Here is a 57,671-nt window from a genome sequence, read left to right as displayed (position 1 = left end):
CGTATCGGGCGAGTTCGGCCTCGATCGCGGGATCGTCGAGTACGAGTGCACCGCCCAGCGCGGCAACGCCTGCCGCGGTCAGGTCGCGGTCGGCCACCGTGGTCACGATCAGCGCGGCAGTCGAGTCCTCGAGCATGAACGCGACCCGGTCGGCGGGATGACGCGGATCCACCGGGACGAATGCCGCGCCGGTCGCGGCCACCGCGCGGGTGGCGATCACCGAGAGATAGGAGCGCGACAGGCACAGCGCCACCGCCGTCTCCGGCCCGGCCCCGCGGGCGATCAACAGACGGGCGAGACGGTTGGTGTGCGCGGCGATCTGCTCGGATTCGTGGTGTCGGAGCCGACCGTCGGCGTCGACGGTGATCATCCGCTGGCCCGGGGTGGTCAGCACGTCGCCGAGGTAGCGGTCGGCCGGAGCCGGTCCGCCGCGGGTGATCTCGGTCAGCGCCGCCCGTTCCGCCGGTGTGGTGAGGTCGATGGCTCCCAGCGCGCCTTCGGTGGCTTCGACCCGCTCACCGGCCATCGCCAGGATGACGCGTTCCCAGCGATTCAGCAGGGTCGCAGCAGTCCTGGCCCGGTACGCCTCTCCCCGATGAACCACGGCCAGCTGCAGACCGCCCGATGCGTCGGGAGTCGCCGTGAACTCGATGTCGAATCGCGCGACGGGCACGTCGACGTGGAGCATGTTCGTGGCGAGCGCTGCGCCCTCGCCGCGGGCGGCCGGATGCGTTCCGTCGACGGTGAGAGTCGCATGGATCAGCGGATGGCTGTCGCGGTGGCGCGGGAGGTCGAGTAGGTCGACTATCTCCTCGATGTCCAGGTCACCGTGGTCGAGGGCGCCGAGCACGGTCTGCTGCGACTGCTCGATGATGTCGCGGACCGAACTCTCCGGCTCGACGGTCGTGCGCAGCGGAACGGTGGTGACGAACATGCCGACGGTCTCAGCGACCCCGGGTGCTTCGCGGCCGGACAGCGGGGTGCCGATGATGACGTCGGTGCCTCCGGCGCTGCGCGCCAGCGCCACGGCCAGAGCCGCGTGCAACACGCTGAACAGCGTGGCGCCGGATCGCTCGGCGAGGGCGGCGAGCGCTTCCCCGGCGGCGGAGTCCACCGCCGCGCGATGCACCCGCGCCACCTCCTCGGGCGCTCCGTCCGGCCGGGGACGAGCGGCGTCCTCGACGTCGGCGAGCCGGTCGCGCCAGTACCTCAGATGCGCGGCGGCGCTGGAGGACGGATCGTCGACCGACCCTCTCCGTGCGGCGCGATGGCGCAGATGATCGGCGTACGAGACGGAGGGAACGTCGAAATCCGGTGCGCCTCCGAGGACTCGGGCACGGTAGGCGGTGGATGTGTCGGCGGCGAGGATCCGCATCGACCACCCGTCGGCGGCCACATGATGCACGGCGAGCACGACCACCGTGTGATCGCCGTCGGGCCGGACCACCACGCGCAGCGGCAGATCGACGGTCAGGTCCATCGCGGCTGCCAATGCCGCGGTCACCGCCGGTTCGCCGGCTGAGCCGGCGTCGGTGCCCGGACCGAGGACCGTCACCAGTGCCTCCGAGCTGTACTCCCCCGGCGCCAGTACCTGCGGGCGGGGCCCGTCGACGCTCTCCGGGTAGACGGTCCGGAGAACCTCGTGCCGGTCGAGGACGTCGGCGATCGCGGCGGTCAGCGCCGGGACGTCGATCCGGCCCGGGATGCGGAGCGGAGCCAGGATCAGGTAGGCGCTGGAGGCGGGATCGATGCGGTTGTGCAACCACATCTGCCGCTGCGCCGCGGCCAGCGGCATCGGATCGCCCGGCTCGCCCGGCTCGGCCTCAGCGGCCGCCTGCGAAGCGTCCCGCTGGTCGGCGAGCGCGGCGAGGGCGGCGGCGGTGCGGTGGTCGAAGACCTCACGCACCGCCAGCCGCGCGCCGAGCCGTTCCCCGACGGCCGCGACCACGCGAGTCGCGGTGAGCGAGTTTCCTCCGTGCTCGAAGAAGTCGTCGTCCACACCGACGCCGTCGCCCAGCAGTTCCCGGAAGATCCCGAGCATCGCCGTCTCCGTCGCGGTGGCGGGTTCCCTGACGACGTGGTCTCCGCGGACGGGGGTCGCGGGCAACGGCAGCGCCGCCCTGTCGACCTTGCCGCTGGCCGACAGCGGCAGCGCGTCGGTGGTCAGAATGTGGGCGGGCACCATGTGCTCGGGCACCCGATCCGCGAGATGTGCCCGAAGCGTCCGTGCATCGGCTGCGGAGCCCGCGACGGGGACCACGTGCGCGACCAGCTGCGGTCCGGACCGCGGATCGTCGTAGGGCACCACGACGACGGCCGAAACGTCGGGATGCGCCGCGAGAGCGGCTTCGATCTCACCCGGCTCCACACGCTGTCCGCGCAGTTTGATCTGGAAGTCGCTGCGACCGCAGAACTCCAGTTCCACGTTCTGGCGCCCCACACCGCCTCGCCGCTCGACACCCGCGGCACCGGCAGCAGCCCCCGTGCGCCGCCAGCGCACGAGGTCGCCGGTGCGGTAGAGCCGCTCGCCCGGACCGAACGGCGAGGCCACGAATCGTCCGGCGGTGAGCGCCGGACGGCCGTGGTAGCCGCGGGCGAGCTGGACGCCGCCGAGATAGAGCTCCCCGGTGACGCCGATCGGCACCGGTCGCAACCGGCGGTCGAGGACGTGCACGGTATTGCCCTCGGTGGGGTTGCCGATCGAGACCGGCCGGCCGTCCAGCGAGCCCGGCGTGACGTGCGCTGCCGTCACGTCGACCGCGGCCTCGGTCGGTCCGTACAGGTTGTGCAGTCGGGCTCCGGTCCGCGACAGGACCGCCGCGGCCGATGCGCTGCCGAGAGCCTCACCGCTGGTGAACACGAGCCGCAGCGAGTCGAGACGGGCCCGCGTGCCGCAGGCGAGGAAGACGTCGAGCATCGCGGGCACGAAGTGGATCACCGAGATCCGCTCGGCGTCGATCAGCTCGGCCAGTGCCGACGGCTCACGGTGCAGCCCGGGCTCGGCGAGGACGGTTCGCGCCCCGGCGACGGTGGGCCAGAACAGTTCCCACACCGAGACGTCGAACGTGGTCGGCGTCTTCTGGAGGACCGTGTCGCCGGCGGAGATCCGGTAGCGCACCTGCATCCAGTCGAGCCGGTTCACGATCGCCGCGTGCGTGATCGTGACGGCCTTCGGTTCGCCGGTCGATCCCGAGGTGAACAGAACGTACGCCGGATGTGCAGCGCGCAGCCGACCGTTACGGTCCGCGTCGGTGATCTCCTCGTCGGACCGATCGAGATGCAGCAGTCGCGGATCGGTCACCGGTATGCGGCAGCCCGCGGGCAGCCTGGCGGCCGACTCCGGATCGGCGACCACCGCGACCGGCGCGGCGACGTCGAGCATCGCCGCCACACGCGCGGGCGGTTGCGCCGTGTCGATCGGCAGGTAGGCGCCACCGGCGAGGACCGTCGCATGGATCGCGACCAGCATGTCGACGGACCGGTCGACGGCGATCGCCACCGTCCGCTCCGGACCGACGCCCGCGGCGATCAACTCCCGTGCGGTGCGGTTGACGCGGCGGCGGAACTGTCCGGCCGACAGCGCCGCGGTGCCGCCCACCAGGAGCGGCCCGGTGACGGGGCCGCCCGCGCCCGCGAGCAGATCCGCCAGCGTGGCGTCGTTCGCCCGTACGACTGCCGCGGGCGAGGCGGGCGCCGGGTGGTGCTCCGGTGAGAGGATCTCGACGCGGTGCAGCGGCAGGTCCGGCTCGGCCACCAGTGCGCTCAGCACTCGTGCGAACATCCCGGCGAGGGCCGCGACGGTGGTCTCGTCGAACAGTTCGGTCGCGTAGGTCCAGCGGGTGCGCACCGGATGATCGCCCACGCCCGTCGGCGGCACGTCGAGCGTCACATGCAGGTCGAAGCGCGCCAGCGGCACCTCGATCTCGATGGGGACGGCGGTGAGGTCGCCGGTCGTCATCGGCGCCGGAACCGGGTCGCCGAAGGCGAGCATGACCTGGAACAGCGGATGGTGAGCGCCGCCGCGGTCGGGTTCGAAGGCGTCGACGAGCTCGTCGAACGGGACCTCCGACGCAGCGAGCGCGCTCAGGTCCGCGTCGCGGACCAGGTCGACGAAGTCGCGCGCGGGCTGCGTCTCGTCGATGCGGGTCCGCAGCACTGCGGTCTCGACGAACATGCCGACGACCTCGTCGAGAACGGCGGAGCTCCGGCCGGCCACCGGGGTGCCGACGAGGACGTCGTCGGCACCGCTCACCCGCGACAGCACCAGTGCCAGTGCGGCGTGGGCGACGTGGAAGAAGCTCGCTCGCCGTGTCGCCGCGAACGCGCCCGCGGCTGCGGCGAGTCCGGCGTCGAGCACCAGCTCGTGAGTGGCGCCCGCGCGAGTCGGCTGGACCGGGCGGGAGCGGTCGGTCGGGAGTTGCAGCGGTTCCGGCAGATCCGCCAGCATGCGTTCCCACTGACGGAACTGCGCCTCGATGCTCGGGTGCCGATCGGCGGGCGCGGAGCCGCGGGCGTTTCCATCGGTGTCCCCGAGCATCGCGGCCTGCCACAGGGCGAAGTCGGCGTACTGGACCGGAAGCGGGTCCGGCCGGCGACCGGTGTAAGCGGAGAGCAGGTCGGCCGCGAGCACCCGCAGCGACCAGCCGTCCGCGGCGATGTGATGGACCACGGTCACCAGAACGTGCACCGGAGGCCCGCCTGCGGCAGGCTCTCCGGCGGCGCCGGCGGCGACACGCAACAGTCGCATCCGAAGCGGGATCTCTTCGACCAGCGCGAATCCGGCGGAGGCGACCGCGGCGATCCGGTGGTCGAGCGCGTCGGCGGCCACCGTTTCGACCTCCATGGCGTCGAGCCCGGCCCCGGCGAGCGCCGTCGCGGTTGGCAGAATCTCCTGAACGCCGACACCGTCCCGGTCCGGGAACACCGTCCGCAGAGCCTCGTGCCGGTCGATCACCGCGGCGACGGCACGGTGCAGCGCCGCCAGGTCGAGCGGTCCCTCCAGACGCAGGGCGAACGGGAGATTGTAGGCCGCCGAACCCGGATCGATCCGGTCGAGAAGCCACATGCGGCGCTGTGCGCGCGAGAGCGGAATCGGGTCGGGTCGGGAAGCCGTGGTCAGCGTCGGGCGATCGACGGCGACCGCGGCGTCGACCGCCCGCGCCAGATCGGCGATCCGCGGACTGTCGAACACGGTCCGGACGGGGAGCGCCGCTCCCAGATCGTCGGCGATGCGAGCCGACAACCGGGCTGCGAGCAGCGAGTTGCCGCCGAGGTCGAAGAAGTCGTCGGTCACGCCGATCGGGCGGTCGGCGGCCGGCTCGCCGAGCAGGTCCCCGAGCAGGGCGATCAGCGCGTGTTCGGTCGCCGTCTCCGGCGCCCGGTAGTCGCGGCGCTCGCGTGGCGGCTCCGGCAGCGCCCCGCGATCGAGCTTGCCGTTGCGGTTGCGCGGCAGGTCGTCGAGCACCACGATCGCGGTCGGCACCAGGTACGCCGGAACCCGCTTGCGGAGTCCGGCCAGGACCGCGGCTACGTCGAGCCGGTCGGAGGACTCCGGCACCGCGTACGCGACGATCCGCTGATCGTGGACCGCCGCGGCCGCCGCGCGCACTCGCTCGTCGAGCACGAGGGCGTGCTCTATCTCCCCCAGTTCGATCCGCTGTCCGCGGATCTTCACCTGGAAGTCGTTGCGGCCGACGTACTCCAGTTCACCGTCGGCGCTCCGCCGCGCGAGATCGCCGGTGCGGTAGAGCCGGCCGCCGGTGCCCGCCGGATCGGCGACGAATCGGGCCGCGGTGAGGTCGGCCCGCCCCTCGTAGCCCGTGGCGAGCTGGATGCCGCGCAGGTAGATCTCTCCGACCACGCCGGGGTGCACCGGGTGCAGACGACGGTCGAGTACCAGCACCTCGGACCCGTCGACCGCGCCGCCGATCGGAACGGTGACCGCGGCGTCCGACGGCGACCACGTGTGCCGGGTGATGCCGACCGCCGCCTCGGTGGGCCCGTACAGATTCTCGATCCGCGCACCGAGCATCTCGTGCGCACGGCGCGCGGTGGAACCGGTCAGTGCCTCGCCGATGCAGAGCAGGCTCTCGGGCCGGTGGAACGGTTCGCGTGCGTCGTCGAGCGCGTCGAGATGGGCTTCGAGCAGCGACGGGACGAAGTGGACCGCCGTCGGCTCGGTGCGCCGGATCAGGTCGGCGATGTACCGGGGATCGGTGTGGCCGCCGGCGGCGGCCAGGACCAGCCGTGCCCCACTGATCAACGGCCAGAACAGCTCCCACACCGAGAGATCGAAGGTGGCGGGGGTCTTGAGGAGCAGGGTGTCGCCGGGCCCGACGGGGAATGCCGCCGACTTCCATCTCAGCTGCGCCGCGATCGCCCGGTGCGGCACCGAGACGCCTTTCGGGACCCCGGTGGATCCGGAGGTGTAGATCACGTAGGCCGGGTGGTCCGGCAGCAGCGGGAGGGTTCGCTCGGCGTCGAGGATCGGACCGGCGGGCGCCTCGGCGGTGTCCGTGACGTCGAGCACCGGGAGTCCGGACCTCGAGAGCACGGTTCCGGCCCGTGCGCCCGCGACCAGGATCGCCGACGGCGACGCGGACCCGAGGATCAGTTCGACGCGGTGCGACGGCCCGTTCGGGTCGATCGGGACATACGCCGCCCCCGCACCCAGGACGGCCAGGACGGCCTCGACCAGTTCGTACGACCGGTCGACGGCGACCGCCACGCGGTCGCCGGGCCCGACGCCGAGTGCGATGAGCCGCCGCGCCAGCCGCCGCGAACGTTCGGCGAGCGTCCGATAGTCGACGGCCGTGGCGGAATCGGCGCCGTCGGCCCAGAGCGCGACCTCGTCGGCGTACCGCGAGCAGGCCGCGTCGAGCAGTCCGGTGAGGGTGGTCCCGGTGTCTCCAGTGGTCCCGGTGTCCCCGGTCGGCACGGCGACCCGGGCCACCGGTTGCGGCACGGACTCGACCGCCAGATCGCCCACCGGAGTGGCCGGGCTGTCGAGTGCGGCGTCGAGCAGTGCGATCCACAACGTTTGCCATCGCGCGACGGTGCTGTGATCGAAGAGATCCGCGTCGTAGTCCCACTGCACCGCGATGGCGCCCGGGCGGCCGGGCGCGGCGTCGTCGGTCAGGGTCAGGTGCAGATCCGATTTCGCGATGGACGTGTCGGGCTCGGCGATCTCGACGTCGAGTCCGTCGAGGTCGACGCGGGTGGCGGCCATGTTCTGATACGAGAAGCCGACCTGGAACACGGGATGGTAGGCCGCCGAGCGACGCGGTGCGAGCGCGTCGACGACGACGTCGAACGGCAGGTCGGCGTTCTCGAAGGCGCCCAGATCCGTCTCCCGGACCTGCGCGAGCAAACGGTCGAAGCCCTGCTCGGGGCGCACGCGGCAACGCAGTGCCACGGTGCCCGCGAACATGCCCACCAGGCCCGCGAGGTCGCGATGTCCGCGACCGGCCACCGGCGTGCCGACCACGATGTCGTCAGTGCCCGACAGTCTCGCCAATAGCACCGCGAGCGCGGCGTGGTTGACCATGAAGGCGGTGGTCCCGGTGGTCGCCGCGAGCGCTCTGATCCGCCGCACCGATGCCGCCGGGAGCTCGGCGCGCAGCGAAGCGCCGCGCCCGCGCGCGACGGCCGGGCGTGGCCGATCGGTCGGCAGTGCGAGGAGTTCCGGCGCTCCTGCCAGCTTGCTGCGCCAGTGGTCGAGCTGACGGGCCGCGGTCGACGCCGAGTCGTCCGGCTCGCCCATCAGGCCGCGGTGCCACGCGGTGTAGTCGCGGTACGTGACCGGCAGGGGCGGCCAGTCGGGCGCCGCACCGCGGCGGCGCGCGCGGTACGCGACGCCCAGGTCGTGGGCGAGCGGAGCCGTCGACGAGCCGTCCAGGACGATGTGGTGAACCACGCACACCAAGACGTGGTCGTCGTCGGCCAGGCGCAACAGCGTCGGCTCCACCGGAACCCGGGACGCGACGTCGAACCCGATCGCGCACGCCTGCGCGATGCGCTCGTCGAGACGGTCGGCGTCCACCGGTTCCGGCAAGAGCGCACGCCGCGGCGGGTCGGAGAGCACCCGCTGGATCGGCCCGGCCGGGCTGTCGGGGTAGTACGTGCGCAGCGGTTCGTGACGCTCCACCACATCGGCGAAGGCGGACTCGAGCGCTGCCGCGTCCAGCGCGCCGCGCAGACGGAGGGTGAGCGGGATGTTGAATACCGCGGAGCCGGTGTCGAGCTGATTGACCACCCACATGCGCCGCTGCTGCGGCGAGACCGGGATCCGGTCGTCACCGGAGACCGTCGGACGCAGTTCGGGAACCGGCCGATTCAGGGGATCGTCCAGTCGCTCCGCGAGCGCCGACACGGTGGGCGCTTCGAAGATCCAGCGGACCGGCACCTGTGCGGCGAAGCGGACCCCGAGGTCGGCCGCGAGGCGGGTCGCCGACAGCGAATCGCCGCCGAGCGCGAAGAAGTCGTCGTCCGCGCCGGGAGCGGCGACGCCGAGGCAGTCGGCGAAGGCCTCCGCGACCGACTGCTCCGAGGCGGTCCGCGGCGCCCGGTAAGCGGCTCGGGTCACCTCCGGGACCGGCAGCGCCGCCCGGTCGATCTTGCCCGAGGCCGTGAGCGGCATGGTCTCGACACGCATCAGGGCGGCGGGCACGGCATGGGCGGGCAGTACCGTGCGCAGATGCCCGATCACGGCTGCGGCGTCCGCGGCCCCGGCGTAGTAGCCGGCGAGGGCCGGGCGGCCGGAGGGCGTGGTCGCGAGCGCGGCCGCCGCCGCGTCCACCCCGGGCACCGCCGCGAGTGCCGCCTCGATCTCACCGAGTTCAACGCGGAAACCGCGGATCTTGATCTGGTGATCGGCGCGCCCGCGATACTCCAGCGCACCGTCGGCGCGCCAGCGCGCCAGATCGCCGGTGCGGTACAGGCGCGCGCCCGGGGCACCGAACGGATCGGCGACGAAACGTTGAGCGGTTCTCGCCGGTGACCGGTGGTAGCCGCGGGCGACCCCGACGCCCCCGACGTAGAGTTCGCCCGTCGCTCCGACCGGCACCGGCGCCAGACGACGGTCGAGCACCACCGCGTGGGTACCGGTGATCGGCGTGCCGATGGGTACGTCCGCGCCCGGCACGAGCGGGCCGGCGACGGTCGCCATGATGGTCGACTCGGTGGGCCCGTACGCGTTGAACATCGACCGGCCCGGCGCCCAGCGCGCCACCAGATCCGCGGTGCACGCCTCACCGCCGACGACGACGGTCCGCAGATCGGTCAGTGCGTCCTCGGGCACCGAGGCGAGCGCCGCGGGAGTCAGAAAGGCGTGGCAGATCCGTTCGCGGCGCAGCAGTTCGGCGAGCTCACGACCGCCGTAGAGCCCACCCGGCGCCACCACCGCAGTGGCGCCGGAGGCCAGCGCGAGCAGCAGTTCCAGAATCGATGCGTCGAAGCTCAGCGACGCGAACTGCAGGACCCGGTCTCCCGGCCGGACGCCGTGGCGTCGACGCTGCTCGGCGACGAAAGCGGCGCCGCCGAGGTGGGTCACCACCACGCCCTTCGGCCTGCCGGTGGAACCCGACGTGTAGATCAGGTACGCCGCGTCGTCCACTCGCAGCGGACGCGGGCGGTCGGCGTCGGTGACCGGTTCGTCGGGCATCGCGTCGAGACTCGCCAGCACCCGTGGATCGTCGAGACGAACCCAGTCGGTTCGCCCGGCGGCCGTGGGTACCACCGTTCCCGGCCCGGCGATCCCGAGAGCGGCACCGCTGTCGTCGAGCAGGTACGCGATCCGCTCAGCGGGCAATGCGGTGTCGATCGGGACGAACGCCCCGCCGGCGACGAGCACCGCGAGCTCGGCGACGACGGCGTCTGCGCCGCGCGTACCCAGCACTGCGACCACCGCGCCGGGCCCGGCTCCGCGTCCGATGAGCAGTCGGGCCAGCCGGTTGATCCGGCGCCAGAGTTCGCGGTGGGTCCACTCGACGCCGGCGGCGCGGAGTGCGGGCTCGTCTGCGTGGGGTCGCGCCGCCGCGGTCAGGATGTCGGGCAGCAGCCGTGCGGTCGGCGCCGCCGGGCCGCGCGCGGGCACCAGCGCCGCCCGTTCGTCGGCCGACAGGGCCCGCAGGGACGCCACCGCGGTGTCGGGTGCCGCACCGACGATCTCGTCGAGCAAGTGGAGGAACCGCCGGCGATGTCGCTGCAACACGGTGTCCGGATACGCGGAGGCGGCCCCCTCCAGATCGATCCGAAGGTCGTCGCCGTCGCCGTAGACGGTGAAGGCCAGATCCTGGATGGGGCCGGTGCTCAGAATCCGGCTGCGGCCGAGACACTCGCCCAGCCGCACCTCGTCACGGAACATCATCACGTTGATCGCGGGTCCGAAGAACGAGCGGCCGACCGCGGACTCGTCCTGCTGCTGCGCGCGGTCGCGCATCATGTCCTCGAAGCGGTACCGCTGATGCCGGAGGGCACCGCCGAACTCCGCGGTGACGGCCCGAACCAGGTCGGCGACGGTGGTGTCGCCGTCGACCGTGGCCCGGATCGGCACCACGTTGGAGACCATTCCGCCCGAGCGCCGCAGCAGGGCGTTGGTACGAGCCGACACCGGAAGGCTGAGCACCACGTCGTCAGTGCCGGCCATCTGGGCGAGATAGGCGGCGGCCGCCGCCGCGACCACTGCCGCGACTGTGCTCGTGTGCTCGTCGGCGAACCGGGAGATCGCCGCCGCGGCGGCCGCGTCCACCTCACCGCCCGCGACGCGGGACATCCCGCCCGCGGCGCTGGAGGTGTCGGCCAGCCGGATCGGGTCGGGCAGGTCGTCGAGCCGTTTCGCCCAATGCGCGCGGTCGCGTTCGAAGCGAGTGGAGGACCGGTACTTCTCATCGTCGGCGACGAGGTCGGCGAGCGTTCCGGCCCGTGTCGGGGATACCTCTTCGCCTGCGGCCAACGCCGAATACACCTCCGCGACGCGCTGTGTGAGCGCCGCTGCGCCGTAGCCGTCGAGCAGGATGTGATGCACCCGCATGTACCAGAAGTAGCGCCGGTCGCCGACGCGGAGGGTCACCGATTCGATCAGTCGGTCGGAGAACAGGTCGACGGGGGCCCGGAACTCGGCATCCATCCACGCGCGGGCGGCCGCTTCCGGGTCCGGGCGGTCGCGGAAGTCGAGATGGCTCATCTCGTCGGGCGCGTCGTCGTCCCACCGCTGCGACGGGGCGTCTCCGGGGCGCTCAGCGGGAACGAGGCGGATCATCGTGACGCCGAACTCTCGCACCACTCGCCGTCCGGCCCGGGTCAGCAGGTCGAGGTCCAGCTCGCCGGTGACGTCGACGAACTGGGCGATCGATATCGGGGTGGTCGGGTCGAGTTGCTGGGAGAACCAGATACTGCGCTGCGCCGACGAGAGCGGGACGATCAAATCGTCGGATGCGGGTGCGTCGCGTACCGCGGCGCGCATGTCGTCAAGCGTCACTGTTCAATCTGCTTCTTCTCGGGTCCGACGGTGGTCGGGTATCGTCCGGGGTCCGGACGATCGTCCATATTTAGCGCAGGCTAACCTGCTTAGTGGAGGCTAACCTTAACACCGGTCGAGGACGATGACGCGCCCGGTACGTTCCATCGATGTCAGGCAGGTGATCGGATGCTCGGACCTCACGAACCGGCGGTCGAAGCGGCGATTCGCGTCGACGGTTTGACGAAGTCGTTCGGCGACGTCCGGGCCCTCGACGGGGTTACGTTCAACGCTCCGCGCGGATCGGTCCTCGGCGTCCTCGGCCCCAACGGCGCAGGCAAGACGACGGTCGTCGACATCCTGTGCACCCTGACCGAACCCGATGCGGGCTCCGCCACCGTCGCCGGACGCGATGTGGTCGCCGATCCCGCCGGCGTCCGCGAGGCCATCTCGATGACCGGTCAGTACGCCGCCCTCGACGAGACGCTCGGTGGCCGCGACAACCTCGTCTTCTTCGGTCGGATGCTCGGCCTCCGGCGGGCGGCCGCACGTGAACGCGCCGATTTCCTGCTCGAACGATTCGACCTCACCTACGCGGCCAAGCGACCCGTGTTCGCGTACTCGGGCGGCATGCGTCGGCGCCTCGACATCGCCTGCGGCCTCATCGTGGAACCCTCGGTCGTCTTCCTCGACGAACCGACGACCGGTCTGGATCCACGCAGCCGACAGGCGGTGTGGTCGTTGGTGGAGGCGCTCAAGCAGGACGGCGTCACCACCCTGCTGACCACTCAGTACCTCGAGGAGGCGGATCGGCTCAGCGACGCCATCGTCGTCCTCGACCGCGGTCGGGTGGTCGCCGAGGGCACAGCCGCCGAACTCAAGGAACGCGTCGGCGGCACGTTCTGCGAGGCGATCCCCGCAGACCCCGACGACGCACCCCGCCTGCGCTCGCTGCTCCGGGACCGGCTGAGCGCCGATCATCACGTCGCGTCCGGCGCCGACAGTGCCGACAGTGCCGAGGGGGCCGACAGTGCCGAGGGGGCCGTCACGCTCAACGCGCCGAACGGGGTCGACACCATGGCGGAGGTGATCGCGGCCGCCGCCGGCGCCGGCGTCGCCCTGCGTGACATCGGACTGCGCAGCCCCTCGCTGGACGACGTATTCCTGCGCCTCACCGGCGGCCCGCCGGCCGCCGCACCGGAACCGATCCGATGACCCGATCCGGGACTCGATCACCTTCGCTCCGCTGGCCCGACCGACGCGACCCGACGGTGATCGCGCACGACCACCGGTTCGTCCGGCAGTGGCTGACGATGACCGTCCGCGGCGTCCGTTCGGCCTACGGCGAGGGAGAGTTCGCCGTCGCAATCGCGATGCCGATCGTCTTCGCACTCGGCTTCTACCTGCCGCTCCGGGTGGTGATGAGTGAACAGGGCGTCGACTACGCACAGTTCCTGATGCCGATCATCGTGCTGCAGGCGGTCGCGTTCACCGCCATCGCCGCGGCCCAGCGCTCGGCATTGGACAAGCTCCGCGGAATGAACCGCAGACTGTCGTCGATGCCGGTCGCAGCCCTGGTTCCGTTCACCGCCCGCATGACCACCTCGCTGGTCCGCTCGGCGGTGTCGATCGCGACGGCGCTGCTGTTCGGCGCTCTGCTGGGCTTCGGCTTCTCCGGCGGTGCGGCGGGCGCTGTCGGCTTCGTACTGTTCGCGCTCGCCGTGGGCGGAGTTCTCGCCATGGCTGCGGACTCGCTCGGCATCCTGGCACGCGGCCCCGAGGCGACCTCTCAGCTTCTTATTCTTCCGCAGTTGGTCCTCGGTCTGCTCTCCACCGGCTTCGTACCCGAGTCGAGTTTTCCGGAGTGGGCGCGACCCTTCGCACGCAACCAGCCGATCTCCCATTTCGCGGCGACGATGCGCGATCTGGCCGACGGCTCGCTCACCGCCGAGACCGCAGCTCCGGCGCTGATCTGGCTGGCGGCGCTGGCCGTCGTCTTCTCCGCGCTCGCCTACCTCGCCCAGCAGAGACGGCGGTCGTATCCGTGACCGACCGAAGCCCGATCCCCGACGCCAGCGATATCACCGACGCCACCGATATCACCGACATAGTCCACTTCCCTCCGAGAGCGGCATGGGCACCCGAGCGCAGCGGATACGCGCTGTGGCGGGGTTCGGCGATCCAGGCTGAGCGGATTCTCCGCAAAGCAGCCGCCGATCCCGCGACCCTGCTTCAGTCGCTGCTCTTTCCGGCCTTGATGGTTCTGCTGTTCTGGGTGGTGCTGGACCGCCCAGTCAGCGCGCACTCCGGCGAATCGAACGCCTTCGGCATGGTCCCGATGTTCGCGCTGATCGGCGCGATGTCCGGGGCGTCGATCAGCGGGCTCGGTCTGCGCCGGGAGCGCACCTCCGGCCTGCTCGCGCGCACCTGGGTGCTTCCGGTGCACCGGGCGTCGGCCATGATCGGCCGGCTGCTGTCGGAGGCGGTGCGGATTCTCATCACCGTGGCCGCCGTCCTGGCTGTGGGCGCCGTCATCGGTTTCCGGATCCACACCGGCCTCCCCGGCGCACTGGGGATCCTGGCCGTCGCACTCGGATTCGGCCTGTCGTTCTCGGTGATGGTCACCGCCCTCGCACTGCTCCGGCCGGAGTCCCGCCTGGTGGAGTGGATCGCCGTCGGAACCAATCTGGCGATGTTCTTCAACACCGGCTTCGTGCCCGCCGACGCCTACCCGGCGTGGCTGCGGCCGGTGGTCGAGTATCAGCCGCTGAGCTGCGCGGTCGAGGCCATCCGCGGGATCTCGACCGGCGGCCAGGTGCTCGGCCCCGCGCTGACGACGGCGGCGTGGTCGGTGGGCCTGCTCGCCGCGTTCAGCGGGCCCGCAGTGGCCGGTTACCGTCGCGCGTCGACCACGCGTTAATCTCTTCAAAATAGGTTAGCCTAGCCATATTTGCGCAAGGAGAGTTCGATGCCCAAGAAGACCGGAACCACCGACGCACCCGTCGAGGTGCCGCCCGTCCACGTCACCGACCGGGTGACGCCGCTGCGCGCGGTCGGCGACGCGACCCGGACCGGCGAGCACTTCGCCTGGGTGGACGTGCGCGCACTGTCGGGGCAGCAGCGCGACGCCGTGGTGGCCGCGGCGCTCAACTACAACATCGACGGAATCCTCACCGACGACGCCGCGTTCCTCGCCACCCTGCCGCCGACCGTCCGCAAGATCCTCATCGCGGGCGATACCGTGCCCCCCGAGGGCACCGAAGGCGCCCGAACCGAGGGCATCGACCTGACCCTCGTCGAGCGCGCGACGCCCGAGACGCTGCCGAGCCACGCCGACGGCGTACACGTCGTCGTCCGCGATTCCGACACGCTCAGCGAGGCCTGCGAATGGGTCCGGCGCATCGGATGGACGCTGCTGACCTTCACCGACCCCACCAAGATCCCCCTCGAGATCGTGATCGCCGCGGCGGAGAACTCCGGCGGTCGCACCGTGACCGTGGTCGACGACATCACCGACGCGGAGATCGTGAAGTTGGTGCTCGAACACGGCTCCGACGGACTGCTGCTGGCTCCCCGCCACGCGGACGACGTCGTGGCCCTGGCCGCGGTCCTCGAACCGTCCGCGGCGCGCGTCGAACTGGCCGAGCTGACGATCACCGGTGTCGAGCACATCGGGATGGGCGAGCGTGCCTGCATCGACACCTGCTCGCTCCTGGAACTCGACGAGGGATGCCTGATCGGCTCGTTCGCCAGCGGAATGTTCCTGTCGTGCAGCGAGACCCATCCGCTGCCGTACATGCCGACCCGGCCCTTCCGATGGAATGCGGGCGCGGTGCACTCGTACGTGCTGGCGCCCGAGAACCGGACCCGCTACGTGAGCGAACTGCGCGCCGGACAGCCGATTCTCGCGGTCCGCAGCGACGGCTCCGCCCGCGAGGTGCTGATCGGGCGCGTCAAGATCGAACGGCGACCGCTGATCTCGATCAACGCGCGGTCGGCCGACGGCCGGACCATCAACGTGATCGCGCAGGACGACTGGCACGTCCGGCTGCTGGGTCCGGGCGGTTCGGTGAACAACGTCACCGAACTCAAGCCCGGCGACGTGCTGCTCGGTTATGTGCCACCGGAGGCGCGGCACGTCGGACTGCCGATCACGGAGTTCTGCGAGGAGCGCTGAGGTACGGGGGCGGTCGGGGGCACGGGGGCGGTCGAGCCGAAACCGGCCCGACCGCGTCGACCTCAGCCCAGCAGGGGAAGCACCTGTTCGGCGAAGCGTTCGGCCTCCTCCGCGAGCGGCCATCCGGACAGGATCCAGGTGTCCGCGCCGAGCTCGGCCGACAGCTTGCGCAGCGTGGCCGCCACCGTCTCCGGACTGCCGACCAGATAGTTTCCCGAGCCCTTCCCGGCGATGTCGAAGGGAGGCTCCCCCGACGTCCACGTCGTCAGCCCTGCGGCCAGACCCGGCAGGAACTCCAGTTCGTCGCGGACGGGGATCCGGCCGGCCCGCAGCGCGTCGATCCGCGCCTGCACCTGAGCGTCGTCCGAGGCGATCTCGTCGAGTCCGGGAAAGCCGAACGAGCGGAGATTCCGATCGGCCAGCCGCGCCATCTCCGCGGCGTCGGTCTGCGCCAACTGCCACTCGAAACGTTCCCAGGCCGCCTCGTCGGTGTCGCGGACCACCACGCTGGCCAGCACGCCGCAGGGCAGCTCGCGGCCGCGCTCGCGCGCCGCGGCACGAGCCGCGTCGAAGGTCCGGACCAGCGCGTCGGGGTGCGCCAGAAAGCTCAAGTACACATCGAGCACCTGCGCCGCGTGCTCGAGCCCGGCCGCCGACGCGCCGGTGCCCCAGATGGGCAGCCGTTCCTGCCTCGGCCCCGGAATCGACGGTTTGTACTGCGGACCGGCGCGGAAGTACTGGCCGTCGACCGCCGAGGGATCGTCGGAGTACATGCGCCGCGCGGTCTCCCAGTACTCGGCCGACACCCGGTACCGCTCGTCCTTGCCTTCGAAACGCCCGTATCGAGCAAGGACCGGATCGGCGCCGTTGACCTGGTTCACGATCATCCGGCCACCCGAGTAGTGGTCGAAGACCTGGGCCTGCTCGGCCATGAGCGCAGGCGGCTTGGCGCCCGGATACTCCGGAACGAGGAATCGCAGCCGCTCGGTGGCCGACACGAGGGCGATGGGTTCACGAGCCGTGCAGAGCACCCCGTAGTAGCCGAGCCGGTCGAGGGTCGCCGCCACCGAACGCAGATGCTCCAGCGAGGGCTCCGAGCGATACTCCGGCTGCCACGGCACCTCGCCGTCCATCCCGTTCAGGTACCAGAGGATGCGAGGCGTTCCGGGGCCGTGAGGGCTGCCGGGCATGGGCGGACTCCTGTCGTTTCGTCGGGCACGGGTGCAACCGGTCGGTGCGGTCATGTGCGGCCGGCGGCGTCATTCCGACCCCGCATGAACAACCCGACCCCGCATGAACACCGACACGGCCGTCTGAAAAGATAGGTTAGCCTAGCCAACTTAACGAAGGATCCACGGTGTCCACTCCTCCCCCGCAGCGCATCCGCACCCGAGTCGCCGTCATCGGCGCCGGCCCCGCCGGATTGAGCCTGGCGCACATGCTGGCGCTCCAGGGTGTCGACGCCGTGGTGCTGGAGCGGAGTTCCGAGGAACACGTCCGTTCGCGCGTCCGCGCCGGCGTGCTGGAGCAGTCCACCGTCGACGTCTTCGACCAGCTCGGCGTCAGCGCCGACCTCCACCGGGAGGCATTGCGACACAAGGGCTTCTACCTGCGATTCGACCGCACCACACACCACCTGGACTTCCACGCCGACACCGGCCGCAACGCCTTCGTCTACGGACAGGCGAGGGTGGTCGGCGATCTGATCGATGCCCTCCCCGGCCGCGCCGCGCCGGTGATCTTCGACGCCGAGGCCGTCGCCGTCGAAGGCATCGGCACCGACCGGCCCGAGGTCCATTTCCGGACTCCGCACTCGACGGGCGTGGTCGAAGCCGACTTCGTCGCCGGCTGCGACGGCTTCCACGGGGTGGCGCGAGCCACCGCGGAACCGCACGTTCGGACGGTGCAGCGCGTGTACCCGTTCGCCTGGCTCGGCATTCTCGCGCACAGCACGCCGGTCACCGAGGAGGGCATGTACAGCGCGCACCCCGACGGCCTGTCGTTGCACAGCATGCGCGGCCCGCAGTTGTCGAGGCAGTACCTGCAGGTCCCGCACGACACCGACCTCGCCCACTGGTCGGACGAACGGATCTGGAAGGAGCTCCGCCACCGGAGCGCCGCAGACGACGCCGACGAGCTCGAGACCGGGGAGATCATCGAGCGCAGCCTCACCCGCCTGCGCAGCGCGGTCACCGAACCGATGCGGGTCGGTTCCTTGTTCCTCCTGGGCGACGCCGCCCACATCCTGCCGCCGACCGGAGCGAAGGGCCTCAACCTCGCGGTGTCGGATGCGTGCGTCCTCTCCAACGCGCTGGGCGGCTACTACGCGGACCGGCGCACTGACCTGCTCGACGCGTATTCGGTCACCGCGCTGGAGCGGATCTGGCAGACTCAGGCGTTCTCCTGGCGGCTCACCAGCGCGCTGCACCGACACGACGACGAATTCGACTGGCCGCTGCGCCGCGCCCGGCTGCAGCGCTGGGTGGCGTCGGAGACCGCGCGCCGCGAACTCGGCGAGGTGTATCTCGGCCTTCCGTTCCCGACCGATTGGCGCTACCGGTGACGCCCGACCGCACTGCGCATCGGCGGCCGCGGGTCGTCGATACCGAAGACGTCCGACAGCCGCCCGGGCACGTCCGCCGCCGCGACCGCGTACTCCCGGCGAGAGTCGCCGTCGACCTCGATCATCCGGTAATCGATCCGGCCGGACTCGGGGTCGATGCGGCCGGTCATCGTGCGCCGGCCGGCGTCGACCGGCAGCGTGCAGATCACCGAGCCGGTGAACCTCGACTGCCCGGACGTGCTGTGCCAACGGGCCATCCCGGCGAACTCATCCAACTCTCGGACCGCAGGGTCGATCCGGTAGCGGGCCGCGCCGGCCGACACGTCGCGGCCGGCCGGGTCGGCGAGATCGATCGGCCGCAGGATCATGTCGCCGCCGAAGCCGACGTCGACCAGCATCGCGGGATCGCCCGGCACCACGACTGCCACGTGACCGTCGGCCGGACCGAATCCCGCTCCCGAATCCACTCGCGCACCGTGCAGAACGGCGGGCACGCCCAGCGCCCGCAGGGCGTACAGCAGCAGTCCGTTGAGTTCGTAACAGATGCCGCCGCGACGGTCGTCCACGAGGCGCTGCGCGATCCGCGCCGGCTCGACACCGACCACGCGCCCGGCGTGGATCCCGAGGTTCTCGAACGGCACCCGGGCGTGCTGAGCCGTGGCCACCGCGCTCACCAGCGCTTCGAGCCCGTTCGGCAGGTCGGCCTCGTCCAGGCCGATCCGGTCCAGATAGCGAGCGATTCCGCCCCTCGCGCACAGATCCATGCAACACAGGATAGGCTACCCTCATTCACTCTCGAGAGGAGCACCGATGAGGCACTCGGCACCACCGCGCACAGCGTCGCTGTCCGGTAAGACGCTGCGGCTGCGCCGGATCTTCTCCGCGCCGACCGGACGTGCGCTGATCGTCCCGATCGACCATTCGGTGACGGTCGGCCCACTGGGTCGCAAGAACCACGCCGACTGGACCGCCGCGATGCTCGCCGAGGCGGGCGCCGACGCACTCGTGGTCCACAAGGGCCGGGCGCGCCACATCGATCCGGCTCATTTCCGCGAACTGAGTCTGATCGTGCATCTGTCCGCGGGCACCTCGCTGTCGGTGGACACCACCTCGAAAGTCCTGGTCGGTTCGGTCGAGGAGGCGATGGCTCTCGGAGCGGACGCGGTGAGCATCCACGTCAACATCGGATCGCCCACGGAGGCGCAGCAACTCAACGATCTCGGCGTGGTCAGCGACGAGTGCGCCCGGCTCGGCATTCCGCTCCTGGCCATGATGTACAACCGGGGAATGGCCGAGACTCCGGGAACCCAGTCGGTCGCGACGCTGTCGCATCTGGCGGCCATCGCCACCGATCTCGGCGCCGACATCGTCAAGCTCGACTACGCGGGCGATCGCGCATCCATGGACGCGGTCGCGGACTCCTGCCCGCTGCCGATCGTTGTGGCCGGCGGCGCCTATCACGACGACGAGTCGGCGATCGAGTTCGGCACCCGGGTGGCCGAATCGTCGGTGGCCGGGCTGAGTTTCGGCAGGCACGTCTTCGGTGCCCGGAATCCGGCTCGTGTGGCCGCCGCCCTCGCCCACGTGCTGCACACTGGCGACCCCGCCCGTCCTCTCGAAAACTTTGGCTCCCGCACCGGCCTGTGAGACCGTTGCGGGAGCCAAAATATTTCGACTGCGGGGCTACACGTACCAGCAGCGGTGGCGGAGGCTGCCGCGGACGCGGCCGAGGAGGTTCCCGGCGTGGAATAGCCACCTGCCGGTCGGCACCCCGGTGATCGCGGTGGGCAGCAACGGATTCCGCAGCACTACGTACGCCACCTCATCGAGTGTCCCGTACCACTTCCGCCGCGGCAGCCCGTACGAGCGGTAATCGGAGTAGAGACGGACATCGCCCTCGCCGCACATGACCGACTGCTTCCACAGGCCACTGAGCGTGTCGCGGAGCCGATAGGCGACCAGTGCCCGCGGCGCATGGCCCAGCACACCGCCCGCCAACTGGACCCGAATGGTGAAATCCGAGTCCTCGGCCCCTCGGTCGTACGCGGTGTCGAATCCGCCCACCGCGGCGAAGACGTCCTTCCAGACACCGAGGTTGCACGTCGGCGACACCCGCAGGAAACCGGGGAACTCATACGGAGTCTCCGGCGGCAGCATGCCGCGCCAGCGTTGCACGTGCGGGGCGTTGAGGCTGTCGGTCTCGACCGCGCCGCCGACCGCCGAATACGTCCGCGCGACCGCCGTCAGCTCGGTCAGCCACTGCGGATGCGCGCGGTCGTCGGCGTCGCAGAAGGCGATGAAGTCGCCGCGCGCGGACTCCACCCCGATGTTCCGGGCCACGGACGCACCGCGTCCGGCCGAGGCGTCCACCCGGCGCAACTGCAGGCGGTCGGCGAGCGGGTGGTCCGCGAGATGGTCGGCGAGACCGTCGGTGGACCCGTTGTCGGCGACGATCACCTCGAAGTCGCCGGCGTAGTCCTGCCCGGCGAGCGCCGCCAACTGTTCGTCGATGACCGCGGCCGCGTTGCGCACCGGGATCACCACCGAGACCAGCCGGGGCAGGCCGCGGTCGGGTTCGGCGGGGCGCTCCCCGATCGCCCGCGCGCGGTCGGCGGGCCGCATCGATCGCAGCAGTGTCCGCTTCGGAATCTTTCCCGTCTCCCCGCGCAACGCGGCGCGGGTCCCGGCCGCGGTCAGGTACGCGCGCGCCGGCCGATGGCTGCCGATCAACATCGCGCGGCCTCGGACGAATGTGTCCTTGGCGATCGACACCGCGCACCACAGCGGCTCGCGCCGGCCGTAGCGGCGATACAGGGCGAGCCGGTTCCGCGCGATGTAGTAGTGGCGGAACGGCGCGTCCTGCGAGAACTCGATCGCCTCGCCGTCTGTGCCGCCGCGCGCGCCTTCCCGCATCAACGGACGCATGAGCGGGCGCAGCGGACGCGGCGGCGTCCACCGGGCTCGGTGGCCCAGGCTGTGTTCGATCCGACCGCCGGGAACGATGAGCGCCGGTGCCCCGCGCTCCCGTGCGCGCAGATAGAACTCGGTCTCGACGCAGTCGATGAACAGGTCCTCATCGAACAGGCCGATCGCGGCGAAGAGTTCCGCGGTCACGACCAGGCCGGACTGCAGCGGTTCGAAGGCGAGCGTCAAGCCTCGCTCGGCGAACCAGAAGGGCGCGACGTCGTCGTTGATGAGTGCGGGCGAGACCATCACCTCGGTGAGTCCGAGCGAGGCCGCCAGATGCAGATGGGTGCGGGCACGGTTGAGGTAGTCGCCGTCGATCAGCGTGTCCTGGTCGAGGGTCAGGACGGCGTCGGCCCCGGCGTCCAGTGCCCGCCGCACACCGATGTTCAGCGCGCTGGCGATGCCGGCGTTGCGCGGAGCGCACACCACATGCGCGCCTGCCTCGGCGCACCGGTCCAGGATCGTCCGCACGGCGGATTCCTCACGGTCCCCACGGTCGGCACGGTCGGTCAGGGACGGGGAGCCGTCGTCGATCACGACCACGGATTCGGCCTGCTCAACCGCCCGCCGGACGACGTCCACCAGTCGGTCGGTCGGCTCGAAGGACGTGACGACCGCGGCCACGGTCAGATCAGTCTTGGGGACCGGTGAATCACTCGTCATCTGAATACTCGTCATCACCGGTTCCTTCCTCCGCTCCCGTGTTCGCGGCGAGCGCGGCATGCACGGCCGCAGCCGTGCCGGCCGCGAAGGGCGCACGCATCATCGAATGGTGATCTCCCGGCACACGCACCTCGGTGACGCCCCCGGTCGCCAGAAGTGACCAGGTCGCGGGGTCGTCGGGGTTCGATTCCGCGGCGATCATCGTGACCGACCCGGGGTACGGCGTGGGCCGGTGCTGTCGGATCAACGCTCGTCCCAGATCCCAGAAGACCGTCCACTGCAATGTCGCCGGCAGCCGCCACAGTCCGGCGGTGGCGACCAGGAATCTCATCGCGGCGCGATTCCAGGCACGGTTCCAGGCGGAGAGCCTCCGGGCCCCGGTACCGCGCGCCGGCGGCACAGCAGACGCAGTGACAGTCGCAGCGCCAGTGACAGTGCCGGTGGTCCGCCGATCCGGCAGCGGCAGCGTGTCGCCGGTGTCCGCAGTACCTGCGACCGCATCACCGTCCCGGCCGGCGGCGAGACGAGCGCGCAGTTCCGGCTCGAACAGCGTGTCGATGAGAACGACGTTCGCGCGCTCACCCCGTCCGTGGAGGATCGCGGCCGCCTCGAGCATGACGAAGCCGCCGTACGAGTAGCCCGCGAACCGGTACGGTCCGGCGGGCTGCACGGCACGGATCTCCCGGATGGCGCGGCGGGCCGCGGCGCGGATCGAACGGTCGGCGCGGCCGCGTTGTTCGAGACCGTGTGCCTGCAGCCCGTAGACGGGACCGTCGCCGGGCAGTTCGCGAACCACCGGAAGCAACGCGGCCGCCGGGCTGCCCGCACCCGCCGCGAAGAACAGCGGCACCCCGGTGCCGTCGCGCAACCGGCTCAGCGTGCCGCGCGCCGCGGTCTGCGCGCGGTCGCGGTGCGCGTCGTCGAGCAGCACCGCCAGGCCCGCGACCGTCGGTGTCTCGGCGAACTCGGCCGTCGAGAGGTCGACGAGCCAGCGGTCGCGAAGATCGGCGAGCATGCGTGCGGCGGCGAGCGAATCACCGCCGAGCGCGGTGAAGTCCTCCGACCGGCCCACCTCGTCGAGCCCGAGCACTGTGCACCACAGCGCGGCCAGTGCGGCTTCGGTGGGACCGCGGACGGGCTCGATCACTCGTTCGGGAGGCGGCGGCAGAGCGGCGCGGTCCACCTTGCCTCGTTCGGTGCGCGGGAACTCGGTGAGCACCACGATGTGCCGCGGCGTCATCCACTCCGGCAGCGAGTCTCGCAGCGCCGCACGTACTTCCGACGGCGCGGGCGCCCACGTCGCCGGATCCACGGCGAGGTAGCCGGTGAGTTCGCCGGCGTCGCGATCGGCGACCACCGCGGCGTCCACCGCCCACGGCAGCTGCCGCAGCGCGAACTCCACTTCGGCGGGCTCGACTCGATAGCCGCGCACTTTGATCGCGTCATCGAGCCGGCCGAGAAGGAGCAGGTCGCCGGTCTCGTCGAATCGGCCCAGGTCGCCGGTGTAGAAGCGGGTGCGACCGTCGTCGAGCCGGACGAAGCGATCGGCGGTCAGCGCCCGATCGCGGTGGTAGCCGGCAGCCAGATACCGGGACTCGACGACGATCTCGCCGGTCTGACCCACCGGCACATCGTCGCCGTCGTCGCCGACGATCCGGATGCGCTTGCCCGCTGCCGGCGTGCCTGCGGCCAGCGGCCCGGGCACCACCGCCCGATCGCGCGGGAACAGGTTGAAGGCGAGGTCGCCGGTCTCCGACGACCCCGACCAACAGCAGAAGGTGCCTCTCGACAGGACTGTGCGGCGTGCGAGTTCGACGTCGCTGTGGTGCGACGGCTCGCCGCACACCGACAACAGCCGGAGGTCGTTGAGCCCGCCCGTCCTGCCGGCGCCATCAGCGCCGGCGCTTCCGGCGAGCCAGGCGCGCAACAGCGACGGAGTGGCGTGCGCGGTGGTGGCCGCTTCGCGATCGAGCCAGTCGCGCAGATCGGCGGCGCTGCGCCTCCGCACGTCCCAGAGCAGCATCGTCGCACCGTTGATCAGTGTCATCACCAGGCAGTCGAATCCGGCCCCGAAGCTCAACGGCAGAAGCACTGCGGCTCGGTCGTCGGGGCGAAGACCCATGAACTCCCGGCCGTCGCGCGCCTGGTTGGTCCAGCCCCGCTGCGTGTGGGCGACGCCCTTCGGCCGCCCCGTCGATCCCGACGTGAAGATGAGCACCGCGATGTCGCCCGGTGCGGGCTCGGGAACCGGTTCGGGCGCGTCCGGGAGCGCTCGGATCTCGGCCGGGCTGAGTTCCCGCGCGCCGGAGAGTTCCAGAATGTGGCCTCGTCGGTCGTCCGGCAGAAAGGGATCGAGCAGCACCAGTGGCCGGCCCGAGCACAACACCGCCAGGATGGCGGCGACCGAATCGATGTCGGACTCCGTCTCGACCGCGACCAGGCGATCGCGGTCGGGTACCGCGGCGGCGATAGCGCGGCCGCGGTCCTGCGCCCGAGCCACCAGTTCGGCATAGGTGATCGAGCCGTCCGGGGTGCGGACCGCCACCGCCTCCGCGCTGGCCGCGGCCACGGCCAGCCACTGCGCGACCACCGTCTCGCCGGCCGCATCCCGCACCGCCTGCAGGTGCGACTCCGCACGCCTCGGCGGGATCGCGGTCTCCGCCGAGGTCATCGGTCCAGCCCGGCGGCGATCGTCGGCCAGGACCGGTGCAGCTCGTCCTGCCAGTAGTTCCAGGAGTGGGTTCCAGTGGGGCGCAGATGCACGGTCGCCGGGATGTTCAGCGACCGCAAGCGCTGCGCCATCGCGGCCGTGCATGCCGACGTGGCGGCCTCGAGGGCACCGCCCACCAGGATCTGATCGGCGATCGGCGGCGCCCCGGGTGCTTGATGTTCGGGAGTGTCGTAGCGTCCCAGCAGCCCGCTGCCGCTCGACAGATACAGCGTGAGCCCGCGCAGGCCGGCCGCGTTGACGTACGGGTCGTTGCGAGTCCACCCGGGCGAACCGGCCGGTCCCCACATGTTGGTCGCGTCGGCGCCCGCCGCGGTGTACACGATGCCGCGCACGGCGGCTTCGCCTTCCGGTGTGCTCGTGCGCGCGCAGCCGCTGTACGACGCGACCGACCGATACAGCCCCGGTCGCGCGATCGCGAGGTTGAAGACCGATGTGGCCGACATCGACAGTCCGGCCACGGCGCGACGGCCGTCGGAGGCCAGGGCGTCGTCGACGACGGGCGGCAGCTCGCGGGTCAGGAACGTCTCCCATTGCGGCCGGCCGATCTTCGGGTCTCGTGACACCCAGTCCGTGTAGTAGCTGCCGATCCCCTTCTCGGGGATCACGACGTTGACGTGCTTGCGGGAGAAGAACTCGAGCGCATCGGTCTGCGCCAGCCAATTGGCCCCGTCCTCGCCTCCGCCGGCACCGTTGAGCAGGTACAGCGTCGGCGCATGCTCCTCATTCACCGGCGGTCGGAGCACCAGCAGCGGGATGTCGCGATTCATCGACTCCGAGTGGACGGTCATCCGCCACAGCGTCTTGTCCAGACGTTCCAATGCAACGAGCGATCCCGTCGTCTGCACTGGCGCCGCCATAGCTGTCGGCGCTACCGCGAAAACCGCTGTCACCAGCCCCGTCACGGCCGCGGTCGCCATCGCGGCGACTCGGATTCGGCCGGACCGGCCCCGCTTGATCTTCCTCATATCTAGGTAAGACTAACCTAATAGAGAGCGCAGGACGCATGCGGCGTCCCAAGAACAACAGGGCGAGCACGAGCAGGCGAAGAGAAGTCGGAGTTCGACGCAGTTGACGTTCGACACGGTTGGTCCGACGCGGGTCCGACGCCGTTGGAGTCCGCCGAAGAACCCGGCGACAGGAAAGATACGGGCCGCCGTCGGCGCGATCACTGCCGCCGGCGTTGCTCCGCCACCAGGACTCGAACCTGGAATGCCTGAACCAAAATCAGGAGTGTTGCCATTACACCATGGCGGATTGCCGCGGAGACGATTCTGCCACAGGGCCCACCGCACACCACCACGCCGTCACCAACGCTGGCCCCATGGGCTCTCGCACCTCTCCGCCACTCGCCCCGGGGTGCCGGAGAACCACCCCTCGCCGCACTCCGGCACCCGACCGCACCGATCGATGCGACCCAACCGGATGGTACATCCGGCAGAAAGTCGTACCACCGGAATCACCGATCCGCGACACTGACCCACCCTCCGGCGCGCACCGGGCGACGGCTACTTGAGACCCAGCACCGGAAGAAGGAACTCGCGCGCGAAATCCGAGAGCTCGCCGATGTCGTCGTAGTCCATGAGGTCACTGGGGATGGTGAGGAACGACCCCGCGATCCGGACCACCAGGTCGGCAGCCGGTATGGTCCGCACCCGCTTGGGGATGTTCCCTGCGGTCTGTTCGCGAAGGATCTGGTGCGCTACGAAGTCGCGCACCACGGTGAGAGTACGACCGTCGCCGCCGCCGACGAAGCCGGGCACCATCGCCGGCTCGGTCTCGAGCAGCTTTCGGATCAGCGGATTGCCGCCGATGGTCCGCAACGACGTCACGAAGGCCTGGACCACACGGTCGGCCGGGGTCGGCGCCTGCGCCATGACGTCGAGAAACTCGATGAAGTAGTTCTGGAACTCGCGGACCATGACCGCGTCGACGAGCGCGTCCTTGGTGGCGAACTTGCGGTAGATCGTGATCCGAGCCGTCCCGGCACGTCGGGCTACCTCTTCCATCGACGTGCGCCCGATCCCCGTTTCACAGAACTGCTCATACGCAGCGTCGAGCAGTCTGGTCCGCGTCCGGTCGGTCTCGACGGTGTCGGTCTGCACCGCCTGCTGCATCGCACGCTCGAAGAGCGTGGCCTCGACCCGCCCGGCCGCAGGGATCACCACTGGCCTTCAACTCCTCTCCAGTACCTACCCGACTCCTTCACGCTACGGCATCGGACGACCGCCCCATGCTCCGAATCCCGAGGCGTCCGACCCCGGCGACGCCGTGTTGCAAGTGTCGCTCCGTTGTTTCATATGGGCCGATGGGCGACCGCGCACCGTCAGTCGTCCACCCACTGCAGGACATCCCCGGGCTGACAGTCGAGAACACGGCAGATCGCGTCCAGCGTCGAGAATCGCACCGCTTTGGCGCGGCCGTTCTTGAGAACCGCGACGTTGGCCGGCGTGAGGCCGACGCGTTCGGCGAACTCGCCCACGCTCATCTTGCGACGCGCCAACTCCACATCCAGGCGCACGACGATGGCCAATTCAGATCACCGCGTCCATGTCCGCACGCAGCGTCGTCGCCTGGCGCAGCAGCGATCTCATCACCACCATCAGCAGCACGAGCAGCAGGCAACCGAGTCCGACAACGGTCAGCAGGAAAGGCAGGCCGGGATCGTCGAGCTCTCCGAACAGCGCCAACGCCGCCAACAGCCCGGCGGGTACGAGACCCGCGGCGGCGACCGCACAGATGATCGTGTCCACCCACCGGAACGACGATCGGTCGAAGATCCGGTCGCGACGGACGTGACCGAGGAGCATCCATGTCGCAACGAGGACGACCTGCAGGCACAGGAACTCGTAGCCGACCAGGAAGGTCGCCGACCATCGTTCGCCTCCGGTCATCTCGCCGATGCTCTCGCGATAGCGGAACTGTCCGGGAAACGAGAGCGTCTGCAGAACGGTGACCCCCGCGAACAGCAGCACCAAGGTCGCCCGCAAGGGCCAGTAAGCGAGTGTGACAGCACCGTCCATGTGTCGATTATCGACGGAAATCTATCGAAATAGCTAATGACGGCGCACCGCACTGTCGCGCACGCCACTGCGCACCTCGCCGAATAACACCTGACCGCACCGGCTGCGTAGGATTTGCCCCGGCGTACCTCCGCGGGATGGAAAGCTCTGCAGGAGTGCGTCGACGCTCGCGACCTTGAGATGCGGAGGGACTCGGATGACCGGACGACCGGCCCAGTCGAACGAAGAAGTCGCCGTCATTGTGCTGGCGGCGGGTGCCGGTACCCGGATGAAGTCGAAGACCCCGAAGATCCTTCACGAGATCGGCGGACGCAGCCTGCTCGGCCACGCACTGCACGGCGCCGCCGAACTCGACCCCGATCACCTCGTCGCCGTCGTCAGTCACGAACGCGAGCGGGTCACCGCCGCCATCGGAGAGATCGCCGAGGAACTCGGGAGGCCGGTGACCGTCGCCGTTCAGGATGAGCCGTTGGGCACCGGCGACGCCGCCCGCGCCGGAATGACCGGACTCCCCGACGACTTCTCCGGAACCGTCTTGGTCACGGTCGCCGACGCCCCGCTGCTCGACGGCGCCACGTTGTCCGCGCTCGTCGCCGAACACTTGCGCGACGACGCGGGCGAACCGGCCGCCGTCACGCTGACCAGCTTCATCGCCGACGACCCCACCGGCTACGGACGAATCGTCCGGGCGGGCGGTCCCGGCCTGGACATCGCGTCGTCGGACGTCCTGGCGATCACCGAGCACAAGGACGCGACCGAGACCGAACGCGCGATCACCGAGGTGAACGCCGGGATCTACGCGTTCGCCGCCGACATGCTGCGGACCGGCCTGACCAGCCTGTCCACCGACAACGTGCAGGGCGAGTACTACATCACCGATCTCGTCGGCATCGCGCGCGAGGCCGGCCGGGCCGTGCACGCACTCACCGTCTCCGATCCGAGCGTGGTCGCCGGCTGCAACGACCGCGCGCAGTTGGCCGATCTCGGAGCCGAACTGAATCGCCGGATCGTCCGCAAGCACATGCTCGCCGGCGTCACCGTCGTCGACCCCGCGACCACCTGGATCGACGTCGACGTCACGCTGGGCCGGGACGTGCGCATCGAGCCGGGCACCCAGCTCCGCGGCCGGACCTCCGTCGCCGACGACGCGGTGATCGGCCCCGACACGACGCTCACCGACGTGATCGTCGGCGAGGGAGCTGCGGTGATCCGCACCCACGGTTCCGACGCGCAGATCGGGCCCGGCGCCGCCGTCGGCCCGTTCGCGTATCTGCGACCCGGCACGGTCCTCGGCGCAGACGGAAAGATCGGTACGTTCGTCGAGACCAAGAACGCCCAGATCGGCCAGGGCACCAAGGTCCCGCACCTGACGTACGTCGGCGATGCGGAGATCGGCGAGAAGACCAACATCGGCGCGTCGAGCGTCTTCGTCAACTACGACGGCGTGGCCAAGCACAAGACGGTCATCGGCTCGCATTGCCGCACCGGCAGCGACAACATGTTCGTCGCCCCTCTCACGATCGGCGACGGTGTCTACACGGGCGCGGGCACCGTGCTGCGCGACGACGTGCCGCCGGGAGCCCTCGCGGTGTCGGCGGGCGCCCAGCGCAACATCGCCGATTGGGTGATCGCCAAGCGCCCCGGCACCCCTGCCGCCGACGCCGCCCGCGCCGCCCAGCAGAATCACACCCAGCAGAATCACACCCAGCACGATCACACCCAGCAGACCGAATAGCGTCACCCTGCGCCGACGGCGGCCACGAACCGCCCCGGCGCTCACACTCCGAGTACAGAAGCCGACCGCCTAGGAGAGAATGAGTCACCCATGACTTGGACGACCGACAATCAGAAGAACCTCATGCTGTTCGCCGGACGGGCACATCCCGAACTGGCGCAGGCCGTGTCGGACGAGCTGGGCGTTCACATCACCCCGCAGACGGCGCGCGACTTCGCGAACGGCGAGATCTTCGTCCGCTTCGAGGAGTCGGTCCGCGGCAGCGACGCCTTCGTGCTCCAGAGCTGCCCGTACCCGATGAACCAGTGGGTCATGGAGACCCTCATCATGATCGACGCGCTCAAGCGCGGCTCGGCCAAGCGCATCACGGCGATCATCCCGTTCTATCCCTACGCACGCCAGGACAAGAAGCACCGCGGCCGCGAGCCGATCTCGGCGCGCCTGATCGCCGATCTGCTCAAGACCGCGGGCGCCGACCGCATCGTGACGGTGGATCTGCACACCGACCAGATCCAGGGCTTCTTCGACGGCCCCGTCGACCACATGCACGCACAGGGCCAGCTGGCCGAGTACGTGCGCAACAAGTACGGCACCGACAACATCTGCGTGGTGTCTCCGGACGCCGGCCGTGTGAAGGTCGGCGAGAAGTGGGCCGACTCGCTCGACGGTGCTCCGATGGCGTTCGTCCACAAGACGCGCGACCCCGACGTCCCCAACCAGATCAAGTCGAACCGCGTCGTCGGTGAGGTCGCGGGCAAGACCTGCGTGCTGATCGACGACATGATCGATACCGGCGGCACCATCGCGGGCGCCGTGTCGGTCCTCAAGGAGGCCGGCGCCGGCGACGTCATCATCGCCACCACGCACGGCGTGTTCTCGCATCCCGCCGCCGAGCGCCTCGCCACCTGCGGCGCCAAGGAGGTCATCGCGACCGACACGCTGCCGATCCCCGAGGACAAGCGTTTCGACAACCTGACGGTCCTGTCGATCGCACCGCTGCTCGCGCAGACCATCCTCGAGGTGTTCAAGAACGGCTCGGTCACCAGCCTGTTCAACGGGAACGCCTGACCAGTACCGCATACCACGCGAAAGGCACGACGCGAGACGCCATGGCCCGGGAGACCGGCCATGGCGTCTCGCGTTCGTCTAAGCGGCGTGATCCGCCCGTTCAGACCGTTCAGACGGTCTGTTCGATTCCCTCGATCGCGACGTCGACCGTCTCCTCCGATCCGGTCGCCGCGCCACCCGGAGCGTCGGACCGTCCGGGGATGAAGAACGCCAGCACCAGCGCGGCCACGGCGGCGCCGGCGGCCAGCGCCATGATCCAGCGGAACGCGCTCTCCGACGGCACTGCCACGCCACCGAGCGTCATGGTCATCTGCGCGACGATCACACCCGCCAGCGCACTGGCGAAGGACGTGCCGAGCGAACGCATGAGCGTGTTGAAGCTGTTCGCCGCACCGGTCTGCGACGGCGGAACCGCTCCCATGATGAGCGCGGGCATCGCACCGTAGGCGAGTCCGGTTCCGAATCCGATGATGATGCCGATGACGATGAGCTGCCAGATCGAGTGCAGGGCGAAGACGCCGAGCAGGTAGCCCAACGCCACCACGATGGCGCCCACCATCAGGGTGATCCTCGGTCCGAAGGTGTTGGTCAGCCACGACGAGAGCGGTGCCGCGAGCAGGAGCATGATGCCGAACGGCGCCATCACCAAGCCCGCCACCATCATCGACCCGCCGAGACCGTAGCCGGTGGCCTCCGGCATCTGGACCACCTGCGGGAAGACCATGCTCGCCGCGAACATCGCGAAACCGAAGACGATCGAGGCGATGTTGGTGAACAGCACCTGCGGGCGGACGGCGACGCGGACATCGACGATCGGCTGCGAACTGCGCAGCTCCCAGCTCACCCACAGGATGAAGAGCACGATCGCTGCGGCGAAGCAGCCGAGGGTGGTGCCGCTCGACCAGCCCCAATCGGCGCCCTTCGAGACTGCGAGCAACAGCGCGAGCAGACCGCCCGACAGCGTCACGGCGCCGACGTAGTCGAAGCCGCCGCCCGACTTCTCCGGCGACTCCGGAACCACGATCACGACAGCGATCGCGCCTACGACACCCATGATCGCCGACACCCAGAAGAGCCAGTGCCAATCGGCGTACTCGGCGATCAGTGCCGCCAGCGGAAGCCCGAAGGCGCCGCCGACGCCCAGCGATGCACTCATGGTCGCGACCGCGCCGGCCAACTTCTCCTTCGGCAGCACGTCGCGCATCACGCTGATGCCGAGCGGAATCACACCCGCCGCGAGACCCTGCAGAGCTCGTCCCACGATCATCGGCACCACCGACGTGCTCAGCGCACCGATCACCGAACCGACGATCATGATGCCCATGCTCACCAGCAGCATGCGCCGCTTGCCGAACATGTCACCCAGCCGTCCCATCACCGGCGTCGCGACCGCCGCTGCCAGCAGTGTCGCGGTGATCACCCACGCGGTATTGGACGCCGGCGCGTTCAAGTACTCCGGCAGGTGCGGAATGATCGGGATCACCAGCGTCTGCATCAAGGAGACGACGATGCCGGCCAACGCCAGGACCGCTACGACGGCGCCGGTGGCCGGCGCTTTCTCCAGGGCCTCCGGGCCCGTTTTCTGTTCAACCATCTAAGAACGACCTCATCCGATACGAATGCGAGCGGGTCGGTGCCCGCTCGCGAGGAGTGTGTCCACACACTATCCGGAGGGTCCTCCGGATAGCAATGCGAGAGCGGCTACTGTCGTATCTGCAACACCGGCGACGACGAGAACGAGGAACGGGGGACACCGACGTGCCTGCCGCACCCGAGCCCGGGACCCGCCTGCGTTCAGACGCACAGGCGAACTACAACCGTCTTGTCGCAGCGGCGACGACGGTGATCGATCGTGAGGGCGCAGACGCGCCGCTCACCCTCATCGCGGCGGAAGCCGACGTCGGGATCGGCACGCTCTACCGCCGCTTCCCCACACGCGCGCACCTGATCGAGGCCGTCTATCGGCACCGGATCACCACCCTCTGCGACACCACCGAGGACTTCCTCACCGACGAGCCGACGCCCCACGCCGCATTGCAGGGCTGGATGACCAGGTTCGTCGACATGCTGATCACCCATCGCGCCGTCCCCGACGCGATCCGCCCGCTGTTGGCCTCGGACACCGACTTCCGGACCGAGACACGCAACAATCTGATCGCGGCACTCGTCCGGTTCCTCAGCGAAGGACGGCGAACGGGCACCATCCGCGAGGACGTGGATCCGGTCGACATCCTGCGCGTACTGACCGGCATCGCCTTTCTCAGCGAGACCTCCGACCACGCCCGCGGCTCGATCGCCCTGGTGGCCGACGGGCTCAGGCCCCAGCAGAGCTGATCGCAGCAAGCCGGCACCCAGTAACCTGGACCGCGTGGACGCCACGATCTATCACAACCCCCGCTGCACCACCTCCCGTAACGCACTCACCCGGCTGCGCGAGGCGGGCGTCGAGCCCGAGGTCGTCAAGTACCTCGACACCGGTTGGACGCGCGAACAGCTCACGGCCATGTTCGACGCCGCCGGGCTGACGCCCGCTCAGGCGGTCCGCAGACGCGAGAAGCTGTACAAGGAACTCGGGCTCGCCGACGCCTCGGACGACGAGCTGCTCGATGCGATGGTCGACCATCCGGTTCTGGTGGAGCGGCCCTTCGTCGTCACCGAGAAAGGCACCCGGCTCGCCCGGCCGATGGACCGACTCGACGAGATCCTGCCGTAGCCCGCTAACGATTCGGCCCCGCTAACGATTCACGCTGTACGCACTCACCGGATCCTCGAGCGGCCGATGCAAACCCGGAACGACCACCGCGGCGAGCGCGCGGACGAATCCCCGGGTGCAGTTCCAGAAGTCGAAGTAGTCACGCCACACGGCGATCCGGCCTTCGCGTACCTCGTTGCGGCCGCATACCCAGAACTGGATCCGCAACGGCCCCACCCGCAGTTCATCGATCCGTTCGGTCAGCACCACGCCGTCGTCGTCGGCGCTGATCGCGCGGATCTGCGCGTCGAATCCGATGCGATCGCCGTTGAGCCCGCGCATCACCTTCGCGAACCGTCGCTTGCCTCGTACGGTCGGCAGCGAGACGTTGGTGTACACGATCTCGTCGTCCACGCATTCCAGGGCCGCCTCGACCCGGCCCTGGGCGAGGTCGGCGAAGAAGGCGTGGACGAGATCCGTCGGTTTCTGTGAGGTCATGCCCCGATGGTATTCTTGCCGCTGTTGTCTCGGCGAGGGTGCGAAGTCACCGTTATCGGCGCGACGGTCACCAGCTCTGCGGACTGCGTCGTCAGTCCACTCCTCGACCGTGTGCGGCGACGCTGAGGCGCCACCACGAAGAATCCCGAACCGAGGAGAATCGCATGGCTACCGCCCCGCAGCTCGCCGCCGCCGTCCGTGAAGAGAAGGGCAAGGGCGCCGCGCGCCGCGCCCGCGCCGCAGGCCAGGTCCCCGCCGTCCTGTACGGCCACGGCACCGACCCGGAGCACCTGCTGCTCCCCGACCGTGAACTCGCCGCCATTCTGCGCGCCAACGGTGTCAACGCCGTCGTGGAGCTCGACATCGCCGGCCAGAAGCAGCTCGCGCTGACCAAGCAGGTCGACGTCCACCCGATCCGCAACTACATCGAGCACGTCGACCTGCTCATCGTCAAGCGCGGCGAGAAGGTCAACGTCGAGGTCGCCATCCTGATCGAGGGCGTCGCCGCCAGCGGCACGCTCACCATTCAGGACGCCAGCGCCGTCGAGGTGGAGGCCGAGGCCCTGCACATCCCGGAGAACATCGTCGTGGACGTCCACAACCTCCCCGCGGGCACCAACGTCACCGCCGCCGACCTGAAGCTGCCGGCCGGCGTCGAGCTGATCACCGACCCCGAGACCCTCGTGGTCACCATCGAGGCCGCCAAGACCGCCGCGGAGACCGTGGGCGAGGAGGCCGACGAGGAAGCCGCCGAGGACGCCGCGGAGTGATCTCCCCGGCTGGACGGCTCTGAGTGAAACTCATTGTCGGACTGGGCAATCCCGGTCCCGCTTACGAGAAGACCAGGCACAACGTCGGCGCGATGGTCGCCGACGGCCTGGTCTCCTCGTACGGCGAGAAATTCTCCGTGCACAAGCGCTCCGGCGCGCTGACCGCCACTGTGCGCATCGGCGGCGAACCGGTACTGGTCGCGAAGTCACGGACGTACATGAACGTCACGGGCAGGCAGATCGGCCCGCTGGCGTCGTACTACTCGGTCGCTCCCGGCGACCTGATCGTGCTCCACGACGAGCTCGACATCGACTTCGGTTCCGTGCGTCTCAAACTCGGCGGCGGTGAAGGCGGGCACAACGGCCTGCGCTCGATCAGCCAGACCCTCGGTACCCGCGACTACCTGCGCGTCCGCCTCGGCATCGGGCGCCCGCCCGGACGTCAGGATCCGGCCGATTACGTCCTCAAACCGTTTCCCGGTTCGGCGAAGGCCGAGGTGGAACTGCTGGTGGCCAACGGTGTCGACGCCGCCGAACTGCTCGTGAAGCAGGGACTCGAAGCCGCTCAGAACGTCGTTCACGCCTGGTAGTCGGCCCGACGTCACCGGACCCGCCCGACGAGCCTGCGGCCGTCGGGACAAATTTGCGCGACCGCCTTCCCGATCCCCTCGCCGTCGGCGATGATGTCCTCAGTCGACTCTTGATCAATTGATCAAATCCCGCGACATGAAGGAGGTCATCGGTATGACGGCGCCCGCAGGCGACACCAGAACCGACATCCCCGGGCTGCCCCGCCCGATCCGCTGGTCGGCGGCTACGGCAGCGTTCCAGATCGAGGGTGCGCGCGACGAAGGCGGCCGCGGTCGGTCGGTGTGGGATCTGTGGGTGCAGACGCCCGGGAAGGTGATCGACGGTTCCACCGCCGAACCAGGCCCCGACAGCTATCACCGGTGGGCCGAGGACGTCGCGCTCGCCGCCGGCCTCGGGCTCGACCGCTACCGGTTCTCCATCTCCTGGACCCGGGTGCAGCCAGACGGCACCGGGCCGTCGAACCCCGCGGGCCTGGACTATTACTCGCGACTGGTCGACGATCTGCTCGCGGCGGGCGTCACGCCCTTTCCCACGCTGTATCACTGGGATCTGCCGGTGCCGATTCACGAGGCCGGCGGCTGGTGCTCACGCGACACCGCCGCACGCTTCGCGGACTACACGGCACTCGTCGCCGACCGGCTCGGCGACCGGGTGAAGAACTGGTACACGATCAACGAACCCGCGATGACCACCCTCCAGGGCTACGCCGTCGGCGCGCTCGCGCCCGGAGAGTTCCTGCTCTTCGACGCCCTCCCGACCGCCCATCACCAACTGCTGGCTCACGGTCTGGCCACCCGAGCGCTGCGGGCGGCCGGAGCCGACGCCGTCGGCGTCGCCAACAACCACACGCACGTCCGGCCGCTGAATCCCGAGTCCCCCGCCGATCGTTCGGCCGTGGACGCCTACGACTTGCTCCACAATCGCATCTTCGCCGATCCAATTCTCACCGGCGCGTACCCGGACCTGTCCGCGTTCGGCCACGAGATGCCGGTGCGCGAGGGCGACATGGAGACGATCTGCCAGGCGCCCGACTTCTACGCGGTCAACTTCTACAACCCGACGACGGTGACCGCTCCGACGGGCGAGGACAATCCGATCCCCTTCGACATCGTCCCCACCCCGGGGGCACCGGTCACCGGATTCGGCGACGAGTGGCCGATCGTCCCCGAAGCGCTCACCGCGCTGCTCGTCGACTTCACCGAGCGCTATCGCGACCTCCCGCCCCTGATCGTCAGTGAGAATGGCGCCTCGTTCCCCGAGCCGGACCGTGCCGCACGCGTCGACGACGCTGACCGGATCTCGTATCTGGACGGTCATATCCGCGCGGTGGGAGCGGCCATCGCGGCCGGCGCCGACGTCGAGGAGTACACGGTGTGGTCGCTGATCGACAACTTCGAGTGGGCCGACGGCTTCACCCAGCGCTTCGGCCTGGTTCACGTCGACTTCGACACCGCCGAGCGCACGCCCAAGGCCTCCTACGACTGGTACCGCCGCGTCATCGAGGGGAACCGCGCGTGAACCGCCCCGCCCCGATCGGGCGCCGCTGGATGACGCTGTTCACGCTCGCCTGGCTGGTGATCTGGATGGCGCAGCTGACACCCCTGCAACTGCTGTTGCCGCTGCAGCTCGACTCGCAGACCTCCGACGACGGCGACCGCTGGATCCACAGCGTGGTGGTGTCCGGCCTCATCCTCGGCATCGGCGCCCTGGCGGGCGTGGTCGCCGGTCCGCTCGCGGGTGCCGCGTCCGACCGCACCGACGGCTCCCGGTTCCCGTCGTGGCTGGGCGGCCGACGCCGAGTCTGGGCGTTCGGCGGCAGTTGGGGCATCGCACTCTTCCTCGCGCTGACCGGGCTCGCCCACCGTCCCTGGCTGGTGGCGATCTGCTGGGTCGGGGTCTCGGTGGCAGTAGCGGTGGCATCAGCGGCGTTCACCGCGATGATCCCCGATCAGCTGGCGCCCGACCAGCGCGGCGCGGCCTCGGCGGCCATCGGTTCCTCACAGGCCCTCGGCATCGTCCTGGGCGTGGGCACGGTGGTGGTCCTCGGTCTGGACGTCCTGCCCGGTTATCTGGTGCTGGCCGCACTCGTCGTCGTGGTCGGCACGTGGGCGTCGATGGGCCTGCCCGACCGCCCGGCGCCGCGCAGCGAACTCGCGATCGGCATCACCGACCGCCCGCGCTGGGCGTCCTTGCGAGACCGCGACTTCTGCTGGATGCTCGGCGGTCGACTCATCGCCAACGTCGGCAACGCACTCGGAACTTCGTTGTTCCTGTTCTTCCTCCTCTACGGCCTGCACCAGGACAAGGACGCGGCCGAGGACAATCTGCTGATCCTGATCGTCGTGTACACGATCTTCGTGGTCGGCAGCTCCGTGATCTTCGGGATGATCTCCGACCGTCGGGGCCACCGCCGGACGCTCACCGTCGTCGCGGCGATGGTCCAGGCCTGTTCGGGACTGGTGATCCTCGCGCATCCCACGTATGCGGTCACGATGGCCGGCGCGGCTCTCATGGGTGTCGGCTACGGCGCGTTCATGACCGTCGGCCTCGCCTTCGCCACCGATCTGCTGCCGCACGTGGAGGATCACGGCCGGGACCTCGGCATCGTCAACGTCTCCGCGGCCCTGGGTCAGTTGGTCGGGCCCATGCTGGGAGCGGGACTGGTCGCCGCGGTCGGCGGATTCTGGCTGGTCTTCGCGATGGCATGTGTGTTGTCCGTGGTCGGAGGCCTGATGACGCTGGGCGCCCGGAACACCGACTCCGCCCCCGCGGTCGTCGAGCCGACATCCTCTGCCGACGCCGGTTCGGCCCGGAAGTAGAATTACGCCCGAGTGTCCGGCGCACCACGGTCGCCGGAATCGAGCAATGAGAACGGACGAATCTTGGCGACATTGGCTACCCCGTCGGGCCACCCGAACGTTGCGATGCTGGGCATCGGCGCATACCGCCCCAAGCGACTGATCACCAACGACCAGCTGTGCCGGGTGCTCGACTCGTCCGACGACTGGATCTTCGAGCGCAGCGGCATCCGCAACCGTCGCTGGATCAGCGGCGACGAGACGATGCGGAGCATGTCAGCGGCGGCCGCCGATCGCGCGATCGTCAACTCCGGTGTCGATCGCGAGATGATCGACCTGATCATCCTCGCCACCAGCAGCTGGCCGTGGAACGTCCCGCACGGAGCCCCGATCATCGCCTCCGACATCGGCCTCAACGGCATCCCCGCCTTCGATGTGGCGGCAGGCTGCGGCGGCTTCGGTTACGCCCTCGGCGTCGCCGCCGACGCGCTCCGCGCGGGCAGCGCACACTATGCCGTCGTCATCGGCGTCGAGACCATGTCCGTCGGTCTCGACCCGACCGACCGCAGCACCGGATTCATCTTCGGAGACGGGGCCGGAGCGGTGGTCGTGGGGCCGAGCGAGGTGAACGGAATCTCCCCGGTGGTGTCCGGCAGCGACGGCGAGAACGCCGAGGCCATCGCACAGAACATCAACACCGTCGACTACATGGCACGATCGGTCGAGTACCAGGAGAAGGATCCGCAGACCGATCCCGTCGGGCGGATGATCATCAAGATGGAGGGGCCCAGGGTGTTCCGCTGGGCCGCCATCACCCTGCCCAAGGCGCTGACCAAGCTGCTCACCGAGTCGGGTGCGGGGCCCTCGGACATCGAGGTCTTCGTCCCGCACCAGGCCAACGCCCGGATCAACGAGCTGATGCGGAAGAATCTCGGCCTGCCCGACGACCTGCCGATGGCGGGCGACATCGAGAACACCGCGAACACGTCGGCGGCCTCGATCCCGCTGGCCATCGAGGAGATGCTGGCGACCGGCAAGGCCCAGGGCGGCCAGTTGGCCCTCATCCTCGGCTTCGGCGCGGGTCTGAGCTACGCCGGCTGCGTGGCGACACTTCCGCCGGCACCGACCGTCTCGTCCTTCGACGGGCTCGACGAGGCCGAGCCGGGACCCCTCGCCACGCATCTGGCCGGCATCGTCGACTGACGCCGGCCCTGACGGGTCGACTGACGCCGGTCGCGCTCAGGCGTTCTCCTTCCGGAAGACGCTGGTGCCCCACCATCCGCCCAGGGCGCTGAGCACGATCGCCGCCAGCAGACCCCACGCCACCTGCGACGACATCACGTCGCCGAGGAACGAACTGCGCACCGAGTCCACGATCCAGCGGAAGGGCATGAAGTCCGACACGCGCTCGAGCCACGCCGGCCCGAGAGTCATCGGCAGGAGGATGCCCGACAGCAGCAGGATCGGCATCAGCAGCATGTTGAGGACCGGCGCCATCACGTCCTCGCTCTTGGTGGTGAGCGCCAAGGCGTTCGACGCGGCGGCGCAGGCACCGCCGACCAACAGCGTGATGACGATGCCGAGAACGATGCCCGGCACCGAGGCCCGCATTCCCATCGCGTAGCCGAGAGCCACGAGGATCAGTGCCTGGACGAGCAGCTGCAGGAGGTCGCGCAGGAGCCGGCCGCACAGCAGCGAGGTCCGGCCGGCCGGTGTCACGCGCTCGGCTTCGATGACGCCCTCACGCCACTCGCCGATCAGCCCGAACCCGGCGAACATGGCACCGAACATTCCGAGCTGCACCAGCAGACCGGGAACGAGGAAGGTGTACGCGTTGTCGCCGACTCCCGGGAACTGCGCGACCAGCGGTTTCAGCAACGGCCCGAAGAGGACCAGATACATCACCGGTTGCATGATGCCGATGAGAACCCACGCGGGATTGCGCAGATTCATCCGCAGCTGCCGGCGGAAGACGATGTACGACTCACGCAGAAATCTCATCGGACATCTCCTCGGTGTCGGCAGCGGCCTCCGCATCGCGAAGACTGCGGCCGGTCAGGGTCAGGAAGACATCGTCGAGAGTCGGCCGCATGATCTCGATGGACTCGATCGTGTTGCCGCTCGCCTCGAGTTCGCGCAACAGCCCCGGCACCACCTTCGCCGACCCGCGGAGCCGGGCCCGGACTCCGACGCCGTCGACGCGGATCTCAGTGGCACCGAGCGACTCCAGTTGCGCCGCCGCGCGTGCGACGGGTTCACCGGCGCCGAACTCCAGGTGCACCAGATCGCCGGACACCTGTGACTTGAGGTTCTCCGGTGTGTCGGCCGCGACGATCCGGCCGTTGTCGATGATCATGATCCGGTCCGAGAGCGCGTCCGCCTCATCCAGGTAATGCGTGGTCAGGAACACCGTGGCACCGCGCTCGGTGCGCAGCTTGGAGATGTGTTCCCACAGGTTCGCGCGCGCCTGCGGGTCCAGCCCCGTCGTCGGCTCGTCGAGGAAGACCAGCGTCGGATCGTGGATCAATCCCATCGCGATGTCGAGTCGGCGCCGCTGACCGCCCGACATGTTCTTGGGCATGCGATCCCACAGTCCGTCGAGTTGCAGTTGCGCGAACAGTTCCTTACCTCGTCGCACGGCGTCACGTCTGCTCATGCCGTACAACTGGCCGTGGTCGGCCACCTCGTCTCCGGCCAGCGCCTGAGAGAACGTCGCACCCATCTGGGAGACATAGCCGATGCTGCGCCGCACCTGAACCGACTCGGTGGTGACGTCGTACCCGTTGACCGTCGCGGTCCCCGCCGTCGGACGCAGGAGCGTAGTCAGCATTCGCAAGGTCGTCGTCTTGCCCGCGCCGTTGGGGCCGAGGAAGCCCACCACCTCCCCTTCGGCGATGTCCAGGTCGACGCCGTCGACCGCACGGACCTCGCGTTTGGACTTGCCCTTGCCGGTGACGAAAGTCGCGACGAGTCCGCGTGCGTGAATCATCCCGGTTCCTTCCGGTAGTCAAATTTGACTAGTCAATAGTGCGACGGCGGCAGGCGGCGTGTCAATGGCCGGTCATGTTCGGCGGGTGGTCGGTTCGGCGGGTAGTCAGTTCGGCGCGCGGTGCAGCGCCGCGCGATAGCGTTCGCGATCCTCGACGATCTGGTAGCCGGGGTCGTCGGCGGGCGGCGCCCACCGGCCGGTGTCCTCGAAGCTGAGCGCGCCGGAGGCGATGTCGGCGAGCACCCCGTCGAGCCAGTGCAGTTCCACCTCCGCGAACTGCTTCCACAGTGCCAGAGAGCGCAACGCGTGCGGCGGTGCGTAGGCCCGCCCGTCCTCCGGTGGCATGACGTCGCCGATGGCCCGGCGCACCGCGTCCCGGCGGGCGCGCAGAGCCGCTTCCGCGCGCCGGTCGCCGAGCATCGGGAGCAGTCCGAACGCGGCTTGGAAAGCGTGGCGGTCGTAGATGTTCACCTCCGAGACCCCGGCGACGATCGCGTCCTCCAGCACTACCCTGCCTGCTTCGGCGAGTTCGTACACCACCACGTCGCGACCGCCGTCGCCGATCGTGTGATCGATCAGGAGCCCCTGGCCCGCCAGAGATCGCAGAGCGTGGTAGATCGATCCGGGATTGATGCTCGCCCAGGCGTCGACCTGCCACGACATCAGCTCGCGCCGGATCTGATAGCCGTTCACCGGCTCGAACAATCCGACCGCGCCGAGCACCAGGAGCCGAGTGGTCGTGACGGACATACCTGTCACGGTAATCCGGTCAGTGCCGGAGCGGACGCACTACCCGGCGGCGCTAGATGTCCGGGGAGTACAGCTGACATGGAGGTGTCTAGAGGTCGCCCGTCAGATAGTGATCCATCACCGGCCCCACCTGGCGGGCGAGCTCGTCCGGCGTCGCACTCGCGATCTCGGGTAGCGCGAAGACGTAGCGGGCCATCACCAGGCCCAGCATCTGGCTCGCGACCAGCGAGATCCTCCGCTGCCTCTGATCGCCTCGCGCCGCGTCGTGCAGGACTCGTCCGGCCGCACCGAGGAAGAACTCCCGCACTCTGCCCGCGACCTCGTCGTCCGTCGCCGCCACACGCAGCATCGCGATCGCGCGCAGCCGCTGCTCCGGATTCTCCTCCCAGAAGCCGATGGCGCGGCGAACGAGCGCGACGCCGACGTCCGTCGACTCCGCGACCCCGGCCAGGATGTCGGCCGGATCGCGCTCCGGAGTCAGCGCCGCCACCAGCAGGCCCGATTTGGTTCCGAAGTAGTGGTGGATCAACGCGGCGTCGACGCCGGCGGCCCGCGCGACCTCGCGCATCGACGTGCGGTCGAATCCCTTGGCGGCGAAAAGCTCCCGGGCAGCGTCGAGGATCGCACCGCGAGTCCGGCCGGCTCCGTCGTCGCCCGGCGGCCGCCCCCTGGTGCGTGCGTTCACAGCGCCGGCCGTTCCCGGGCGAGAACCAGCATCCGTTCCTCGATGGTGGCTCGGACGGGTTCGCACTCGGCGGAGACTCCCGCGGCATCGAGTACCGCGTCGATCTGCGCCGGATCGGTGTCGGGCACTCGGATGTCGCGGCCGGCCAGGATCACCGGCACGTCGGCGTCGTTCAACGCCGCGAAGGCCGCCGCCCAGTCGTCGGTGCGAACGGCGATCGCGCGGGTGTCGCCGATGATGTCGTCCTCGCTGCCCGACCCGACCAGCCGGCCGCCGACCATCAGAAGCAGCCGGTCGCACTGCTGCGCTTCCTCCATGTAGTGCGTCGTGACCAGCACCCCGACGCCGGCCTCCGCCTGCTGACGGATGGTGTCCCACAGCCGGGCGCGGGCGAGGGCGTCGACGCCGGACGTCGGTTCGTCGAGAACGAGGACTTCCGGTCGGTGAGCGAGGGCGATGGCGAACGCCGCCTGCCGCTGGGCGCCCAGGGACAGATCCCGCACGAGGGTGCGCCGCACGTCGGAGAACCGGCCGGGCAGTTCGGCGTTCTGCGCGCGGTAGGCGTCGGCGCTGAACTCCAGGTTCTCCTCCACCGTGAGGTCGGTGTAGAGCCCCAGGTTCTGCGGAACGTAGCCCAATCGTGCACGACGATCCCGATCCGGCGCGCCGCCGAGGACCTCGACGGAGCCCTCGGACGCCGCCGACAGGCCCAGAAGCATGCGGATGAGCGTGGTCTTCCCCGCTCCGTTGGCCCCGATGAGCCCGACCACCTCGCCTGCTTCGACGCTCATCGACACATCGTCGACAGCGGTGACGTCGCCGAATCGCCGGGTCACCGACCGCGCCCGCAGCACCGGTTCACTCATGCCGTCACCTCCCGTCGCATCCGGTCGGCGAGCGACAGTGAGATGACGATGTCCTCCAGATCGGGGTCCACCGGTTCGAGATCCACCGGGCGGGTCTCGCCGCCGGGCCGTTCGTCGGGCCAGTAATCGTGACGCTCGCGTCCCCGGCGCCATGACCACTCCGGTCGCGCAGGCTGTGCCGAGCGAGTGACGACTCCGGTGAATCCGGAGCGCACGTCGTCATAGGAGCCCTGTGTCAGAACCCGTCCGGAGTCGAGGACCACCAGGTGCCCGGCGCGTTCGGCCTCGTCCAGGTACGTCGTCGACATCAGGACCGCGGCGCCTTCCGCCGCCGCCTCGGAGATCATCCGCCACAGATCGATGCGGCTGACCGGATCGACTCCGGTGCTCGGCTCGTCCATGACCAGCAGCTCGGGCCGGTGCAACATCGCCATGGCCGCTCCCAGTTTGCGGCGCATACCGCCGGATAGCGCGGAGGCGGTCCGGTCCGCCGCGTCCGCGAGGCCGGCACGCCCGATCAGTTCGTCGCACCGCCGGTCGAGCTCGGTTCCGCGCAGGCCGTAGATCCCGCCGACGAACTCCAGGTTCTGCCGCACCGTCAGCGCCGCCCAGCTGCCCGGGCCCGCGGCGAGGAATCCGATGTGGTTCTTCCGCGGCGCACGCACCGTGCCCGTCGTCGGCGCGAGTTCACCGACCACGGTGCGCAGCAGCGTCGACTTGCCCGCGCCGTCGCCGCCGACCAGTGCGACGACCGTCCCGGCCGGCGCCCGCACGGACACATCGTCGAGGGCCGTCCGGTCACCGAACCGCACGCTCACCCCGTCGATCTCGGCGATCATTCGGCGCCCGCCTCGCTCGCCGCGTTGTGCACCTTCGGCGCGTTGGGAGCGAGATCACGCCGGAAGCGGAGCGTCGCCCCGGTGAACACCACGACGGCCATCACCGCCAGGACCACCAACGGGAGCCACAGCGACGAGATCGGCGCATCGCGCAGCATCACTCCCTGGGAGATCATCGTGAAATAGGTCAGCGGCAGCAGATAACCGATCCACCGCACGCCCGCGGCCATCGCTTCCAGCGGAAAGATCATGCCGGAGAGCAGAATCTGCGGCATCAACAGCATGAATGCGGTCTGAATCGCCTGCCCGGTGGTCTGGGAGACGGTCGAGATGAAGACTCCCAACCCGAGGACCACGAACAGGAAGAGCGCCGATCCCAGCGCGAATATCAGCACGTTCCCGTTGAACGGGACGTCGAACAACAGCATGCCGAGGACGGTCACGATGATCAGGTCGACCGCCGCGAGCAGGAAGTACGGCACGATCTTTCCGAGAATCACCTGACTCGGCCGGATCGGCATCACCGCGAGTTGTTCCAGTGTGCCAGCCTCCCGCTCCCGCACCAGACCGATGCTGGTGATGATGGTGCCGATGAACGTGAGGATCAGACCGATGATCGCGGGCACCATCACCCACGACGTCTTCAGATCCGGGTTGAAGAGGACCTCGACGTGGACCCGGTCGCCGAACTTGTTGAGCACCCCGACGCTCGACTGGGCGGCGAACATGTTCGACCCGTCGACGAACGCCGTCGCCTGCTCCCCGGGACCGGCGGGGGCCACCACCGCGACATCGACCTCGTTCTCGCGCAGCAGGTCCTTCGCTTCTGCGGCCGTGCGGTCGGGGTAGGTATCGGTGACATCGAAGTACCCGGGCAGCGACTGCGCCACCTGTGTCGCCGTCGGCCCGACCACCGCGGTCTTGACCGACGAGACGTAGAAGTTGGCCGCGTACCCGAAGATCACCAGCAGCAGAAGCGGCAGGACGATCAGCATGGCCATCGTGCGGGGGTCTCGCCTGAGTTCGCGGAACTCCTTGAGGATCATCGCGCGCATAGGACCATCTGACCACTGCGAGCCACTCTGGTCAACGCTTGATGAATATTTTTCCGACCCACTCGGCGCCTCGCGTTACTTCCAGGTAACTGCGCGGCCGTGAGAGCGTGGAAGACAAAGGTGTGCTCCGGCACACATGCCTAGCGATCGGAGACCCAGATATGGCCGAATTGCCTGAAGCCGTCGGCACACAGATGATCGGCATGCTCGGGATCGGCGCCCACCGCCCCGAGCGCGTCGTCACCAACGACGAGATCTGCGAGTACATCGACTCCTCGGACGAATGGATCTACACCCGCACCGGCATCAAGAGCCGGCGGTTCGCGCGCCGGGACGAGACCGTGGTGGAGATGGGCGTCAACGCCGGCCGCAAGGCGATCGCCAACGCCCTCCTTTCGGGCGCGGACATCGATGCGGTCATCCTCGCCACCAACACCCATCTGCTGCTGACGCCCGCCGGCGCCGTCGCGATCGCCACCGAACTCGGTGCCAACGGAGTCCCCGCGTTCGACGTCACCGTCGGCTGCGCCGGATTCGGCTACGCGCTGTCGCTGGCCTCCGACATGGTGCGCGGCGGCAGCGCCACTCACGTACTGGTGGTCGGTGCCGAACAACTGTCGGTGACTCTGGACATGACCGACCGCACCAACTGCTTCATCTTCGGCGACGGCGCGGGCGCCGTGGTGGTCGGCCCCACCGAGAAGCAGGGCCTCGGCCCGGTGGTGTGGGGAAGCGACGGAACGCAGTTCAACGCGATCCGGCAGGACATCGACTGGGTCAGCTACATGGACGCAGGCGACATCGAGAAGCGGCCGTACCTGCGGCTCGAGGGCACCGCCGTGTTCCGCTGGGCCGCGTTCGAAATGGGCAAGGCCGCTCAGCGCGCCCTCGACGTCGCCAAGGTCGACGCCGCCGACATCGACGTCTTCGTTCCGCATCAGGCCAATTCGCGGATCAACGAGTTGCTTGCGCGCAGTCTGAAGTTCCCCGAGTCGACTGTCGTGGCGAACGACATCGAGAAGACCGGCAACACCTCGGCGGCGTCGATTCCGCTCGCCATGGAGGACCTGCTCTCCACCGGGCAGGCCAAACCCGGCGACACGGCCCTCCTGCTCGGTTACGGCGCCGGGCTCAGCTACGCCGCTCAGGTCGTCACGATGCCGCCGATACCGTTCGAGTGAGAGCTCCGAGAATTTCGGCTCCCGCAGCGCTCTGTGAGACCGTTGCGGGAGCCGAAATTTCTGCGATCACCAGAACTGGTCGTAGGTGAGCTTACCGGCCATCACCACGACCACCACGAGCAGCGCCACCCGAACCACGCCCGTGCCACGGCCGAGCACCAGCGTCGATCCCAGCACCGATCCGGCGATGTTGGCCGCGGCCAGGATCGCGCCCAGCGTCCACCACACGTCGCCCTGCACCGCGAAGACTACGAGTGCGCCGCCGTTGGTGGCAGTGTTCGCCACCTTCGCCAGCGTGGCACTGGTGAGGAAACTCTGGCCGAGAAGCGCCGTCAACGTGATGATCAGGAACATGCCGGTCCCCGGACCGAAGATTCCGTCGTAGAAGCCGATGACGCCGAAGGCCACCAGCGCCGCCGCGTAGCGACCGCGCCGGATCGGTCTCGAACCGGCGGCGCTCGCCGACCCGAACTCCGGGCGGCGCGCCACGAAGAGACCGACCGCCACCATCAGCACGATGACCACCGGCCGCATCACGTCAGAACTGAGGGCTCCGGCGGCCAGCGCGCCGAGCGCGGCACACGAGGCGGCGACGGGCACGCTCGCCGCGGCGAGCCCGCGGTCGACCGGCACCCGCCGCAGGTACAGCACCGCCGCGGTCGCGGTCCCCCAGATCGCGGTGAGCTTGTTGGTGCCGAGTGCCGTCGCCGGCGCCATCGACGGAAAGACGATGAGCAGCAGCGGGATCAGCACCAGTCCGCCTCCGCCGACCACCGCGTCGATCCAGCCCGCGACCACCGCGCCGCCGATCAACAGGGTCAGCACGGCTGGATCGGGCAGCGGCACGGGGATTCCTTCGCTCACTCGGAGATTTTGCGTCTGACGTCGGCAGACAGATAGCGTAATCGAGTGAGTTCTGAGGTCATCGCACGCGAGGTGAAGCGCCGTCGAACCTTCGCCATCATCTCCCATCCCGACGCGGGCAAGTCGACGATGACCGAGGCTCTGGCGCTGCACGCCCGGATGATCAGCGAGGCAGGCGCGGTGCACGGCAAGGGCGGCCGCCGATCCACCGTCTCGGACTGGATGGAGATGGAGAAGGCACGCGGAATCTCCGTGAGCTCCACCGCACTCCAGTTCAGCTATTCGCCGGGCGACGCCGACGCCGCCGATGCACCGAACGTCATCAATCTCGTCGACACACCCGGTCACTCCGATTTCTCCGAGGACACCTACCGGGTGCTGACGGCGGTGGACGCGGCCGTCATGCTGATCGACGCGGCGAAGGGACTGGAGCCGCAGACGCTGAAGCTGTTCCAGGTCTGCCGCCACCGCGGAATCCCGGTCATCACCGTCGTGAACAAGTGGGACCGCCCCGGCCGAACCCCGCTGGAGCTGATCGACGAGATCAGCGAGCGCATCGGCCTGATCCCGACCCCGCTGTACGTTCCGGTCGGCATCGCCGGCGACTACCGCGGTCTGCTCGACCGCCGCACCGGCGACTACATCCACTTCGAGCGCACGGCGGGCGGAGCGAAGATCGCGCCGGAGGAACTCCTCACCGCCGACCAGGCGGCCGAGCGCGAGGGCGACGCGTGGGTGGCCGCCCGGGAGGAGAGCGAACTCCTCGCCGAGCTGGGCCAGGACCACGACCAGGAGATGTTCCTGGCGGGCCAGACGTCGCCGATGATCTTCACCTCGGCCATGCTGAACTTCGGCGTGCGGCAGCTGCTCGACGCCCTCGTCGAGTTCGCGCCGCCGCCGCGCGGGCGCGAGTCGATCGACGGCGTCGAGCGCGCCGTGACCGACCCGTTCAGCGCCGTCGTCTTCAAGGTCCAGGCCGGCATGGACACCAGTCACCGCGACCGCCTCGCCTACATGCGGATCGTGTCCGGCGAGTTCGAGCGCGGCATGGTCGTCACGCACGCGCAGACCGGCAAACCGTTCGCGACGAAGTACGCGCAGGCGGTGTTCGGGCGCGACCGCTCCACCGTCGACACCGCGTTCCCGGGCGACGTGGTCGGCCTGGTGAACGCGATGGCACTGGCCCCCGGCGACACGCTGTACATCGACCCCCGGATCCAGTACCCGCCGATCCCCTCGTTCGCTCCCGAACACTTCTCGTCGCTGCGCGTCACCACCGCCGACAAGTACAAGCAGTTCCGCAAGGCCGTCGACCAGATGGACGCCGAAGGCGTGGTCCAGGTGCTGCGCAACGACGTCCGCGGCGACGCCTCGCCGGTCCTGGCCGCCGTCGGCCCGATGCAGTTCGAGGTCGTCACCGCGCGAATCAAGGCGGAGTTCAACGTCGACACCATCATCGAACCGCTCGGATACAGCCTCGCCCGCCGCACCGACGAGGAGAGCGCACCCGAGCTCAACCGTCAGCGCGGCGTCGAGGTCTTCACCCGCAGCGACGGCGCGATCCTCGCCCTGTTCTCCGACAAGTGGCGCCTGCAGTACATCGAGAAGGAACACCCCGATCTGCTGCTGGAGCCGCTGGTCGCCGCGGCCGACTGATGGTCCCGCTGCGCCGCGCCGCGGTGCCCCTGATGCTCCTGGGCCTGACCGCCTGCGGCACCGACGCGACGACCGTCGACGAATCGGTCCCACCGCCTCCGCACAACGGGTCGACCAAGACGCTCGCCGACGGTGACTGCTCGGCGACACCCGCGGCCGGCCGGATCGTCCGGAGCGGTTACGGGCTGAACTATTCGCGCGGCACGATGACGGTCTCGGTGAAGCGTCCCGGCTCGCAGCGCTGCGTCGCCTTCGCCAAGTCCGGCCGCACCGACCCCGCGGTGCCGCCGGACACGCTGCTGTTCACCTTCACCGGAGACCGCGGCGAGGGCGGGCAACTGGAGTTCCTGGCGGTCGATCTCGCGGGTGGGATCCTCCCCTGGCCGGCCGGTGCGTCGGCCCGGGAGCCCGGGGCGCCTATCACCGCGACCGTCGGCGTCTCGCTCGACGGCACGTACTTCACATCCGCCACGTGCACGCTGCGGCTCGCAACCGTGACCGAGACGAGGGCTGCAGGTCGATTCGACTGCCCCGACGCGCTCGCTGCGCGGGCGAATCCCTTCGATCCCGACGACGACGTCTCCTACGACGATCCGACGGTCCCGGCGGCCCCACCCGAGTCGGCGGCGCTGTCGGGTCTGTTCACCGTGGAGAAGTAGGTCCGGACGCAGTCGCGCTAGGCGATGATCGCGGCGACGGTCGCGGCATCCACCTCTTCGACGGTCGCGGGCGAGAACGCCGGATTCCGGTCCTTGTCGACGAGGACCGCGCGGACGCCCTCGACGAAGTCGGGATGCCGGGTGATGCGGCCGGCCGCGGCCAGTTCACGGTCGAGACACTCGGCGAGCGATGAGGTCGCCCCCGCGGTGATCAGCCCGGCCGTCACCCACAGGCTGGTCGGTGACGCCGACGCCAGCAGATCGAGCATCTCCTCGGCCCACGCGTCACCGACCGCACCGCGCAGGCCGCCCACGATGCCGACGACGTTGTCGTCGTCGAAGTACTCGGCGATCTTGCGCAGCGGGAGATCGCTGGTGACCGGCCCACGATGGTCGGCGAGTGCGTCCCGCAGCGGGTCTCCGCGGCGGACGGCGTTCGCCACATCGTCGATCCGCTCCGACGGCACGAAATGAGTCGCGAGTCCGATGGCGACGGCATCGGCGCCGCGCAGGCGTGCGCCTGTCAGCCCGAGCCACATCCCGACGCCCTGCGGCAGACGCGGAAGGAAATACGTGGACCCCACATCGGGGAAGAACCCGATCGCGGTCTCCGGCATCGCGATCAACGCCTTCTCGGTGACCACCCGGACCTCGCCGTGCACGCTGATGCCCAGTCCACCACCCATGGCCGCACCGTCGACGAGGGCGACGTACGGCTTCGGGTACTCCGCGACGAGCTGGTTCAGCCGGTACTCGGCGGCGAAGTACCGGACCACCTCGTCGCTCTCACCGGCGAGCACGTGGTCGCGCACCACGCGGATGTCGCCGCCGGCGCAGAAGGCGCGATCACTCGAGGAGGTGACCAGCACGGTCTCGATCGCGTCGTCGTCGCCCCATTCCTCCAGCACGGAGTGCATCTCGGTGATCATCGACAGATCCAGGGCATTGAGCGCGCGGGGGCGGTCGAGGACGATCTCGCCGACGCCGCCGCGCACCTGGGTGCGGATGTAGGACATTCAGTCACGGTAGCGCAGCGTCCGTACCGCAGAAGAGAACGGGCGGGTCGAGCGACCGCTCGACCCGCCCGAGTATCCGATCAGCTGCGGGAGGTGTTCTCCGCGACGCGGCCGGTGTTCTCGGCGATACGAGCGGTGTTCTGGCTGATCTTGAAGATCGCGATGTACAGCTCGAAGATCACGCGCGCGAGGATCAGATAGATGAGGTACACCAGCGGCACGATGATCAGTGCCACGATCACCGTCAACAGGCCCGCGCCGACGTTGTCGCCCATCTCGGCGAAGCCGGAGATCACGCCGCCGATCAGTGCGATCGCGGCGATGATGGTGAACACGATCGTGACGATCATGTACAGCACCGGGATCACCCGGGTGGCGACCATCTTGCTGAACTGGAAGTCGAAGAGCGCCGACAGGAAGGAGCCGGACTCCTCCGGCGGCGGCTGGTGAGCGGCGCCGGGATCGACCGGGTAGGTCGGCTGGTTGTAGGCGCCGAACTGCTGCGTGTAATCGGACGGCTGGCCGTAGCCTCCGGGCTGCTGGCCGTACGTCTGCCCGTACTGGGGCTGACCGTACGGCGTCTGGCCGGGCTGGGATTGACCGGCCTGGGATTGGCCGGGTTGGGATTGACCGTAGTCGGGCTGACCGGGCTGGGACTGGCCGGGCTGCGGTTGACCGGGCTGGGACTGACCGTGATCGGGCTGCTCGCCCTCGGGCTGGTTGAACGGATCGTTAGGCGGAGTCGTCATACGTGAACCTCTCAGGAGTCATGCCTGATCGCCAGGTCGGCGACACTTGGTTGGAACAACGTAACAACTGGCTGTGACCCTCGCAGGCTCCCCGGCCGACACCGTCACGCGATGCGGTCGCGTCACGTGTCGGGCCGGCGGACGCGCACGCGCGCCGCGGTCACGAATCGAGCAGTTCGGCCGCCTCCATCCACTCGGTCTCGGCGATCTCCTTGGCCGCCACCACTTCCCGGAGTCTGGCGTCCAGATCGGCGAGCCGGTCGGGATCGACGGCGGCGTCGACCATCTCGGCGTGGAGCTTCTCCTCCTGCGCACTGAGCTTCTCCATCTGACGCTCCGCGCGGCCGAGTGCCTTGCGCGCCGCCTGGTGTTCGGCGGCCGAGAGTCCGCCGTCACCGGACGCGGGCTTCGGCTCGGCGGCCGGAGCGGATCGGCGGGCCGGAGCCGCATCGGTCTCGGCCGCCCGTCGTTCCAGGTACTGGTCGATTCCGCGCGGCAGGTTCGTCAGCGCGCCGTCGCCGAACAGCGCCCAGGTGCTGTCGCAGACCCGTTCGATCAGATACCGGTCGTGGCTGATCACGACCAGCGTTCCGGCCCAGGAGTCGAGCAGATCCTCCACCTGCTGGAGCGTGTCGATATCGAGGTCGTTGGTCGGCTCGTCGAGCAGCAGCACATTGGGTTCGGCCATCAGCACACGCGTGAACTGCAGGCGGCGACGTTCGCCGCCGGACAGGTCTCCGACCGGCGTGCGCTGTCGCGCCGGGGAGAACCCGAGCCGTTCCGCGAGCTGACTCGCCGACAACTCCTTGTCGCCGAGCGTCACATGACCGGCAACCTCTTCGACGGCGTCGAGCACGCGCAGGGTGGGATCGAGGTCGTCGAGTTCCTGACGCAGCCAGCCGATCGAGACGGTCTTGCCCTCGATGCGGCGGCCCGGCGACACCGGCACCTCGCCGGCGAGCGCCCGCAGGAGCGTGGTCTTGCCGGAACCGTTGACCCCGACGAGGCCGACCCGCTCCCCCGGCGCCAGCCGCCAGGTGGTGTCCTCGAGCAGCACTCGACCCTCGGCGCCGTCCGACGACGGTGCGGTGAGCCGCGCGTTCTCGAGTTCGATGACCACGCGGCCGAGGCGGCGCTTGGCGAATGCGGAGAGTTCGACGGTGTCGCGCGGCGGGGGCACGTTCGCGATCAGCTTCTCGGCCGCCTCCACCCGGTAACGCGGCTTGGACGTGCGCGCGGGCGCACCGCGCCGCAGCCACGCCAGTTCCTTGCGCGCGAGGTTGCGCCGGCGCTCCTCGGCGGCATCGGCCTGCCTGGCGCGTTCGGCGCGCGCGAAGATCCAGTCGTTGTAGCCGCCCTCGTATTCGTCTACGCGCCCGGAGTGGACCTCCCACGTGCGGGTGGCGACGGTGTCCAGGAACCAGCGGTCGTGAGTGACGACGATGAGCGCGCTGCGCCGGTTCACCAGATGTTCGGCGAGCCAGTGAACGCCCTCGATGTCGAGATGGTTGGTCGGTTCGTCGAGGATCAGCAGGTCGGAGTCGGTCACCAGCGCGGCCGCGAGGGCCGTCCGACGACGTTGCCCTCCGGAGAGTTCGCCCACCTTGCGGTCGAGGATCGCGTCGACCCCGATACCCGCGAGGATACCGCGGATCCGGGCGTCGCCGGCCCACTCGTGTTCGGGTGCGTCGGCGCCGACCACCGCGTCGGCGACGGTGATGCCGGGATCGAGGTCGCCGCCCTGAGTGACCGTCGCGATGTGGATGCCACCCGCCCGCGAGAGGCGCCCGGAATCGGGTTCGGTGATGCCCGCCAGGATCTCGAGCAGGGTCGTCTTACCGCCGCCGTTGAGCCCGACGACGCCGATGCGCTCACTCTCGTGCACGCCGACACTGACCTCGTCCAGAAGCGGCTTGATGCCGAAGCTCTTGCTGATGCGTTCGGCGTTGATCAGCGACGTATTGGTACGCAGGGGCATTCGTGCTTTCCGTTCAGTCAGTCGTCCAGCGAGGTCAGTCGTCGGCGAGGTCAGTCGTCGGCGAGGTCAGTGGTCGGCGAGGTCAGTTGACCGCGATGAGGCGGGCGCCCGCCACCGGCCCGGACGCGGTCCGCACGGCCTTGGCCACACCGGACCCGGACAGTTCGGCGGCCACCCGGACGGCGGCGTCTTCGTCGGCGCACAGGAACGCGCAGGTGGGCCCGGACCCGGAGACGATCCCGGCGAGCGCTCCGGCCTCGCGGCCCGCCCGCAGGGTGCGCCGCAGCATCGGCTGCAGCGACAGCGCGGCCGGCTGCAGATCATTGTGGAGCAAAGGGGCCACGGCGCGCACATCGCCCGATGCGAGCGCCTGCATCAGCTCGTCCGGACGGGCGACGCCCGCGGCGGCGGGCTGGTCATCGCCGTCGCGGGCCCGGAGCCGGTCGATCTCCCGGTACACGTCCGGAGTGGACAGCCCGCTGCCCGACACCGCGAGCACCCAGTGCAACGCGCCGCGGTGCAGCACCGGCAGCAGTTGCTCTCCCCGGCCGGTGCCGAGCGCTGCGCCGCCGACCACGGAGAACGGGACGTCCGAGCCCAGTTCCGCGGCGATGGCGAGGAGTTCGTCGCGGGCGATGTCGAGCCGCCAGAGCCGGGCCGCAGCGACGAGCGCCCCGGCGGCGTCGGCCGAGCCGCCGGCCATGCCCCCGGCCACCGGAATCGTCTTGTCGATGGTGATCGCCACGTGCGGGTCCATCCCGGCATGCCGCGCCAACGCGACCACGGCCCGCGCGGCGAGGTTCGTCGCATCCGACGGCACCTGTCGGCGGTTCTCGCCGCGGACGGTCACCGACAGCGCGTCGTCGCCGCGCACGGTGACCTCGTCGTAGAGCGACAGCGCACAGTACAGCGTCGACAGTTCGTGGTATCCGTCGTCGCGGAGCGGCCCGACGCCCAGGTGCAGATTGATCTTCGCCGGGACCCGGGCGGTCGCGCCACCCATCATCGGGCGGCTCCGGTCTCGATCCCGGCTGCGTGGCCGGCGCGCGCGAGCCGGACGAAGTCATCGACGTCGCACCGTTCCCCGCGGAGCCCGGGGTCGATTCCCGCCGCTCGGAGGAGTTCTTCGGCCCGCGGGGCGCTGCCCGCCCACGACGAGAGCGCCGACCGCAGGGTTTTGCGGCGCTGAGCGAATGCGGCGTCGATCGCGGCGAATGTCTGCGCCCGCAGCTCCGGGTCGGTCCCGTAGACGTCGCGGCGGTCGATGCGGACCAGGCCCGACTCGATCTTGGGTTCGGGCCAGAAGACGTGTTTGCCGACGGAACCGGCTCGGGCCACGTCGCCGAAGAAGCGGGCCTTCACGCTCGGCACCCCGTAGATCCGGCCGCCCGGAGCGGCGGCGAGACGGTCGGCAACTTCGGCCTGCACCATCACGAGCGCGGTGCGGATGGTCGGGAACTGCGCCATGAGGTGCAACAGCACCGGAACCGCGACGTTGTACGGCAGGTTCGCGACCAGCGCGGTCGGCGCGTACGGGAGGTCGGCGGGGGTGACGGTGAGGGCGTCCGCGGTGACGACGTCGAAGTTCGCCGCCTGTGCGGGCGCGAACTCGGCGATCGTCCGTGGCAGTCGCGCGGCGAGCGTGCGGTCGATCTCCACCGCCACCACGCGGCCGGCCTCGGCGAGCAGCGCGAGGGTCAGCGATCCGAGTCCCGGTCCCACTTCCAGAACCACGTCGTCGGCACCGACGCCGGACACCGACACGATCCTGCGAACGGTGTTGGCGTCGTGGACGAAGTTCTGCCCCAGCGTCTTGGTCGGGCGCACATCGAGCTCTGCGGCGAGTGCGCGGATCTCGGCGGGACCGAGCAGACGAGGCGAATCAGGGACGATGTTCACCTGAACATTGTGACTGATGATCGTCGGGAGGTGCCGCAGCGGACGGCTGCACCGCGGGCGAGGATCAGCGGAGGCCGATCTGCGACGAGCAGGACGGCCACGCGCCCCAGCCCTGAGCGGCCTGCGTCTTCTCCGCGATGGCGATCTGCTCCTCGCGAGTGGCGAGATCCGGACGCGGCGCGTACTCCTGGCCGCCCCAGCGATCCCAGGTGTTCTGGTCGAACTGGATGCCGCCGTAGAACCCGTTGCCGGAGTTGATGGCCCAGTTGCCGGTCGATTCGCACTGAGCGAGACGATCCCAGACGCCGTACGGAACCGCCGGTGCACCCGGCTTGGTTCCGACGCGGACCGTGGCAGCCTTGGGCTCCACGAGAACCTTCTCGCTGATCTTGGTCTTCTTGACGACCTTGCCGTTGACGGTGGTGATCGAGTACTTCACATCGGCCTTGCCGGGAGTACCCGGGTCCTCGACCTTCTTGGTTCCCCGGGTCAGCGTGTCGTCGTCCTTGGTGTTCTCCGGCGGCTTGACGTCCTCGGTGAGGGTCTTCTCCTCGGTCTTGATCCGGGTGACGCGGATGTCCATGTCCTTGCTGACCGGAGTCTGCGCCGCGGGCACCACCTTGTCGGTGGGCGAGAGCGGCTTGCCCGCACGGGCGAGCAGGTCGCCGACCGTCTTGGCCGCAATGCTCGGCGTCGACTTCTGGCCGCCGTCGTCGAGCTTGACCCGCTTGGGCAGGGTGACGTCGAGATCGGCACCGTCCACCGGAAGCACGTCGTTCAGCGGTGCGGTCACCGCGCTGGTCGCCATGCCGCGTTCAGCGAGAACCTGACCGACGGTGGACGCGTTGGTGGTGATGTTCAACGGCCTGCCGTCGACCACCAGCTGCACTTTCTTGAGGCGGTCGACCGTGATGGTCTGGTTGTCACGCGGCGCACTCGAGAGCGGCACGTTCACCTTGTCGCCGTCGGCAGGGTCGATGCCGTTGTCGCGCAGCACGCTCCCGACCGAGAAGGCCATCGTGCTCACATGCATGGTCTGTCCGTCGACCGCCAGCGTCACCTCCTTGTGCATGACAGCTCCGGTGACGGCTCCGGCCGTGACGGTGGTCAGCACGGCTCCGAGGGCTACTCGGGCGCGCATGGAGGTGGACGTGTTGATTCTCTTCAAGACAGACATACAGTTCCCTGCCGGGTTGGGTATAGCTATCCGCGTCGGCAGCACGGATCACGGTACGGTAACGAATCGGGGTGGGTTACCGCAACGGAAACTTGTATATCCGGCGCGCATTTGCTCCAAGCGTGTGGGCCAACTCGTGATCGTCGACGCCGCGCAGTGCGGCCAGCGCGCGAGCGGTGTAGGGCACGCAATAGGACTGATTGGGCTGGCCACGATAGGGATGCGGGGTCAGGAACGGTGCGTCGGTCTCCACCAGCAACTGCTCGTCGGGAGTCAGAAGTGCGGCCTCACGCAACTCGCCGGAGTTGTTGAACGTCACAGTGCCGGAGAAGCTCAACACATACCCGAGGTCGACACATTCGCGGGCGATCGCACGGTCGCCGGAGAAGCAGTGCATCACCACCGTCTCCGGCGCCCCCTCGGCCGCGAGGACGTCCAGCAGGTCGCGATCGGCGTCGCGATTGTGGATCATCAGCGCTTTGCCGGATCGTTTGGCCAGATCGATGTGCCAGGCGAAGGCGTCGCGTTGGGTGGTCGGGTCCGCGCAGTCGTCCGAACGGGTCGTCCAGTAGTAGTCCAGACCGGTCTCACCGACGGCCACCACGCGGGGGTCGTCGACCATCTGTTCCAGCTCGGCTCGGGCCTCGTCATCCAGATCGGCGGCATGAGTGGGATGCAGTCCGACGGCCGCGAACGCTCGTCGGTCCCAATGCGCGGCGGCGACAGCCCAGCGGGCGTCGACCATGTCGTCGGCGACGGTGACCACCTGCTCCACGCCGACCGACTCGGCGTGGTCGAGGATGGCTCGGACGTCGGCCTCCGTCCGCCCGCCACAGGCCGCCAGGTGCGTGTGTGCGTCGACCAGCCCGGGCAGCGCTTCCGGGTCCGGTGGCGGCAGGCGTCGCTTACGCTTCTTGATCTCCTTGGCGGTGAGTTCACCCGTCGAGTCGGTCACAGACCCACCTTGCCCGAGATCGTGTCCGTCGCGGAAATCCGGGTCCGCCTGGAAACTGGGGCACTTCGCAGTCGACGCTCTGCCCAGGCCGCCGTTCGAGGGTTCCCACCGAAACCATCGAGCCTGTCACCGATGCCCCACGGCGTAACAGAGTTGAGCCGGCGCACGTGCGTCTGTCTATGAAATCAGTTGTGTCATACCCGATTGGTAGTGTTCAGATATCCAAGAAAACATGGTGTGACCAGCTGAAACACTCGGGGGAGGTGGCAGCGATGACCGATCCGATCACCGATTCGATCGCGACTGTCGTTGCCACCGGTGCACTGCCGGACCAGCCCGCGGAGTTGTTGGCGTTGATCGATGCCGCGGCGGTGAAGCTCGCCGAGACCTCCCTGTCACCGGAGACCGAACCGGAACTGCTGGCCCACACACAGACCGCCGAACGCATCCGGCGACGCTGGGACGGCGTTTCGTCCAGATTGTTGGTGGAGGTCTCCGACCGCAATACTCACCGCACCGCGGGCTATCTGAATCCGCATCAGTACCTGTCGCAGGGTTTGCGGCTGGGGACCCGTGAGGCGGGTCGACGGCTCCGGATGACCGAGACCATCGGCGAGTTCTCCAA

General features: G+C 69.5%; 44 protein-coding genes, 1 tRNA gene and 1 pseudogene (1 of these 46 running past the window's edge). 19 read left to right on the top strand and 27 right to left on the bottom strand.

Annotated features, from left to right (window positions below; translation table 11 throughout):
- Positions 1-11,476, bottom strand: the 5' portion of a protein-coding gene (locus GSI01S_RS16330) for a non-ribosomal peptide synthetase (RefSeq protein WP_006897719.1). Its footprint begins 6,062 nt before the window's first position; only the first 11,476 of its 17,538 coding nucleotides appear in the window; it begins with the start codon at positions 11,474-11,476; its stop codon lies off the left edge, out of view.
- A 168-nt stretch (positions 11,477-11,644) separates the two neighbouring features.
- On the opposite strand from GSI01S_RS16330, the gene GSI01S_RS16325 reads away from it, so the two are divergent.
- Genes GSI01S_RS16325 through GSI01S_RS16310 form a run of 4 tightly spaced genes read left to right on the top strand, consistent with a single transcriptional unit; the run spans position 11,645 to position 15,632 of the window.
- Positions 11,645-12,670, top strand: a complete 1,026-nt coding sequence (locus GSI01S_RS16325; protein ID WP_006897718.1) for a daunorubicin resistance protein DrrA family ABC transporter ATP-binding protein — start codon at positions 11,645-11,647, stop codon at positions 12,668-12,670.
- Positions 12,667-13,503: an ABC transporter permease gene (locus GSI01S_RS16320; RefSeq protein WP_006897717.1), complete on the top strand. Its 837-nt coding sequence runs from the start codon at positions 12,667-12,669 to the stop codon at positions 13,501-13,503. The genes GSI01S_RS16325 and GSI01S_RS16320 overlap by 4 nt, the downstream gene beginning before the upstream one ends.
- On the top strand, positions 13,500-14,375 hold the full coding sequence (locus tag GSI01S_RS16315; RefSeq protein WP_006897716.1) for an ABC transporter permease: 876 nt from the start codon (positions 13,500-13,502) through the stop codon (positions 14,373-14,375). The genes GSI01S_RS16320 and GSI01S_RS16315 overlap by 4 nt, the downstream gene beginning before the upstream one ends.
- A 48-nt stretch (positions 14,376-14,423) precedes the next feature.
- Positions 14,424-15,632 (top strand): 3-dehydroquinate synthase II family protein, encoded by a 1,209-nt coding sequence (locus tag GSI01S_RS16310; protein WP_006897715.1) that lies wholly within the window; start codon positions 14,424-14,426, stop codon positions 15,630-15,632.
- A gap of 62 nt (positions 15,633-15,694) precedes the next feature.
- On the opposite strand, the gene GSI01S_RS16305 is transcribed toward GSI01S_RS16310, so the two are convergent.
- On the bottom strand, positions 15,695-16,822 hold the full coding sequence (locus tag GSI01S_RS16305; protein WP_006897714.1) for an LLM class flavin-dependent oxidoreductase: 1,128 nt from the start codon (positions 16,820-16,822) through the stop codon (positions 15,695-15,697).
- Positions 16,823-16,989: 167 nt separating this feature from the next.
- Between GSI01S_RS16305 and GSI01S_RS16300 the strand changes: the two genes are divergently transcribed.
- Complete coding sequence (locus tag GSI01S_RS16300; protein ID WP_006897713.1) at positions 16,990-18,195, top strand: 4-hydroxybenzoate 3-monooxygenase; 1,206 nt, start codon at positions 16,990-16,992, stop codon at positions 18,193-18,195.
- Here GSI01S_RS16300 and GSI01S_RS16295 read toward each other — a convergent pair.
- On the bottom strand, positions 18,186-18,959 hold the full coding sequence (locus GSI01S_RS16295; protein WP_006897712.1) for an arylamine N-acetyltransferase family protein: 774 nt from the start codon (positions 18,957-18,959) through the stop codon (positions 18,186-18,188). The genes GSI01S_RS16300 and GSI01S_RS16295 overlap by 10 nt on opposite strands.
- 46 nt (positions 18,960-19,005) lie before the next feature.
- Here GSI01S_RS16295 and GSI01S_RS16290 point away from each other — a divergent pair, with 46 nt between their 5' ends.
- Positions 19,006-19,842 carry a 2-amino-3,7-dideoxy-D-threo-hept-6-ulosonate synthase gene (locus GSI01S_RS16290; protein WP_006897711.1) on the top strand — a complete coding sequence of 279 codons (837 nt, stop codon included), beginning with the start codon at positions 19,006-19,008 and terminating at the stop codon, positions 19,840-19,842.
- Positions 19,843-19,878: 36 nt separating this feature from the next.
- Here GSI01S_RS16290 and GSI01S_RS19595 read toward each other — a convergent pair whose 3' ends face one another.
- From GSI01S_RS19595 to GSI01S_RS16255, 7 genes are all read right to left on the bottom strand, one after another.
- On the bottom strand, positions 19,879-21,840 hold the full coding sequence (locus tag GSI01S_RS19595; protein ID WP_233500099.1) for a glycosyltransferase family 2 protein: 1,962 nt from the start codon (positions 21,838-21,840) through the stop codon (positions 19,879-19,881).
- Positions 21,815-24,496 (bottom strand): AMP-binding protein, encoded by a 2,682-nt coding sequence (locus tag GSI01S_RS16280; protein WP_006897709.1) that lies wholly within the window; start codon positions 24,494-24,496, stop codon positions 21,815-21,817. The genes GSI01S_RS19595 and GSI01S_RS16280 overlap by 26 nt, the downstream gene beginning before the upstream one ends.
- Positions 24,493-25,521, bottom strand: coding sequence for an alpha/beta hydrolase (locus GSI01S_RS16275; RefSeq protein WP_039867917.1), 1,029 nt, complete (start codon positions 25,519-25,521; stop codon positions 24,493-24,495). Before GSI01S_RS16275 ends, GSI01S_RS16280 begins: the two co-directional genes overlap by 4 nt.
- A 218-nt stretch (positions 25,522-25,739) precedes the next feature.
- Positions 25,740-25,810 (bottom strand) — tRNA-Gln (locus tag GSI01S_RS16270).
- A gap of 251 nt (positions 25,811-26,061) precedes the next feature.
- Positions 26,062-26,721: a TetR/AcrR family transcriptional regulator gene (locus GSI01S_RS16265; RefSeq protein ID WP_006897707.1), complete on the bottom strand. Its 660-nt coding sequence runs from the start codon at positions 26,719-26,721 to the stop codon at positions 26,062-26,064.
- Between the two features lie 158 nt (positions 26,722-26,879).
- Entirely contained in the window at positions 26,880-27,086 is a 207-nt protein-coding gene (locus GSI01S_RS16260) for a helix-turn-helix domain-containing protein (protein WP_006897706.1), read from the bottom strand.
- 1 nt (position 27,087) lies between these two features.
- A complete protein-coding gene (locus GSI01S_RS16255; protein WP_006897705.1) occupies positions 27,088-27,576 on the bottom strand; it encodes a DUF2975 domain-containing protein in 489 nt (162 codons plus the stop codon).
- Positions 27,577-27,772: 196 nt separating this feature from the next.
- Between GSI01S_RS16255 and glmU the strand changes: the two genes are divergently transcribed.
- On the top strand, positions 27,773-29,311 hold the full coding sequence (glmU, locus tag GSI01S_RS16250) for a bifunctional UDP-N-acetylglucosamine diphosphorylase/glucosamine-1-phosphate N-acetyltransferase GlmU (protein WP_039867915.1): 1,539 nt from the start codon (positions 27,773-27,775) through the stop codon (positions 29,309-29,311).
- A gap of 90 nt (positions 29,312-29,401) precedes the next feature.
- Positions 29,402-30,379: a ribose-phosphate diphosphokinase gene (locus GSI01S_RS16245; RefSeq protein ID WP_006897703.1), complete on the top strand. Its 978-nt coding sequence runs from the start codon at positions 29,402-29,404 to the stop codon at positions 30,377-30,379.
- A gap of 109 nt (positions 30,380-30,488) precedes the next feature.
- Here GSI01S_RS16245 and GSI01S_RS16240 read toward each other — a convergent pair whose 3' ends face one another.
- On the bottom strand, positions 30,489-31,973 hold the full coding sequence (locus tag GSI01S_RS16240) for an MFS transporter (RefSeq protein ID WP_006897702.1): 1,485 nt from the start codon (positions 31,971-31,973) through the stop codon (positions 30,489-30,491).
- Between the two features lie 164 nt (positions 31,974-32,137).
- Between GSI01S_RS16240 and GSI01S_RS16235 the strand changes: the two genes are divergently transcribed.
- Together GSI01S_RS16235 and arsC are read left to right on the top strand one after the other, a co-directional pair.
- The gene (locus tag GSI01S_RS16235) at positions 32,138-32,713 is read left to right on the top strand and encodes a TetR/AcrR family transcriptional regulator (RefSeq protein ID WP_006897701.1); all 576 of its coding nucleotides are present in this window, start codon (positions 32,138-32,140) and stop codon (positions 32,711-32,713) included.
- Positions 32,714-32,747: 34 nt separating this feature from the next.
- Positions 32,748-33,092, top strand: coding sequence for an arsenate reductase (glutaredoxin) (gene arsC, locus GSI01S_RS16230; RefSeq protein WP_006897700.1), 345 nt, complete (start codon positions 32,748-32,750; stop codon positions 33,090-33,092).
- Between the two features lie 21 nt (positions 33,093-33,113).
- On the opposite strand, the gene GSI01S_RS16225 is transcribed toward arsC, so the two are convergent.
- Positions 33,114-33,569, bottom strand: a complete 456-nt coding sequence (locus GSI01S_RS16225) for a limonene-1,2-epoxide hydrolase family protein (RefSeq protein WP_006897699.1) — start codon at positions 33,567-33,569, stop codon at positions 33,114-33,116.
- Between the two features lie 164 nt (positions 33,570-33,733).
- Here GSI01S_RS16225 and GSI01S_RS16220 point away from each other — a divergent pair, with 164 nt between their 5' ends.
- From GSI01S_RS16220 to GSI01S_RS16200, 5 genes are all read left to right on the top strand, one after another.
- Positions 33,734-34,339 carry a 50S ribosomal protein L25/general stress protein Ctc gene (locus GSI01S_RS16220; RefSeq protein ID WP_006897698.1) on the top strand — a complete coding sequence of 202 codons (606 nt, stop codon included), beginning with the start codon at positions 33,734-33,736 and terminating at the stop codon, positions 34,337-34,339.
- A gap of 23 nt (positions 34,340-34,362) precedes the next feature.
- Positions 34,363-34,929, top strand: coding sequence for an aminoacyl-tRNA hydrolase (gene pth, locus GSI01S_RS16215; RefSeq protein WP_006897697.1), 567 nt, complete (start codon positions 34,363-34,365; stop codon positions 34,927-34,929).
- 154 nt (positions 34,930-35,083) lie between these two features.
- Positions 35,084-36,448 (top strand): GH1 family beta-glucosidase, encoded by a 1,365-nt coding sequence (locus GSI01S_RS16210; RefSeq protein ID WP_006897696.1) that lies wholly within the window; start codon positions 35,084-35,086, stop codon positions 36,446-36,448.
- Positions 36,445-37,749, top strand: a complete 1,305-nt coding sequence (locus tag GSI01S_RS16205; RefSeq protein WP_006897695.1) for an MFS transporter — start codon at positions 36,445-36,447, stop codon at positions 37,747-37,749. The genes GSI01S_RS16210 and GSI01S_RS16205 overlap by 4 nt, the downstream gene beginning before the upstream one ends.
- Positions 37,750-37,812: 63 nt before the next feature.
- Entirely contained in the window at positions 37,813-38,931 is a 1,119-nt protein-coding gene (locus GSI01S_RS16200; RefSeq protein WP_006897694.1) for a beta-ketoacyl-ACP synthase 3, read from the top strand.
- Positions 38,932-38,967: 36 nt separating this feature from the next.
- Here GSI01S_RS16200 and GSI01S_RS16195 read toward each other — a convergent pair whose 3' ends face one another.
- The 7 genes from GSI01S_RS16195 to GSI01S_RS16165 all read right to left on the bottom strand — a co-directional run bounded on the left by GSI01S_RS16195 (position 38,968) and on the right by GSI01S_RS16165 (position 44,912).
- Entirely contained in the window at positions 38,968-39,729 is a 762-nt protein-coding gene (locus tag GSI01S_RS16195) for an ABC transporter permease (protein WP_006897693.1), read from the bottom strand.
- Positions 39,713-40,717, bottom strand: coding sequence for a daunorubicin resistance protein DrrA family ABC transporter ATP-binding protein (locus GSI01S_RS16190; RefSeq protein ID WP_006897692.1), 1,005 nt, complete (start codon positions 40,715-40,717; stop codon positions 39,713-39,715). The genes GSI01S_RS16195 and GSI01S_RS16190 overlap by 17 nt, the downstream gene beginning before the upstream one ends.
- A gap of 105 nt (positions 40,718-40,822) precedes the next feature.
- On the bottom strand, positions 40,823-41,467 hold the full coding sequence (locus tag GSI01S_RS16185; protein WP_039867912.1) for a PadR family transcriptional regulator: 645 nt from the start codon (positions 41,465-41,467) through the stop codon (positions 40,823-40,825).
- A gap of 88 nt (positions 41,468-41,555) precedes the next feature.
- Positions 41,556-42,152, bottom strand: coding sequence for a TetR/AcrR family transcriptional regulator (locus GSI01S_RS16180; RefSeq protein ID WP_006897690.1), 597 nt, complete (start codon positions 42,150-42,152; stop codon positions 41,556-41,558).
- Positions 42,149-43,018 carry an ABC transporter ATP-binding protein gene (locus GSI01S_RS16175; protein WP_006897689.1) on the bottom strand — a complete coding sequence of 290 codons (870 nt, stop codon included), beginning with the start codon at positions 43,016-43,018 and terminating at the stop codon, positions 42,149-42,151. The genes GSI01S_RS16180 and GSI01S_RS16175 overlap by 4 nt, the downstream gene beginning before the upstream one ends.
- On the bottom strand, positions 43,015-43,857 hold the full coding sequence (locus GSI01S_RS16170; protein WP_006897688.1) for an ABC transporter ATP-binding protein: 843 nt from the start codon (positions 43,855-43,857) through the stop codon (positions 43,015-43,017). The genes GSI01S_RS16175 and GSI01S_RS16170 overlap by 4 nt, the downstream gene beginning before the upstream one ends.
- Positions 43,854-44,912, bottom strand: a complete 1,059-nt coding sequence (locus tag GSI01S_RS16165) for an ABC transporter permease (protein ID WP_006897687.1) — start codon at positions 44,910-44,912, stop codon at positions 43,854-43,856. Before GSI01S_RS16165 ends, GSI01S_RS16170 begins: the two co-directional genes overlap by 4 nt.
- 161 nt (positions 44,913-45,073) lie before the next feature.
- Between GSI01S_RS16165 and GSI01S_RS16160 the strand changes: the two genes are divergently transcribed.
- The gene (locus GSI01S_RS16160; RefSeq protein ID WP_006897686.1) at positions 45,074-46,093 is read left to right on the top strand and encodes a beta-ketoacyl-ACP synthase III; all 1,020 of its coding nucleotides are present in this window, start codon (positions 45,074-45,076) and stop codon (positions 46,091-46,093) included.
- A 66-nt stretch (positions 46,094-46,159) separates the two neighbouring features.
- Here GSI01S_RS16160 and GSI01S_RS16155 read toward each other — a convergent pair whose 3' ends face one another.
- The gene (locus tag GSI01S_RS16155) at positions 46,160-46,957 is read right to left on the bottom strand and encodes a TSUP family transporter (protein ID WP_233500100.1); all 798 of its coding nucleotides are present in this window, start codon (positions 46,955-46,957) and stop codon (positions 46,160-46,162) included.
- Between the two features lie 45 nt (positions 46,958-47,002).
- On the opposite strand from GSI01S_RS16155, the gene GSI01S_RS16150 reads away from it, so the two are divergent.
- Positions 47,003-48,613, top strand: coding sequence for a peptide chain release factor 3 (locus GSI01S_RS16150; RefSeq protein ID WP_006897684.1), 1,611 nt, complete (start codon positions 47,003-47,005; stop codon positions 48,611-48,613).
- Positions 48,613-49,272, top strand: coding sequence for a hypothetical protein (locus GSI01S_RS16145; RefSeq protein WP_006897683.1), 660 nt, complete (start codon positions 48,613-48,615; stop codon positions 49,270-49,272). Before GSI01S_RS16150 ends, GSI01S_RS16145 begins: the two co-directional genes overlap by 1 nt.
- A 17-nt stretch (positions 49,273-49,289) precedes the next feature.
- Here the strand turns inward: GSI01S_RS16145 and GSI01S_RS16140 are convergent, their stop codons facing one another.
- The 7 genes from GSI01S_RS16140 to GSI01S_RS16110 all read right to left on the bottom strand — a co-directional run bounded on the left by GSI01S_RS16140 (position 49,290) and on the right by GSI01S_RS16110 (position 57,046).
- The gene (locus tag GSI01S_RS16140) at positions 49,290-50,288 is read right to left on the bottom strand and encodes an enoyl-CoA hydratase/isomerase family protein (RefSeq protein WP_006897681.1); all 999 of its coding nucleotides are present in this window, start codon (positions 50,286-50,288) and stop codon (positions 49,290-49,292) included.
- Between the two features lie 80 nt (positions 50,289-50,368).
- A complete protein-coding gene (locus GSI01S_RS16135) occupies positions 50,369-51,037 on the bottom strand; it encodes a DUF4282 domain-containing protein (protein WP_006897680.1) in 669 nt (222 codons plus the stop codon).
- Positions 51,038-51,197: 160 nt separating this feature from the next.
- Positions 51,198-53,015, bottom strand: a complete 1,818-nt coding sequence (locus tag GSI01S_RS16130; RefSeq protein ID WP_006897679.1) for an ABC-F family ATP-binding cassette domain-containing protein — start codon at positions 53,013-53,015, stop codon at positions 51,198-51,200.
- 82 nt (positions 53,016-53,097) lie between these two features.
- Entirely contained in the window at positions 53,098-54,018 is a 921-nt protein-coding gene (locus tag GSI01S_RS16125) for a 4-(cytidine 5'-diphospho)-2-C-methyl-D-erythritol kinase (protein WP_006897678.1), read from the bottom strand.
- Complete coding sequence (gene rsmA / locus GSI01S_RS16120; RefSeq protein WP_006897677.1) at positions 54,018-54,914, bottom strand: 16S rRNA (adenine(1518)-N(6)/adenine(1519)-N(6))-dimethyltransferase RsmA; 897 nt, start codon at positions 54,912-54,914, stop codon at positions 54,018-54,020. The genes GSI01S_RS16125 and rsmA overlap by 1 nt, the downstream gene beginning before the upstream one ends.
- Positions 54,915-54,978: 64 nt before the next feature.
- Positions 54,979-56,091 carry a resuscitation-promoting factor gene (locus tag GSI01S_RS16115; RefSeq protein ID WP_006897676.1) on the bottom strand — a complete coding sequence of 371 codons (1,113 nt, stop codon included), beginning with the start codon at positions 56,089-56,091 and terminating at the stop codon, positions 54,979-54,981.
- A gap of 76 nt (positions 56,092-56,167) precedes the next feature.
- Positions 56,168-57,046, bottom strand: a complete 879-nt coding sequence (locus GSI01S_RS16110; protein WP_006897675.1) for a TatD family hydrolase — start codon at positions 57,044-57,046, stop codon at positions 56,168-56,170.
- A 272-nt stretch (positions 57,047-57,318) separates the two neighbouring features.
- Between GSI01S_RS16110 and GSI01S_RS16105 the strand changes: the two are divergent.
- Positions 57,319-57,671 (top strand): annotated as a pseudogene (locus GSI01S_RS16105) (HNH endonuclease signature motif containing protein); the annotation flags it as partial.

It is taken from the genome of Gordonia sihwensis NBRC 108236, assembly GCF_000333035.1.
In the GTDB taxonomy this organism is placed as follows: Bacteria; Actinomycetota; Actinomycetes; order Mycobacteriales; family Mycobacteriaceae; genus Gordonia; species Gordonia sihwensis.
The sequence above is the reverse complement of the archived record's forward strand: the minus strand, read 5'-3'. Positions and strand labels throughout refer to the sequence as shown.

Coding starts and splice junctions, on each gene's coding strand:
- GSI01S_RS16325 (WP_006897718.1), top strand. CDS start 11,645: ATGCTCGGACCTCACGAACCGGCGGTCGAAGCGGCGATTCGCGTCGAC.
- GSI01S_RS16320 (WP_006897717.1), top strand. CDS start 12,667: ATGACCCGATCCGGGACTCGATCACCTTCGCTCCGCTGGCCCGACCGA.
- GSI01S_RS16310 (WP_006897715.1), top strand. CDS start 14,424: ATGCCCAAGAAGACCGGAACCACCGACGCACCCGTCGAGGTGCCGCCC.
- GSI01S_RS16305 (WP_006897714.1), bottom strand. CDS start 16,822: ATGCCCGGCAGCCCTCACGGCCCCGGAACGCCTCGCATCCTCTGGTAC.
- GSI01S_RS16295 (WP_006897712.1), bottom strand. CDS start 18,959: ATGGATCTGTGCGCGAGGGGCGGAATCGCTCGCTATCTGGACCGGATC.
- GSI01S_RS16290 (WP_006897711.1), top strand. CDS start 19,006: ATGAGGCACTCGGCACCACCGCGCACAGCGTCGCTGTCCGGTAAGACG.
- GSI01S_RS19595 (WP_233500099.1), bottom strand. CDS start 21,840: ATGACGAGTATTCAGATGACGAGTGATTCACCGGTCCCCAAGACTGAT.
- GSI01S_RS16280 (WP_006897709.1), bottom strand. CDS start 24,496: ATGACCTCGGCGGAGACCGCGATCCCGCCGAGGCGTGCGGAGTCGCAC.
- GSI01S_RS16275 (WP_039867917.1), bottom strand. CDS start 25,521: ATGAGGAAGATCAAGCGGGGCCGGTCCGGCCGAATCCGAGTCGCCGCG.
- GSI01S_RS16255 (WP_006897705.1), bottom strand. CDS start 27,576: ATGGACGGTGCTGTCACACTCGCTTACTGGCCCTTGCGGGCGACCTTG.
- glmU (WP_039867915.1), top strand. CDS start 27,773: ATGACCGGACGACCGGCCCAGTCGAACGAAGAAGTCGCCGTCATTGTG.
- GSI01S_RS16245 (WP_006897703.1), top strand. CDS start 29,402: ATGACTTGGACGACCGACAATCAGAAGAACCTCATGCTGTTCGCCGGA.
- GSI01S_RS16240 (WP_006897702.1), bottom strand. CDS start 31,973: ATGGTTGAACAGAAAACGGGCCCGGAGGCCCTGGAGAAAGCGCCGGCC.
- GSI01S_RS16225 (WP_006897699.1), bottom strand. CDS start 33,569: ATGACCTCACAGAAACCGACGGATCTCGTCCACGCCTTCTTCGCCGAC.
- GSI01S_RS16220 (WP_006897698.1), top strand. CDS start 33,734: ATGGCTACCGCCCCGCAGCTCGCCGCCGCCGTCCGTGAAGAGAAGGGC.
- GSI01S_RS16210 (WP_006897696.1), top strand. CDS start 35,084: ATGACGGCGCCCGCAGGCGACACCAGAACCGACATCCCCGGGCTGCCC.
- GSI01S_RS16195 (WP_006897693.1), bottom strand. CDS start 39,729: ATGAGATTTCTGCGTGAGTCGTACATCGTCTTCCGCCGGCAGCTGCGG.
- GSI01S_RS16190 (WP_006897692.1), bottom strand. CDS start 40,717: ATGATTCACGCACGCGGACTCGTCGCGACTTTCGTCACCGGCAAGGGC.
- GSI01S_RS16185 (WP_039867912.1), bottom strand. CDS start 41,467: ATGTCCGTCACGACCACTCGGCTCCTGGTGCTCGGCGCGGTCGGATTG.
- GSI01S_RS16175 (WP_006897689.1), bottom strand. CDS start 43,018: ATGAGTGAACCGGTGCTGCGGGCGCGGTCGGTGACCCGGCGATTCGGC.
- GSI01S_RS16170 (WP_006897688.1), bottom strand. CDS start 43,857: ATGATCGCCGAGATCGACGGGGTGAGCGTGCGGTTCGGTGACCGGACG.
- GSI01S_RS16165 (WP_006897687.1), bottom strand. CDS start 44,912: ATGCGCGCGATGATCCTCAAGGAGTTCCGCGAACTCAGGCGAGACCCC.
- GSI01S_RS16160 (WP_006897686.1), top strand. CDS start 45,074: ATGGCCGAATTGCCTGAAGCCGTCGGCACACAGATGATCGGCATGCTC.
- GSI01S_RS16145 (WP_006897683.1), top strand. CDS start 48,613: ATGGTCCCGCTGCGCCGCGCCGCGGTGCCCCTGATGCTCCTGGGCCTG.
- GSI01S_RS16140 (WP_006897681.1), bottom strand. CDS start 50,288: ATGTCCTACATCCGCACCCAGGTGCGCGGCGGCGTCGGCGAGATCGTC.
- GSI01S_RS16135 (WP_006897680.1), bottom strand. CDS start 51,037: ATGACGACTCCGCCTAACGATCCGTTCAACCAGCCCGAGGGCGAGCAG.
- GSI01S_RS16130 (WP_006897679.1), bottom strand. CDS start 53,015: ATGCCCCTGCGTACCAATACGTCGCTGATCAACGCCGAACGCATCAGC.
- GSI01S_RS16125 (WP_006897678.1), bottom strand. CDS start 54,018: ATGGGTGGCGCGACCGCCCGGGTCCCGGCGAAGATCAATCTGCACCTG.
- GSI01S_RS16115 (WP_006897676.1), bottom strand. CDS start 56,091: ATGTCTGTCTTGAAGAGAATCAACACGTCCACCTCCATGCGCGCCCGA.